Raw genomic sequence first — 49,071 nt, forward strand, 5'->3', positions numbered from 1 at the left:
CCACGGCAGCGGTGCCCATGAAGCGATACTCACCGGTCAGGGCCAGGCCCGGGACCGACTCGATCGGGAAGGCCATGCCGAGGATCGCCTGATAGGCGAAGGCGCCCTGCGTGCCGCCGAAGTTCAGGTTCGCCGTGCCACCCGGACCCGTCAGGCGGGTCGAGATGTTGTCGTAGTCAGCCCAGTTGTAGCCGATACCGGCGCCGATGTAGGGCACCACCGGACCGAGCACGAAGTCGTACAGCGCATTGAACATGATGCCGTACTGGTTCACCGTGCCCGACGCGCCCGGCAGGTTGCCGCGACCCGACTGGGAGATGGTGTCGACCTGGTTCTGGCGCCAGTTGCCCTCGAGTTCGAGGCGCAGGCCGTTGCCGAAGCCGTAGCCGACGCTCAGGACGCCCGCCCAGCCCCACTCGTAGCTGATGTCCGTGCTGCGACCGGCGACGGTGTCGCTCTGGGTCTGCAGGTAGTTCGTGCCGAGGCCGGCACCCACGTAGATGCCCTGCACGCGCGGATCCCAGCTCTGCGCGTTCGCGGCGATCGGCAGCGACAGCAGCGTCGCGGCCAGAAGGGTCTTCTTGAAGCTCATCTTCATCCTCGCGTCCTCACGCACCGGCCGCGCCGGCGCTGATGGCTCCCCCCTCACCCGGGGTTCGAACGCTACTTAAACACACTGGATGCGCCTTGGCCCGGCTTCCGAGACCTGTCGCCGAGATAATCGGGCCAGTGTTGCGAAGGCGCCACAGCTGTGTGGCACGGCCACGCCCGCGTGAACGGGCCTCTCCCCCGACGATTTTCTCCGCCGGGCCCGGCCGGCGGGTCTAGTCTTTCCCATGGCGGCCCCCCGCCGGGCCGCCGTGCACACGGCCGGTCCACGGCCGGTGACCCGAGGGAGCCCGTCACCATGCCCGATTCCGCGTCGAGACAAGCAGGCGGGGCATCGCCCCGCGCCGTCGCCCTCATCGGTCCGCAGGGCAGCGGCAAGTCCACGCTCTTCGATGCCCTGCTCGCCACCGCCGGCGCCGCGCCGGCCCGCCGCCCCGGGGATCCGCGGTCCCGCGCCGCCGGGACCGAGACCCGACTCGGTCATTGCATATTCATGGATGAACCCTGGGCGCTGCTCGACTGCCCCGGCTCGGTCGAGTTCGGGCAGGAGACGGCCGCGGCCCTCGCCGTCGCCGACCTCGTCATCCTGGTCTGCGAGCCGAGCCCGGCCCGCGCCGCCGCCCTCGCCCCCGCCTTCCGGGCGCTGGAGCAGTCCGGCCTGCCCGCGATGATCTTCATCAACAAGGCCGACACGCTGGGCGACCAGCATGTCCGCGACACCCTCGCCGCCCTGCAGGCCCATTCCCGCCGCCCCCTGGTCCTCCGCCAGGTGCCGATCCGCGACAAGGGCGAAGTGACCGGTTACGTCGACCTGGTCAGCGAGCGCGCCTATCGCTGGCGCAAGGGCGAGCCCTCCGAGCTCATCCGCATGCCCGATTCCGTCGCCGCCCGGGAAGCCGAGGCCCGCGCCGCCCTGACCGAGACGCTCGCCGACCACGACGACACCCTTCTGGAAAAGGTGGTCGAGGACGCCATCCCAACCCCGGCCGAGCTCTACAAGCCGCTCCATGCCGACATCGCCGCCGGCGCCCTCGACCCCGTGCTGATCGGCGCGGCGGAACGGCGCAACGGCGTGCTGCGCCTGTGGAAGGCGCTGCGCCACGACGCCCCCCGCCCGGAGGAGACCGCCGCCCGCCGCGGCATCGCCCCGGACGGCGAACCCCTCGCCCAGGTCTTCCGCACCGTCCATGCCGGGCATGGCGGCAAGCTCTCCTATGCGCGGATCTGGCGCGGCAGCCTGAAGGACGGCGCCACGGTGAACGGCGTGCGGATCGGCGGCGTTTCCCGCTTCCCGGGCGGGGAGGCCCTGAAGGTCCCCGAGGCGACGATGGGCGAAATCGTCGCCCTGGGGCGGCTCGAATCGATCCCCTCCGGCGCCACCATCTCCCCCTCGGGCGCCGCGCCGGCCCTGCCCTTCCCGGCGCCGCCCCCGCCGGTCTACGCACTCGCCATCGCGACCGAGGACCGCAAGGACGACGTCCGCCTCTCGGGCGCGCTGCAGCGGCTCGTCGAGGAAGACCCCTCGCTGACCGTCGTGCACGACGCCGAGGCCGGCCAGATCCTCCTCCATGGCCAGGGCGACATCCATCTCGGCCACGCGGTGGCGCGGCTGGCCGAGGCGCACGGGCTGCGCGTGTCCACCACGCGCCCACGCATCCCCTTCAAGGAGACGATCCGCCAGGCCGCCCGCCACCATGCCCGCCACCGCCGCCAGACCGGCGGGCACGGCCAGTTCGCCGACGTGACGCTCGAGGTCTCCCCCCGCCCCCGCGGCGAAGGCTTCGCCTTCGAGGACCGCATCGTCGGCGGCGCCATCCCCCGCAAGTTCATCCCCGCGGTCGGCGAGGCCGCCGAGGAAGCCTCCCGGAAGGGGCCGCTCGGCAACCCCGTGGTGGACATCGCCGTGACGCTGCACGACGGCGCCTTCCACAGCGTCGATTCCTCCGACATGGCCTTCGCCACCGCGACGCGCATGGCGATGCAGGAGGCGCTCGCCAAGGCCGAGCCCGTGATGCTCGAACCGGTCGACCAGGTGACGGTGCTGGTGCCGCAGGACGCGACGGCCGCGGCGCAACGGCTGCTGACCGGACGACGCGGGCAGATCCTCGGCTATGCCGAGAAGGACGGTTGGCCAGGCTGGGACGAGGTGCAGGCGCTCGTGCCCGAGGCGGAGCTGCACGACCTCATCATCGAGCTGCGCTCGCAGACGATGGGGCTCGGCACCTATACGCGGCGCTTCGATCATCTGGCGGAAACGCGCGCACGATAGAGTCGACAGGTTGGGGGAGGAGAACCTCCCCCGACACCCCCTCCCTTCTTTGGCACCTTGGCGCGCGGCCGATTCTGGTCAGACTGCCCCCCGCAAAAAGGGGAACGTCTCATCATGGAAAGTCAGTACACGGTCGCCGACCTCGTCGCGGACATCCTGCCGCGCATGGGCGTCTCGACCGTCTTCGGCATCGTCTCGGTCCACAACATCCCGATGCTCGACGCCATCGGGAAGCGCAACGCGCTGCGCTACGTGATGTGCCGCGGCGAGATGGGCGGCGCCCACATGGCCGACGCCTATGCCCGCGTCATGGGCCATCTCGGCGTGCTGTTCACCTCGACCGGGCCCGGCATGGCCAACGCCATCCCCGGCCTGGTGGAAGCGCGCTTCGCCGGCAGCCCCGTCCTGCACATCACCGGCCAGACCGCGACCAAGCACATCGACCGCGACGCCGGCACGGTGCACGACGTGCCGGGCCAGACCGCGATGCTGGCCGCCGCCTGCAAGGCGGCCTACCGCGTGCGCACCGCGAACGAGGCCTTCGGCGTGCTGGTCCGCGCCGCGGCCGAGGCGCTCTCCGCCCCGCGCGGGCCGGTCTCCGTCGAGATCCCGATCGACCTCCAGCGCGCGCCCATCGCGCGCCCCGCCGGCCTCGACGCCCTCGCCCTGCCCATCGCCGCGCCCCTGCCTCCCAACCCCGCGGAGCTCGACGCAGCGGCCGAGATCCTCGCCACCGCGAAACGCCCGATGCTCTGGCTCGGCAATGGCGCGAAGCAGGCGCGCGACACCGCGCTGCGCCTGATGGACCTCGGCTTCGGCGCGGTGTCGTCGTGGAACGGCCGCGGCACCATCCCCGAGGACCATCCGATGACCCTGGGCGGCCTGCACGGCAACGGGTCGCCGCGCGTGCAGGATTTCTACGGCAGCGTGGACGCGATGCTCGTCGTCGGATCCCGCCTGCGCGGGCACGAGACCGGCGACTTCTCGATGAAGCTGCCGAAGACGCTGATCCATGTGGACTGCGACGCGACGGCGAACGGCCGCACCTATCCGAACAGCCTCTTCGTCCATGGCGATGCGGGCCTCGCGATGGCCGGCATCGCGGACCGCCTGGCCGGCAAGGCCTCGGTCGATCCCGGCTTCGCCGCCGACTTCGCGGCGATGAAGGCGCGTGCGCGGGAGGAATACCTCGCCACCCTCGGCCCCTACGCGCCCTTCCCAGACGCCATCCGCGCGGCGCTGCCGCGCGACGGCGTCTGGGTGCGCGACATCACCATCTCGAACTCCACCTGGGGCAACCGAATCTTCCCGATCACCGACCCGCGCAACTCGGTCTATCCGGTCGGTGCGGCGATCGGGCCAGGCCTCGCGCTCGGTATCGGCGCCGCGGTCGCGGCGCAGGGGCGCAAGACCATCGCGATGTGCGGCGACGGCGGCTTCTCGCTGGGCATGTGCGAGCTCTGGACCGTCGCGCAGGAGAAGCCCGACCTCGTCACCATGGTGATGAACGACGGCGGCTACGGCGTCATCCGCCACATCCAGGATGCGGTGGCCGACGGCCGCCAGTTCGGCCACGACCTGCTGACGCCGGACCTGCAGGGCCTCGCCGCCCTGGCGGGACTGCCGTTTTTCCGCGTGTCGAGCGCCGAGGAGGTCGGCACGGTGCTGGCGCAGGCGCTGGCAGTGAAGGGGCCGGCGCTGGTCGAAGTGGACATGCGCGCGATCGGCCCGGTACCGCCCTATGCGCCCTACGCGACCATGGGCAAGCACGCGGAACGGGCGCGACAGTAAAGCCGCGAGCCCCTTCATTCCTGGTGTCCAGAGGCCTTTCGGCCTCTGGCGGGGAGGTCCGGAGGGGCGGCGCCCCTCCGCTCACCGTGCGAGGATCCGCCGCGCCGCCCATCCGGCGACACCGCACCCCGCGATCACCGCCGCCATCGGCACCGCCGTCCCGTCCTGCAGCACGCCGAGCAGCGCCCCCACGCTCGCCCCGATCCCGAACTGCAGCGTCCCCATCAACGCCGACGCACTGCCCGCCACCGACCCGTGCGGCCCCATGGCCAGCGCCACGGTCAGCGGCATCACCGCCCCGATCATCGCGATGTAGCCGAACAGCGTGACGAGCAGCCCCGGGAAGCCGCCGACGCCCGTCGCCGTGACGGCGAGCAGCGCGAGCCCCGCGACGAAGGGCACCCAGATCACCACCGGCAGCAGCCGCGCCGGCGCGATGCGCTGCGCCAACCGCCCGACCACCTGCCCCGCCACCATGATGCCGAGCGCATTGGCTCCGAAGTAGAAGCCGTACTGCGAGGACGGCACGCCGTGCAGTTCCATGAACACGAAGGGCGAGCCGCTGATGTAGGCGAACATCCCCCCGATGATGAACCCGCCCGTCAGCGCATACCCCATGAAGCGCCGGTCGGTGACGAGCCCGCCCCAGACGCGGATCACCGCGATCACGCCCTCCCGCCGCCGCCGCGCGGGCTCCAGCGTTTCCGGCAGCATCAGCGCGATCACCGCCAGCATCGTCGCGCCATAGCCCGCGAGCAGCCAGAAGATGCCGCGCCAGCCGAACACCGGCAGCAGCGCCCCGCCGATCACGGGGGCGACGATCGGCGCGACGCCCATGACGAGCATCAGTTGCGCCATCAGCCGCACCGCGCCGCGCTCGTCGGTCACGTCGCGCACCACGGCGCGCGCGATCACCATTCCCGCGCAGCCGCCCAGCGCCTGGAACAGCCGTGCGGCGGTCAGCACCTGGATGTCAGGCGCCAGCGCGCAGGCGACCGCCGCCGCCGTATAGAGCCCGAGCCCCACGAAGAGCGGCCGCCGCCGCCCATGCCGGTCCGATAGCGGCCCGTAGAGCACCTGCCCGAAGGCGAGCCCCAGGAAGTAGATCGCCAGCGTCCCCTGCACCTGCCCCGCGGGTGCCGCGAGCGACACGCCGATATCCGGCAGCGCCGGCAGGTACATGTCGATCGAGAAGGGCCCGATCCCCGCCAGCGCGCCGAGGATCAGCGCCAGGCGCCGATGGCTCGGCGCGCTCACGCGGACGGTGCGGCGGCGAGCGCCTCCGCGGCCAGCGCCAGCGCCTTCTCCACCGCGACGCGGCCCTCGGCCGACAGCGGCGCCTGCGGCGCGATCGGGTCGCCCACCGCGAAGCCCTGGATCTGCAGCGCACCCTTGATGCAGGCCGCGAGCGAATGCGACGCGAACAACTCGTTCACCCGCCAGAGCGCGCGCTGCAGCGCCAACGCCGCATCCCATTTCCCCGCGCGACACAGCTCATACAGTCGCACCGATTCGCGCGGGATCGCACAGGCCGGCCCTGCCATCCAGCCTTTGCCGCCGATCATCATCACCGCGAGCGGGATATGCGCCGAGGCCGCGAAGACCTCCATCCGCCCTTCCGTGCGGTTCAGGATCGACAGCAGCCGCCCCGTGTTGGTCGAGGCATCCTTGATGCCGACAATGCGCGGATGCCGCGACAGCGCGTCGATCGCCGGCAACGTCAGGTCCGATCGCTGGAAGTTCGGGTTGGTGTAGAGCACCACCGGCCGGTCCGTCGCATCCGCGATGGCCGTGAAATACGCGACGACCGCGGCTTCCGAGAGCGGGAAATAGGCCTCGAGGATCGCGAGGATCCCGTCCGCGCCGATCGCCGCGTAGGCCTTCGCCTGGCGCACCGCATCCGCCGTCGTCGTCGCCGCGACGCCGGCCACGACGGGCACGCGCCCCTTCGCCTGGTCCACCACGACCTCGACGATCCGCCGGCGCTGCGCCGCATCCAGGTAGGCGAACTCTCCCGTGCTGCCGAGCGGCGTCAGCCCATGCACGCCCGAGGCGATCAGATGGTCCACCAGGCGACGCAGCTCCGCCTCCAGCACGGTCCCGTCCGGCGCGACGGGGGAAACGAGATAGGGAAAGACGCCGTGAAACGCGCTCATGCCGGTCCTTCGTCGAGTTCGCGCAGCACCACCAGGATCTCCTGGCGCGCGGGTTCTGGCAGCCCGTGCACCGCCGCGGCCACCCGCCGCAGCGCGTGGCGCAGCCCGTGGATCTGGTCGAGCAGGCCGAGCGCGACGCCCACGCCTTCCTCGTTCACGCCCATCGCCTCGCGCAGGTCGCGGATCAGGCAGGCGCGGGCCAGGTCGGCCTCGGTGTAGCCGGGCGCCTCGGGCGCACAGGGGGCGATCCAGCCGGCGGCGACCCAGCGTTCCATCGTCGCGACCTCGATATGCAGCCGGCGCAGGGTGTCGGTGTCCTCGGCCATGTCAGCTCTCCATGCCCTCGCGCGGGTTCTGCGCCTTGCCTGCCGCCCAGCCTTCCGCAAAGGCCTCGAGCGCAGGATCCGGCGCATCGGGCAGCACGATGCGCAGCGTGACGAAGGCATCGCCGCGCGTGCCGTCCTTCCGCTTCGCCCCGCGCCCCTTCAGCCGCAGCACCGTCCCGGTGTTCGACCCCTTCGGCACCGAGACCATCACCGCCCCGGCCGGCGTCGGCACCTCGATCTTCCCGCCGAGCACCGCCTCGGGCAGCGTCACCGGCAGGTCGAGCAGGATGTCGTCGTCGCGGCGCGTGTAGTGGCGATGCTCTCCGATGCCGATCTCCACCAGCAGGTCGCCGGCCGGCCCGCCGCCAAGGCCCGGCGAACCCTTCCCCCGCAGCCGCAGCACCTGGCCTTCGCGCGTGCCCGGCGGGATCGTGACGTCCACCGTGCTGCCGTCGGGCAGCGTGACGCGCTTCGTCCCGCCATTCACCGCATCGAGGAAATCGATGTCGAGCCGCGCATGGATATCCCCGCCCTGCATGCGGAACTGCGCGCCGCCCGACGCCCCGCGCCGCCGCCCGCGCCCGAACAGCGCGCCGAGCAGCTCGTCCTCGTCCATCATGTCGGCGTAGCCGGCATCGTTGGCGTAGGCGCCGGCGCCGGCGGCGTGGTCGCGATACCAGCCCGGCGGCGGCTGCGGCGGGCGCTCATTGCCCGCCGCGTCGATCTCGCCGCGGTCGAAGCGGGCGCGCTTCTCCGGGTCCCCCACGATGTCGTTCGCGGCCGAGACGGCCTTGAACTTCTCCTCCGCCGCCTTGTCGCCCGGATTGAGGTCCGGGTGCAGCTTGCGGGCGAGCGCCCGGTAAGCCTTGCGGATCTCGTCCTGGCTGGCGTCGCGCTTGACGCCCAGGACCTCGTAGGGATCGTCGTTCACGAAGCCTCCTCGTGCGGCTACCGCTCGCCCAGCGCCGCGAGCATCCGGATGTGGCTGTCGATGCCGCGCTCGAAGCAGGCGATGTCGAACTTCTCGTTCGGGCTGTGCACCTGGTCGTCCTCGAGGCCGAAGCCGACCAGCAGGCTGTCGAGGCCGAGCACGCGCTTCATCATGCTGACCACCGGGATCGACCCGCCGCAGCCCATCAGCACCGCCTCCTTCCCGAAGGTCGCGGACAGTGCGCCGGCGGCGGCCGTCACCCAGGGGCTGTCGGCCGGCACCTCGATGCCGTCGCTCATGCTGAAGACCTGGATCTTCACCTGCGCGTCGTCCGGCAGGCGGTCGACGATGAAGTCGCGCAGCCCCGCCAACACCTTGGTCGGCGACTGACCCGGCACCAGGCGGAAGGACAGCTTCGCATGGGCCTCGGACGGGATGACGGTCTTGGACCCCTCGCCCATGTACCCGCCCCAGATGCCGTTGATGTCGGCCGTCGGCCGCGCCCAGAGCCGCTCCAGCGCCCCGCGCCCGACCTCGCCCGCCGGAACGGACAGGCCGATGCCGCCGAGGAAGGCCCTCTCGTCGAAGCCCAGCGCGTCCCACTGCCTGCGCTGTGCGTCCGAGAGTTCCGGCACGTCGTCGTAGAAGCCCGGGATCAGGATCTCGCCGCTCTCGTCCTTGAGGTCGCCGAGGATGCGCGTCAGCAGGTTGATCGGATTGAGCGCCGACCCGCCGAACAGGCCCGAATGCAGGTCCTTGTTCGCCGCGGTGATGTCGATCTGGGTGTAGAGCATCCCGCGCAGCCGCGTGCTGATCGCGGGCGTGTTCGCATCCCACATGTTGGTGTCGCTGACCACAGCGAGGTCGGCACCGAGCTCGGTCGCATTGGCCTCGAGGAAGGGTTCGAGGTTGCGCGACCCGATCTCCTCCTCGCCTTCCACCAGCACGCTCACGCGGCAGGGCGGGCCGCCCGCGACCTCGTGCCAGAAGCGCAGCGCCTCGAGCCAGGTCATGGTCTGGCCCTTGTCGTCCACCGCGCCGCGCGCGACGACGCGCGGGCCGTTCGGCCCCTCGGTCACCGCGGGCGAGAAGGGCGGGCTGGTCCAGAGCTCGAGCGGTTCCGGCGGCTGCACGTCGTAATGCCCGTAGAACAGCAGGTGCCGCCCCCCGCCCGTCGGCCCGGGATGATGCGCGACCACCACCGGATGGCCCTGCGTCTCGCGCACCGTCGCCTGGAAGCCGATTTCGGCGAGTTGCGCCCGCACCCATTCGGCCGCGCTTCGGCAATCCCCCGCATGCTTCGGCTGTGCCGAGACCGAGGGGATGCGCAGCAGTTCGAACCACCGCGCACGGGATTCCACGCGGCACGCGGAAGCGCGCGCCAGGACTTTCTCGACCGACATCGTCATTCCTTCGCCTGGCTGCGCAGCACGTGCTTCTGGATCTTGCCCGTGGAGGTCTTGGGCAATTCCGCGAAAACCACGTGGCGCGGCACCTTGTATCCCGCGAGATGCTGCTTCGAGAACGCGATCAGCTCCTCCGCCGTCGCGCTCGCGCCGGGCTTCAGCTCGACGAAGGCGCAGGGCGTCTCGCCCCACTTCTCGTCGGGCCTGGCCACCACGGCGACCACCGCGACGGCCGGATGCTTGTAGAGCGCGTCCTCGACCTCGATGCTGCTGATGTTCTCCCCGCCCGAGATGATGATGTCCTTCGAGCGGTCCTTCAGCTGGATGTAGCCGTCCGGATACTTCACCGCGAGGTCGCCGGTGTGGAACCAGCCGCCCTTGAAGGCGGATTCCGTCGAGGCTGCCTCCTTCAGGTAGCCCTTCATCACCACGTTGCCCCGCATCATCACCTCGCCGAGCGTCGCGCCATCCGCCGGCACCGGCGCCATCGTCTCGGGGTCCATGACGTCGAGGCCCTCGAGCGCGAGATACCGCACGCCCTGCCGCGCCATCAGCGCCGCCTGCTCCGGCGCGGGCTTCGCGTTCCAGTCCTGATGCCACTCGTTCACCACCGAGGGGCCGTAGACCTCGGTCAGTCCATAGACATGGCAGACCGCGAAGCCCGCGGCCTTCATCGCGGCGAGCACCGCCTCGGGCGGCGGCGCGCCGGCCACGATGAACTTCACCTGGTGCGGCAGGGCGCGCTTCTCGCCCTCCGGCGTGTTGAGCAGCGTCGACATCACGATCGGCGCGCCGCACATGTTGGTCACACCCTCATCGGCCATCAGGCGCCACATGTCCGGCCCGCGCACCGCGCGCAGGCAGACATGCAGCCCGGCCTGCGCCGTGACCGTCCAGGGGAAGCACCAGCCGTTGCAGTGGAACATCGGCAGCGTCCAGAGATAGACGGGGTGCTTGCCCATCTCCGCCGACAGCACGTTGCCCACCGCGAGCAGATAGGCCCCGCGATGGTGGTAGACGACGCCCTTCGGCTTGCCCGTGGTGCCGGAGGTGTAGTTGAGCGTGATCGCGTCCCACTCGTCGCGCGGCATCGGCCAGGCGAAGGCGGAATCACCCTCGGCCAGCAGCGCCTCGTAGCCCATGCCGCCCAGCGTCTCGCCCTTCGCGGCGGCGGGGACGAGCGCGTCGTCCACCTCGATCACCAGCGGCTTCGCCTTGGCCTGCACCAGCGCGAGGCGCACGGCCGGCATGAACTCCTTGTCCACGATCAGCGCCTTCGCCTCCCCGTGGTCGAGGATGTAGGCGATGGTCGCGGCATCGAGCCGCGTGTTGATCGTGTTCAGCACCGCCCCGGCCATCGGCACGCCGTAGTGGCATTCGAGCATTTCCGGGATGTTCGGCAGCACCGCGGCGACCGTGTCGCCCTTGCCGATGCCCCGCTTCGCCAGCGCCGATGCCAGGCGCACGCAGCGGTCGCGCAATTCGCGGTAGGTCCGGCGCACCGCCCCGTGCACCACCGCCGGCTGGTCCGGATAGACCTGCGCGGCGCGTTCCATGAACAGCAGCGGGGTGAGCGGCTGGTGGTTCGCCGCGTTCTGCGCGAGACCCGTCTCGTAGTCGGCCATGTGTCGTCCCTCAGCGATCTTCCCAGACCGGCCGGCGCTTCTCGAGGAAGGCGCCGATCCCTTCGGCCGCGTCGCGCGCCATCAGGTTCTCGGTCATCACGCAGGCGGCGCGGGCATAGGCCTCCTGCAGCGGCAGGTCCACCTGCTCGTAGAAGCCCTTCTTGCCCATCCGCACCGTGAGCGCCGACCGCGCCGCGACCCGCCCGGCAAGTGCGAGCGCCGTCTCCATCACGCCATCGGCCGGCACCACGCGGTTCACCAGGCCGATGCGGAAGGCGTCCTGCGCCTCGATCATGTCGCCCAGCAGCAGCATCTCCATCGCCGACTTCCGTGGCACGGCGCGCGCCAGCGCCACCGCCGGCGTCGAGCAGAACAGCCCGATATCGACCCCCGGCGTGCAGAAGCGCGCGCCCTCCCCCGCGACCGCGAGGTCGCAGGTCGCGACCAGCTGGCAGCCCGCCGCCGTCGCCACGCCCTGCACCGCGGCGATGACCGGCTGCGGCAGGCCGACGATCGCCTGCATCACCCGCGAACAGGCCTGCATGGTGCGGTCGAAGAAGCCGCGCCCGCCATCGGCGTCGGCGCGATGGGCGGTGATCTCGCGCAGGTCGTGCCCGGCGCAGAAGGCGGGGCCGTTCGCCGCGAGCACCACGCAGCGCACAGAGGCATCCTCCCCGATCGCCGCGAGCGCGTTCTCCAGCGTCTCGAGCATCTGGAGCGAGAGGCTGTTGCGCGCCGCCGGGCGGTTGAGCGTGAGCACCGTCACGCCGCCCGCACCATCCGCCCGCAGCAGCAGCGGTGCCGTCGCCCCACCTTCGATCGCCGCGCTCATCGTCCTTCGTCCTTGCCGTGCGCCAGCATCCTAGCGCGCGCGACGCGGGCCTGGAATGCGCCCGCCCCTTGCCGGGACGGCCCTTCCGGGACAGCCTTTGCTCCACCACGGCGCCCGAGGGGAAGAACATGGCCTGGACCGCGCACAGCATCATCCAGAACGGCAAGGCGATCCCGTTCGAGGAAGCGAGCATCCACCCCCTCGCCGTCGGCGTCGCCTATGGCGCCGCGGTGTTCGAGGGCATCCGCGCCTACATGAACCCCGCGACCGGCCGCCTGTCGGTGTTCCGGCTCGAGGAACACCTGGCGCGGCTCGACCAGGGCATGAAGTTCATGCGCTTCGACGACCCGCCCTCGCGCGACGTCATGCGCCAGGGCGTGCTCGACTCGATCCGCGTCAATGAACCGGACGGCGACTGCTACATCCGCCTGCAGGTGCACATCGAAAGCCGCGGCACGCAGGTCACCACCGGCAAGGTCGGCTGGGTCTGCGCCGCCATCCCGCGCGAACGCAACGCCAAGCGGGAAAGCGGCCTCGCCGCCTGCGTCTCCTCCTGGACGCGCATCGCGGACAACACCATGCCCGCGCGCATCAAGGCGACGGCGAACTACCATGCGGGGCGCATCGCCACCCTGCAGGCCAAGACCGACGGCTACGACATGCCGATCCTGCTGACCCGCGACGGCAAGGTCAGCGAGACCGCGGCCGCCTGCCTGTTCCTGGTGCGCGACGGCGTGGTGATCACCCCCACGCGCGACAGCGACATCCTGGAAAGCGTGACGCGCGACACGGTGCTGCGCCTCGCGGCCGAGAACGGCTTCCCGGTCGAGGAACGCCGCGCCGACCGCACCGAGCTCTACGTGGCGGACGAGGTGTTCCTCTGCGGCACGGGCCAGGAGCTCTCGCCCATCACGACGGTCGACCGCCTGCCGGTCGCCAACGGCAAGCCCGGCCCCATCACCCTGCAGTTGCAGGCGGCCTATGAGGCGGTGGTGCGCGGCACCACCGACGCCCACGCCGCCTGGCGCACGCCGGTCTAGTCGCGCCGCACCGGCGGCACGCTGCCGCCGCCCGGTCCCGGGCCCTGCCAGGGGCCCGGCGGTTGCTGCTGCTGGCCGTAACCGGGCGGGGGCTGCTGCCCATAGCCCGGCGGAGGCTGCCCATACCCCGGCTGTGGCGGCGGCGCGCCGTATCCCTGCTGGGGCGGCGGATACCCCTGCGGCGGCGGCTGCCAGCCCGGCGGCGGATAGGCGCCCTGCCCCTGGCCCTGGGCCGGCGGCTGCCAGCCCTGGGCGGGCGGCGGCTGCCATTGCGGCTGCGCCGGGGGCTGCTGCCATTGCGGCGGCCCGGGCTGCCAACCCTGGGGACCCGCCGGCTGCCATTGCGGCGCGCCGGCCCCGCCACGCGGATCCGGCCCGAAGCGGTTCGGCCCCTCGGTGCCCGACAGGAAGCCGACTTCGACCAGCGCCCAGATCGGCCCGACGATCGGGATCAGGCTGATCAACGCCCACCAGCCCGACTTTTCGCGGTCATGCCAGCGCTTCACCTGCCCGGCCAGGCCGCCGACGATGGTGATCAGCAGCGCGACGATGCTGAACGGCCCGAAGCCCTGCGTCGCGACCGCGAAGCCGTCGGCCGGCATCGCGTCCTCCGCGACCAGCGAGACGAATCCCAGCATCACGTCGATCACGGTGCCGAGAATGCTGATCACGAAAATCGGCAGGACATAGCCGAGCCACCAGGTCCTGCGCCTGATGCGCCCGGCGAAGCTGAACCAGCTTCCGATTCCCATCTGTCCGCTCCCGTCGCAGAACCGTTTCACAGCACCACGCGCCGACATCTTCGCGCAAGGGCACGGCACCTTGCGGGGTCATGTTTCGTTTCATAACGTCGCTTGACCGAAACAGGGTGCCCCACCGGGGCCCAATGCCGCCGGGAGGCCCGTTCCGCATGTTCCGCCGCAAGCTCACCGCCCTCTTCGCCCTGGCCGGCGCCGCCGCCGTCTCGGCCTGCGCCCCGCAGACCGTCTACGTGCCGCAGCCCGTGCCCATGGCCCCGGCGCCCGTCGCCTGCGACACCCGCTTCCAGGTGGTGAACAACTCCTCCATGACGGTCATGCAGCTGTTCTTCAGCCATGCGAGCATCGCCAACTGGGGTGTCGACCAGCTGGGCCAGAGCGTCCTCGCCCCGGGCCGCTTCGTGAACTACACGGCGAACAATGCGGGCCAGTACGATTTCCGCATCGTCTGGCAGAACGGCCGCGCCGCGGAACTGCGCCGCGTCGACATCTGCCGCGCCAGCCGCATCGTCGTGACGAATTCGGGCCTCTACGCCCAGTAACCTTCTCGCCGGCCCGCCGGCACCGCGTTAGCCTCCTTGGCGTCACCGCACGCCAAGGAGGCTTTTTTCATGGCCGAGGATCGCCTGGGCATCCTGGAGCAGCGCCGCATCGAAGCGGCCTTCGCCAAGGGCATCTATGAGGAGATGAAGGCCGAGCTGGGCGAGGCCCAGGCCAAGGCCATCCTCTCCCGCGCCGTCGTCAAGCTCGCCAAGGAAAGTGCCGCGGCGATGGCGAAGGAAGCGCCTGGCGGCGAGCCTTCCCTCGCGCATTTCATCGCGCTGCAGCCGCTCTGGACCAAGGGCGACGCGCTGCAGATCGACACGCTGCGCAAGGACGAGACGCACTACGACTTCAACGTCACCCGCTGCCGCTATGCCGAGATGTACCGCGAGATGGGCCTCGCCGACCTCGGCGCCGTGCTGTCCTGCAACCGCGACGGCGCCTTCTGCGACGGCTACCACCCAAATCTCAAGCTCGAGCGCACCCAGACCATCATGGGCGGCGCGACGCATTGCGACTTCCGCTACCGCATGGAGGAGTAGCCGCGGGTGAGCGCGTATGTCGCCACCAGCGCGGCCGCCTATGAGCGCAGCATGGGCCGCTGGAGCCGCCGGCTCGCCGATGTGATGCTGGATGCGCTGGCCCTGCCGCGCGGGGCGGCCATCCTCGATCTCGGCGCCGGCACCGGCGCGCTGGCCGAGGCGATCGCCCGGCGCGACCCCACCGCCCGCATCACCGGCATCGACCTCAGCGAGCCCTTCCTCGCCGAGGCGCGCCGCCGCGTGCCTGGTGCGACCTTCCGCACCGGCGACATGACCGCGCTCGACCTGCCGGAGGCCGCCTTCGACGCGGTGCTCTCGCTGCTCGTGCTGCAATTCGTGCCGGACCGCGCGGCGGCGGCGCGGGAGATGGCGCGGGTCGCGAAGCCCGGCGGCCTGGTCGCCACGACGATGTGGGACTTCACCGGCGGCTTCCCCTTCCTGCGCGCCTTCGCCGACACCATTGCGGCGACCGAGCCTGACGGAGAAGCCTTTCGCGCCCGCTACTGGTCGGACCCGGTCGGCAGCCCCGGCCGACTGTCCGCCCTGCTCGCCGGCGCCGGGTTGCTGGACGTGGCCGAGCGCGACATCGCCATCCGCCAGGACTTCGCCTCCTTCGCCGATTGGTGGGATCCCTGGGCCGCGGGTGGGCAGGGCATCGCCGGCGCCTATGTCGCCACCCTGCCGCCGGACCGCCTGCCGCGCGTCGAAGCCCTCGCCCGCCGCGCCTACCTCGCCGGCGCGCCGGACGGCCCGCGCTCCTTCGTCGCCGTCGCGCGGCTCGCCACCGGCCGCCGCGGGGCGTGACGGCGGCCGCGCCACGGGCGATGATGGCGGCCTGAAGACCGGAGGACGCCCAACATGACCCGCCTGACGCGCCGCGCCGCGCTGACCCTCCCGCTCGCCCTGCCCGCCGTGGCCCGCGCCCAGGACTGGCGGCCCGGCCAACAGGCCCGCATCGTCATCCCGGCCGCGCCGGGCGGCACCACCGACATCATGGCCAGGCTGCTCGCGCCCTATTTCCAGGCGCGCTGGGGCACGCCCGTGGTGGCCGAGAACCGTTCGGGCGGCGGCGGGACCATCGGCACCATGGAAATCGTCCGCAGCGCCCCGGACGGGCGGAACATGCTGATGGGCAACATCGGCCCGCAGGCCATCGCCTATTCGCTGTTCCGCAACCTGCAGTACCGCCCGGACAGCCTCGCCCCGGTGTCCAACGTGATCCGCGGGCCGAACGTGCTGGTGCTGCACCCCTCGGTGCCCGCGCGGACCGTTCCCGAATTCGTCGCCTGGCTGAAGCGGGAGGACGGGCGCGCCTCCTATGGGACCTCGGGCGTGGGGCAGTCGCCGCACCTGTCGGGCGTGTGGTTCAACCAGCTGACCGACACCAAGTCCGAGGCGGTGCACTTCCGCGGCGCCGGCCCGCTGCTGATCGACCTCGTCGCCGGCAACGTGCAGTTCGCATTCGACAACCTCACCAGCTCGATGGAGCACATCCGCGGCGGGCGGCTGCGCGCCCTTGGCGTCACCAGCGCCGACCGCAGCCCCGAGCTGCCCGACCTGCCCGCGCTGCGCGAGACGATGCCCGCCCTCGCGCCCTACGACGTCTCGACCTGGTTCGGCCTCTTCATGCCCGCCGGCACGCCGGCCCCGATCATCCAGAGCGTGAACGCCGAGGTGCAAGCCTTCCTCGCCCAGCCCGACACCGCCGCGCGCTTCGCCCAGATGGGCGGCGTGCCCGCGCCGGGCAATCCGGAGCATTTCGCCGCCTTCGTCCGCAACGAGATCGCAAAGTGGGGCGAGGTGATCCGCCGCGAGGGCCTGCAGATGGACGCGACCTGACGCAGCGCCGGATCAGCGGATCACCCGGTCCGCGGCGCCGACCAGCGCCTCGGGCAGGGTGATCCCAAGCTGCCCGGCGACGGCGAGGTTCACGACGAGTTCGCGCCGCGTGATGAACTCGACCGGAATCTCGCCGGGGCTCCGGCCGCGCAGGATCTGGTCCACCATCGCCGGGATGCGCCGCCAGGCATCCATCACCGTGGTGCCGAAGGCGAACAGCCCTCCGGCATCGCCCTGGCCGCCAGGGAACATCGTCGGCAACCGTCGCGCGGTGGCAAGTTCCGCGATGCGCATCCGGTGCGCGAGGGTGAGGGGCACTTCCAGCACGACGACGGCCTGCGCACCCTCCCGCTGCATCTCGGCGAGCGCCGCCTCGATGTCCGGCGTGGGGGCCGCCAGCTTCACGACCTGCGGCCGGAGCCCGAGCGCCTCGGCCGCCTGCCGGTTCATCCGATCGATCGGCGCGAGGCCGGAGGCATCGGCACCGGGGATGGTGCTGTCGCTCAGGATGGCGACGCGCTCCATCTGCGGCAGCACGCTCGACATCAGCGCGAATTGCGCGGCGGGCTGGCCTGGATCGAGGTTGGTGATGCCCGTGACGTTGCCGCCCGGCCGCTCGAGACTGCGCACCAGGCCAAGGGCGACGGGATCGGTCACGATGGCGAAGACCACCGGCGTCGTCGTGGTCGCCTGCTGCGCGGCGCGCGCCGCCGGCCCGCCCAGCGCCACGATCACGTCCGGGTCCTGGCGCAACGCCTCGGCCACCAGTTCCGGATGCCGCGCCGGCTGTCCGCGCGCGAAATAGCCGTCGATCCGGAGGTCCGCCTCGCCGCGGCCGAGCTGCGCGAAATCCTGCAGCAGGTTGCGCCGCACCGTATCGAACAGCGGCCCCGGGCCGCCATTGACCAGGATGCCGATCCGGGCCGGACGCGCCTGCGCGAGCCCGTGCCGGCCGAAAGCGGCGGCGGCGCCGAGGCCCAGCAGCGTGAGGTGTCTGCGACGCATGGTCGACCTCGCCTTCGCTGACGGCGGCCGGAACCATAGGGCGGGGCGCCCCGCCGATGCCAAGGGAATCGGTCGCGACAGCCACCTTCCCCGCGGCGCGCGCGCGCGCCATGCTGGCCGCAACCAAGATCCAGGGAGAAACGCCGATGCTTGCCGTCACCCGCCGAGCGGCGCTCGCCGCGCCGATGCTCGCACTGCCGCTCGCGGCCCGCGCCCAGGCCTGGCGCCCGCCGGGACAGACCCGCATCATCGTCCCCGCCGCCGCCGGCGGCACCACCGACATCATGGCGCGGATGCTCGCGCAGTTCCTGCAGCCGCGCTGGAACATGCCCGTGGTGGTCGAGAACCGCACCGGCGCCGGCGGCACCATCGGCACGCTCGAGATAGTGCGCTCCCGCCCCGACGGGACGACGCTGCTGCTCGGCAATATCGGGCCGCAGGCGATCGCCTATTCGCTGTTCCGCAACATGCCCTATCGCGCGGACCAGATCCTGCCCATCGCCGGCACCATCGCCGGGCCGAACGTGCTGGTGGTGAACAGCAACGTGCCGGTGCGCACGGTCGCCGAGCTCGCCGCCATGCTGCGCGCGCGGCCGGGCCAGGTTCCCTATGCCTCGACGGGCGTCGGGCAGTCGACGCACCTCTCCCCGGTGCTGATGCTGCAATTGCTGAATGCCGAGGCGATCCATGTGCCGCATCGCGGCTCGGCGCCGGCGCAGATCGACCTGCTCGGCGGCAACGTGACCTTCATGATCGACAACCTGACCGGCATCATGGGGCACATCCAGTCCGGCCGGGTGCGAGCGCTCGCGGTCACCAGCAAGGAACGCAACGCCATGCTGCCGGACGTCCCCGCGATGCGGGAGACGATGCCGGAACTCGCCAATTACGAGGTCAACACCTGGTTCGGCCTGTTCGGCCCGGTGGGCCTGCCGGCCGAGGCCGTGACCAGCCTGAATGCCGAAGTCGAGGCCCTGGTGTCCGTGCCCGAGACGCAACGCCGCTTCGCCGAGCTCGGCGGCTTCGCGATGCACGGCACCCCCGAGCAGTTCGCCGCTTTCGTGCGCAGCGAGATCACGAAGTGGGCGGAAGTCATCCGCAAGGAAGGCCTGCAGGTCGATGCGGGCTGATCCGACCCGTTGACGGACATCCGGGGGCGGGCCGAGCCTTGGCCCGCCCCGAACCGGAGGACGCGACCATGCGCCTGATCCCCGCGGCCGCCGCCGCCCTGATGCTCGCCGCCGCGCCGGCGGCCCTGGCGAAGTCCTTCACCTGGTCCTTCTCCTCCGACATCCTGACGCTCGATCCGCACGCGTCGAACAACACCTTCACCAACGCCTTCCTCGACAACGTCTACGAGACGCTGGTGCGCCACAACCAGCGCCTCGAACTGGAACCGGCATTGGCGACGCGGTGGGAGGTGGTCTCGCCGACCCTCTGGCGCTTCCACCTGCGCGAGGGCGTCCGCTTCCACAACGGCGAGACCTTCGGCGCCGAGGACGTCGTCTTCTCCTGGCAGCGGCTGAACACGCCGGGCGCGCTCGCCCGCGGCGTGCTGACCATCATCAAGGAGGTCCGCGCCACCGGCCCGCTGACCGTCGAGATCGAGACCGAGCGCCCCTTCCCCATCCTGCTCAACGCGCTGACCCAGATGCACATCCTCGATGCCGGCTGGGCGGCGGCGAACAACGCGACGGCGGCGACCAACCTGCAGGCGCGCGAGGAGACCGGCGCATCGCGCATGGCGAACGGCACCGGCCCCTTCCGCGTGCGCAGCCGCGAGCTCGACCGCTCGACCGTGCTCGAACCCTTCGCCGGCTGGTGGGACACGCCCCAGCACAACCTGACCGAGGTCACCTTCCAGCCGATCCGCAGCGCGCCGACGCGCACCGCGGCGCTGCTCGGCGGCCAGGTCGACGCGCTGGTGGAACTCCCGCTGCAGGACATCTCGCGCATCGAGGCCAACCCGACCCTGCAGGTCGTGCAGGGGCCCGAGCTCCGCACGATCTATCTCGGCTTCGACCATTTCCGCGACGAGCTGGTCTATTCCGACGTGCGCGGCCGCAATCCGCTGAAGGACATCCGCGTTCGCCGCGCCATCTACCAGGCGATCGACGTGGAGACGCTGCGGCGTTCCGTCATGCGCAACAACGCCTGGATCGCCGGCACCATGGCGAGCCCGTTCCTGAACGGCGCGCCGACCGACATCAACACCCGCACCTTCCCCTTCGACCCCGACGCGGCGAAGCGGCTGCTGGCGGAAGCGGGCTACCCCGACGGCTTCTCGGTCGGCCTCGCCTGCCCGAACGACCGCTACGTCTATGACGAACGGCTCTGCATCGCGATCTCGGGCATGCTCCAGCGCGTCGGCATCCGCATCATCCCGCAGTTCGAGACGGTGAACCTCTGGTCGCGGCGCATCAACAACCTCGACGTGTCGATGTTCATGGTGGGCCATGCGGGGCTGCCGCTGGCGGACACCTTCTCGACCCTGTCGGAGGTGCTGCGCACGCGCACCGCGACCGGCGCCGGGCTCAATGTCGGCCGCTGGTCCAATGCCGAGTTCGATGCCCTCGTCGACCGCATCGCCGAGGAAGGCGACGAGCCGACGCGCCGCGCCCTGATCCGCCAGGCGCTGCTGATCGAGAAGCGCGAGGTCGCCCACGTCCCGCTGCACCAGCAGCCGGTCGTCTGGGCCTCGCGGCGGAACATCGACCTCGCGCAATCGCCGGACAACCGGCTGCGCCTTCGCTATGTACGGGTGAACTGAATGGCTGATCTCATCGTCTCCGGCGGCACCGTCATCACCATGGACGGGGCCCGCCGGGTCATCCCCGACGGCGCGGTGGCCGTCGCCGGCGGGAAGATCCTCGCGGTCGGCCCGCGCGCCGAGGTCGAGGCCGCGCACGCCGCGCCGAAGCGCGTCGACGCCCGCGGCAAGGCCATCCTGCCCGGCCTGATCGACGGCCACGCCCATGCCGGGCACGGCCTGGTCAAGACCATGGGCAGCGGCGATTCCGAGGCCTGGTCCGAGGCCTGCCGCGTCATCTACACCCTCGCCTCCCCGCCCTCCTTCTGGCGGGCGGAGGCGGCGCTCGCCGGGCTCGAACTGCTGAAGTTCGGCGTCACCACCTCGGTGATGCTGCTCGGCGGCGGCGATTCCATCGGCCGCGTCGACGACCCGGCCCATGGCGACGCGCATGTGGACGGCATCAACGCCATCGGCATCCGCCGCGTCATGGTGCTCGGCCCGACACGCCCGCCCTTCCCGCGCCCCTATCGCGGCGTGGACGGCAGCATCCGCGATGTCTCCTTCGAACAGCAGGCCGAGACCATCGGCACGCTGCTCGAACGCCACCACGGCAAGGGCCGCATCACCTGCGCGACGCTGATGCCGGTCTATCGCGAGGCCACGCACGACCCCGCCAAGGTCAAGGAGATCGAGGCCCAGGGCCGCGTCATCCGCGACATCGGCCGGAAGGCCGGCGCGCCCTTCCACCAGGACGGCCACCGCAGCGGCTCGATCGAGATGGCCGACCGCATGTTCGGCCTGCTCGGCCCGGATGCCTGGCTGTCCCACTGCACCGACCTCACCGAGGCCGACATCGACACGCTGGTGCGCACCGGCACCTCGGTCGTGCACAATCCCTCCGCCATCGCCGCGGTGCGCGGGCATTGCCCGGCCATCGCCATGATGGACCGCGGCGTGACGGTGATGATCGGGTCCGACGGCACCGCGCCGGATCGCAGCACCGACATGTTCCGCCACATGTTCCAGGCCATGCGCTACCACCAGCGCGCCGCGCGCGACGAACGCCTGCTGCCGCCGGGCAAGGCGCTCGAGATGATCACCATCGACGCGGCGAAGGGCCTCGGCATGGCCGACCGCATCGGCAGCCTCGAGGTCGGCAAGGAGGCCGACATCATCACCGTCGACCTGACCGCGCCGCACATGCTGCCGGCCAACATGCCGGTGCATCGCGTGGTCTACTTCGCCTCGGGCGCCGATGTCCGCGACGTGGTGGTGGGCGGCGAGGTGCTGATGCGCGACCGCGTCGCCCCCCATGTGGATGAGGCCGGCATCCGCGAGGCCGCAGAGCGCGAGACCGCCGCGATGCTCGCACAATCCGGCATGGCAGACATGATCGCCGAAGACCCCGGCTGGGGCCGCACCCGCCGTTGATGCGCGGCCCGTCTCGGGCCACGCTGCGTGCGTCCCGGGAGGACCGATGCCATGACCCGACGCCGCAGCCTGCTCGCGGCCGCCACGGCGGCCTGCGCCCTGCGTCCTGCCTTCGCGCAGGCGCCCTGGCCCACGCGGCCGGTGCGCTTCATCCTGCCTGACGGCGCCGGCGCGGGGAACGACACCACCGCGCGTCTGATCGCACCATACCTGGAAGCGGCGCTCGGCCAGCCCTTCGTCGTCGACAACCGGCCCGGCGCCGGCGGGCGCATCGGCGTCGAGGCCGCCTTCCGCAGCCCGCCCGACGGCAGCACCTTCCTGCTCGGCAATGCAGGCTCGAACGGCATCAACGCCGCGATCTACCGCGACCTGCCCTATGACCTCGCCACCGCCTTCGACCCGGTGGCGCTGCTGGTGGTCGGGCCCAACGCGCTGATCGTGAACAGCCGCGTGCTGCCGGTGGCGAATGTCACGGAACTCATCGCCACCGTCCGCGCGCAGCCGGGGCGGCTGTCCTATGCCTCGGCCGGCGTCGGCTCCTCGGCGCACATGAACATGGAATTGTTCAAGCACCAGGCGGGCCTCGACATCCTGCACGTGCCCTATCGCGGCGCGCCGGCGCTGGTGCAGGCGGTGATCAGCGGGGAAGCCCCGCTCGCCTTCGGCAACCTGGTCAACGTCATGCCGCAGGTCCGCAGCGGGGAGGTGAAGCTGCTCGCCGTCACCTCCCTGACCCGCATGCCCGACCTGCCGGACACGCCGACGGTGCACGAAAGCGGCCTGCCCGGCTTCGAGAGCCTGGCCTGGAACGGCCTGCTCGCGCCGCGCGGCACGCCCGCGCCGATCCGCGACCGCCTGCACGCCGAACTGGTGAAGCTGCGCGGCAACGCGACGCTGCAGGACCGCGTCCGTCTGCTCGGCGGCGATCTCGTCGTCTCCTCGCCGCAGGAATTCCAGGCGCGGATCGACACCGACATCGCCAAGTGGAAGCGCCTCACCGAGGCCGCGAACATCCAGGCCCAGTGAGCATGCGCATCGCCTCCGTCGAGTTCCTCGGCGTCAACGTCACGCCCAAGACCAACTGGTCCTTCCTGCTGCTGCGCACCGATGACGGCCGCACCGGCACCGGCGAATGCACGCTGGCGAACCAGGAGGCGCTGCTCGAGGCCGAGGCCGCGCGCCTCGCCGCCAATGTCACGGGCGAGGACGCCCGCGCCCGCAACCGCCTCGCGCGGCTGATCCCGCATGCGCCGGGCGGCCTCGTCGCCCATGCCGTCCTCTCAGCCTTCGAACAGGCGCTGTGGGACCTCGCCGGGCAGGAGGCCGCGCGGCCGATCCATGCGCTGCTCGGCGGCGCGCTGCGCGATCGCGTGCCGCTCTATGCCAACATCAATCGCGGCGCGAACCCGCGCACGCCGGAAGGCTTCGCCGCCGCCGCCCGCCGCGCCGTGGCCGAGGGCTTCCGCGCTGTCAAACTGGCGCCCTTCGAGCCCCTGGTCTGGGAGGACGCCGCCGACGCCGCGCAGCGCGCCGCCTATGCCGAGGGCATCGACCGCATCGCCGCGGTCCGCGCCGCGGTGGGCCGCGACATCGACATCATGGTCGACGCGCATTGGCGCTTCTCCCCCGGCGGCGCCGCACGGCTGGTGCAGGACGTCGCACCCCTCGCGCTGTTCTGGCTCGAATGCCCGGTCAGCGAGGCGAACCACGCCGAGATCCGCCGCCTGCGTTCCATGGCGAACGACCGCGGCATGCGCCTCGCGGGCGCCGAGACGCTCGCCGGTCTCGGCGCCTATCGCACCATCATCGAGGCCGGCTGCTACGACGTGCTGATGCCCGACATCAAATACGCCGGCGGGCATGAGGAGATCCGCCGCATCGCCGCCCTTGCCCAGACCGCGGGCGTCGAGATCGCGCCCCACAACCCCACCGGCCCGGTCTGCCACGCCCATTCGGTGCATCTCTGCGCGACCCTGCCGAACCTCCTCCCGCTCGAGGTCCAGTTCGGCGAGACGGACCGCTTCTTCACCCTCGTCACCGGCCACGACCTCCGCTTCGCGCAAGGCTGCGCGACGCTTCCCGCGACGCCCGGCCTCGGCAACGCGATCGACGAGGCCGGCGCGCGACTGACGCCCTGGCAACCCATGCCGAAACCCTGGCTCGACCCGAGGCTCGGCTGATGCCGATCTGGGTTGGCGCGACGATCCTCGCGGGTCTGTTCCAGACCTGGCGCACCGCCCTGCAGCAGAAGCTGCGCGGGCAGCTCTCGGTCAATGCGGCCGCCGTCGTGCGCTACCTCTATGGCGTGCCGGTCGGCATGGTGTTCGTCACGCTCTATCTCACGCTGATCGGCGGCAGCCTCTCCTCGCCTTCCTGGACCTATGCGCTGTACTGCGCGCTCGGCGGCCTCGGGCAGATCATCGGGACCAACCTGCTGATCATGTCCTTCGGCCATCGCGGCTTCGCGGTCGGCACCGCCTATTCCAAGACCGAGGCCGTGCAGGCCGCCTTCATCGCGCTGATCTTCCTCGGCGAATCCTTCGCGCCGCTCGCCTGGCTCGGCATCGCGGTGTCGGTGGGCGGGACGCTGTATCTCTCCCTCGCCGGGCGCGTCTCATCCACCCGCGAAGTGCTGGCCGCGACGATGCAGCCCTCGGCGATCTACGGCCTCGGCGCCGGCTTCGCCTTCGCGCTCTGCGCGCTCGCCATCCGCGCGGCGACGCAGACGCTGGACGGGCCGGACGCGACGCTGCGCGCGCTCGAGACCCTCGTCGTGATCAACATGATGCAGACGGTGATGCAGGGCGGCTGGCTGGTGGCGACGGAGCGTTCGTCCATCCCGCAGCTGTTCAGCACCTGGCGGTCCTCGGCGCAGGTCGGCGCACTGTCCGCCTGCGGGTCCGCCTGCTGGTTCACCGGCTTCGCCTACGCGCCGGTCGCGCTGGTGCGCGCCGTGGGGCAGGTCGAGATCCTGTTCACCCTGCTGTTCAGCCGCTTCTTCCTGAAGGAACGGATGAAGCGGACGGACGTGATCGGGGCGCTGACCGTCGTCGCGGGCGTCGTGCTGGTGCTGTTGGGACGGTAGGCGGGGGGAGAAGGGAACTTCTCCCCCCGTACCCCCCTCAACCTTCTTTGGAACTCAGGAAAGCCGGCGCCAAATGACCAAAGAAGGGAGGGGGCTCGGGGGAGGTTCCCCTCCCCCGCCCTTACTTCTTCAACGCCTCGAAGAACGGCGCCGGCTTCACGATGCGGTTCTGCATCTTGATCAGGATGCCGCGCTTGCCGACCTCGGCGAGGTATTCGCCCCAGGCCGGATCGGCCGCCATGGCGGCGCGCCGGCGCTCGCGGTCGGCCTGGTCGGCGTAGCCCCACATGTGGACGACGGTGTTCAGCTCGCCCTCGATGGTGGTGTACCAGCCGACGCAGTTGCCGAGGTGCTTCTGCTGCAGCGGCCAGCCCATCTTCTCATAGAGCGCGACGAACTCGGCGACGCGGTTCGGCAGGCAGGTGTAGATGCGCAGGTCGACGATCATGCGGGTCCTCCTCACGGATGGCCCAGCATGTCGCGCCCGGCCACCCCCGACAACCGGCGGCCCGAGGCACCGCCTCGGGCCGGGAGCGCACAGCGCGACCGCGCCCAGACCACCAGCCGCGCCCGGCGCACCAGTCCACGGCGCGCAAGCCAAGCACGCGGATGCGTGCGCCGGCGCCTGAGATCAAACAAACTCGGCCCGAGGCACCGCCTCGGGCCGGGAGCGCACAGCGCGACCGCGCCCAGACCACCAGCCGCGCCCAGCGCACCAGCCCACGGCGCGCAAGCCAAGCACGCGAATGCGTGCGCCGGCGCTTGAGGTCAAAGAAGACCCCCGCCGGCGCCTGAGGCCTACTGAAGATTCACCGGCACCAGGTCCTGGAACCACGACTGCACCGAGGTGAACCCCGTCACCCGCCGGCTCATCGCCCGCGGATTGAGGTCGTGCACGATGAACAGCCAGGGCGGATTGTCGACCAGCCGCTCATGCGCCTGGGCATAGGCCGCGGTCGCCTCGGCCGGCGTGCGGGCGGATTCCAGCCGCGTGAAGGCCGCCTCGAACTGGTCGTCGCTGAAGCCCGGCCAGTTGAAGCCGTTGGGCGGCGTGCCCGCGCGCAGGAAGTAGCGCGCCATCACGCCGGGATCCGAGGACGGCGAGGACGGGTTCAGCGACTGCACATTCGCCACCACGCCCGACCCCGGCGCCGTGCGCGTCGCGACCAGCAGGTTCGACCAGTCCGTCACCTCGAACTCGACCTGCACCCCGCAGGCCTCGCGCAGGTTCTGCTGGAGGAACTCGTTCATCGGCAGCGGCAGCATCTGCCCCGAACCCGAGGTCGAGATCATCACCCGGAAGCGCAGCGGCCGCTGGGCGTTGAAGCCGGCTTCGGCCAGCAGCGCCCGCCCGCGCGCCGCATCGAAGCGGTAGCGGTTCTGCGGATTGCCGAAGGCGGGGTCGGACGGCTTCAGCCAGCCGACGGACGGTTCCGCCGTGCCGTTCAGCAGCTGCACCAGCCCCTCGCGGTCGACGCAGTAGTTCAGCCCCTGCCGCACCCGCACGTCGCTGAAGGGCGTGTTCGCCCCCTGCATCTGGAAGAACCACGGCCAGACATGCGGATAGGACCCGGTCGTGACGTTGAAGCCAGCCTGGCGGAGGGAGGGGATCGCATCCGGCGGCGGCACCTCGATCCAGTCCACCTGGCCCGAGCGCAGCGCGGCGAGGCGCGTGTTCGCCTCCGGCATCGGCAGCAGCAGGATCCGGTCCAGCCGCGCGCGGCGGTTCGCATCCCAGTAGCCGTCATGGCGCGACAGTTCCGCCGATTGCCGCGGCACGAAGCGCGACAGGCGGAAGGGGCCGGTGCCGGCCGGTGCGTTGGCGACCCGCGCCCAGTCCCGCCCGGCGCTCTCCCAGGACTGCGGGGAGGTCATCAGCAGATAGACGACCATGTAGGGGAAGTAGGAGGCGACGCGCGTCGTCGTCATCTCCACCGTCATGTCGTCGACCTTGCGATACGACGCGAGGATCGTCACGCGGGCCCGCGAAATGCCGCTGCCGGCGGGCTCGAACTGCGGCGAATCGTTGCGGAAGTAGCGGTCCATGTTCCAGATGACCGCATCCGCGTTGAACGGCGTGCCGTCATGGAAGGTCACGCCCTGGCGGAGGTGGAAGCGCCAGACCTTCGGGTCGTTGGCGTCCTGTTCCCAGCGCTCGGCCAAGCCCGGCCGCAGCCCCGCCGGCTTCGAGGCATCCGACAGGTCCCACAGCGTCAGTGCCTCGAAGATCGGGTAGCCGAGGAAGCGCATCCCCTCGAACCCGTTGTTCGGCATGCCCGTGGTGGTGGGCACGTCGGAGGCGGTCATGGCAATGCGCAGCGTGCGCGGCTGCTGGGCCAGCGCGGCGCCAGAGGCCGCCAGCATCGCGGCGCCCAGCGCATAGGCGGTCACCCGCCGGAACCTGCTCATGAAACGGTCTCCTCCGTCGGCGGGGCGGCCCTCTGCCGCCCTTCGCCGCCGTAAGGAGCAAGTCACGGGCCAGGGCGCCTCATTCGGGGCGGATGTTCTGCTCCCGGATGAGCTGCCCCCACATTGCCGTCTCCTCCGCGAGTGTCCGGCGCAGCGCCGCGTCGTCCCCCGGCGTCAGCGCGACACCCTGCGCGGCCATGCGCGCGATCAGCTCGGAATCGGTCGTCGCCTCCCGCAGCGCGGCGCCGGCGCGGGCGACGATCGGCGCCGGCAGCCCGGCCGGCCCGAACAGCCCCTGCCAGAACACGCCGTCGAAGCCCGGCAGCACGTCGGCCAGCGGCGGCAGCTCCGGCATCGCCGCCGCGCGTTCCTTGGACGAGATGGCCAACGCGCGCGTCGCCCCCTCCCGCACCGCGGGCAGCGCTTCCTGCACCGCGCTGAACATGCCCTGGATGCGGTTCTGCCGCAGGTCGAGCAGCGCCGGCGCCCCGCCGCGATACGGCACGTGCACCACGTCGATCCCCGCCCGCGCCCGGAACAGCTCGAGGCAGAGGTGGTTCACCGCCCCGGTGCCGGAGGAGCCGAAGTTCAGCCTCCCCGGATTGGCCTTGGCATAGGCGATCAGCTCCGCCGCGTTGCGCGCCGGCACCGAGGGATGGACATGCAGCACGAAGGCCGTGCGGTAGATCATCCCGATCGGCGTGAGGTCCTTCATCGGGTCGCGCGGCGTCAGCGTCGGCTGCAACGCGGGGTTGATGGCCAGCGTCGAGGTGCCCATCAGCAGCGTGTAGCCATCGGGGCGCGCCTGCGCGACCGCGGTGTTCGCCACCGCCGTCGCGGCCCCCGGACGGTTCTCGAGCACCAGCGTCTGGCCGAGCGACCGCCCCATGCGGTCGCAGACGGCGCGGGAGGCGAAGTCCGTCACACCCCCCGGCGGATAGCCGAGCAGCACGGAGACGGATCGGCTCGGCCAGGCCTCCTGCGCGGCGGCGCCACGGGCGAGCGCCGGCAGGGCGAGCGGTGCGAACAGCAGCGGACGGCGGGTGATCACGGGCAATTCCTCCGGGCTCGGTCTTCTTGCCGCCATGGTGGCGGCGCGCCTCCATCGAGGCAATCGCGCGCCGCAACACCTCTGTCATGCGTCCGTCATCGCAGAGTCTCGCCCCGCTGCTACTGCGCCGCGGCAAGGGAGACCGAGCACGATGCTGGAAATCGATGGGCTGACACGCCGCTTCGGCGCGAAGACGGCGGTGGACGGCGTGAGCCTCGCCATCCCCGCCGGACAGATGGTGGGCGTGATCGGGCGCTCCGGCGCCGGCAAGTCCACGCTGCTGCGCATGCTGAACCGGCTGACCGATCCCTCGGACGGCCGCATCCGCTTCGACGGGCGCGACGTGACGGCGCTGAAGGGCCGCGCGCTGCGCGACTGGCGGATGTGCTGCGCCATGATCTTCCAGCAGTTCAACCTGGTGCAGCGTCTCGACGTGCTGACCAACGTGCTGGTCGGGCGGCTGAACCGGCGGCCGCTCGCGACGTCGCTGCTGCGCATGTTCACGGCGGAGGAGCGCGCCATGGCGCTCACCGCGCTCGATCGCTTCGACCTCGCGGAGGCCGCGCTGCAGCGCGCCGACACGCTCTCCGGCGGGCAGCAGCAGCGCGTGGCCATCGCGCGCGCCCTGCTGCAGGAACCGCGCATCATCCTCGCCGACGAACCGATCGCGAGCCTCGACCCGCGCAATTCCCGCATCGTCATGGACGCGCTGCGCGGCGTGAACCGCGAAGGGATCACCGTGCTGGTGAACCTCCATGACCTCACGACCGCGCGCGACTACTGCGACCGCATCGTCGCGCTGAACGCCGGGCGCCTCGTCTTCGACGGCCCGCCCGCGCACCTCACCGCCACCCGCATCCGCGAGATCTACGGCGTGAGCGAGGAGGAATTCGCCGTCGAGGCCGCCGAGGCCGTCGGCGCCGCCCCGCGTCTCGCCGCCGTCGCTGCCTGACCACCCCGCAGGAGAACCACGATGATCACCCGCCGCACCTTCGCCGGCCTAATCGCCGGCGCGCTGCTCTCGCCTGGCCTCGCTGCCGCGCAGCAGCAGCCGACGATGCGCCGCACGCTCGATGCGACGACCGCGATGCCGGAAGCGGGCCGTCGTCCCTGGGCCGAGCAGGTCCCGCAGTTGCGCGTCGGCCTGCTGGGCGGCGAAAACGAGGCCGACCGCCTCGGCCGCTTCGGCGCCTATCGCGACCTGCTGGAACGCACCTTCGGCGTGCCGACGCGCCTCTTCCCGGCCTCCGACTACGCCGGCGTGCTGCAGGCCTTCTCGGCTGGGCAGATCGAGATCGCGAGCATGGGCGCCTCGGGCTATGCCGGCGCCTGGCTCGACACCAATGGCGGCGTCGAGCCGCTGGTGGTCGCCGAGGAGAATGACGGCTCCATCGCCTATGTCGCCGTGCTGGTGGTGCGGGCCGATTCCGGCATCACGACCATGGAGCAGATGCGCGGCAAGTCGCTCGCCTGGGCCGATCCGAACTCGACCTCGGGCTACCTGATCCCGCGCTTCGCGCTGCGCCGCGCCGGCATCGGCGTGGAATCCGGCCAGTACTTCTCCCGCACCGGCTTCGCCGGCGGGCACGAGCAGGGCGTCGTCGCGGTGCTGCAGCGCCAGTACGACGGCGCGGTGACCTGGGCCTCGGGCCAGGGCGACGTCGCGCAGGGCTATTCCCGCGGCAACCTGCGCGCCATGGTCGACAAGGGCATGCTCAACATGGCCGACCTCCGCGTGATCTGGACCTCCGACCCGATCCCGAACGGTCCGCTCACCGCGCGCAGCGCGCTGCCGGCCGCCTTCAAGGAGGACATCAAGCGCTTCCACCTGGCCCTGCCCAAGGCGCATCCGGACATCTACCAGCAGATCGAGCGCGGCGGCGGCACCGGCTACCGCGAGGTCACGCACCAGACCTTCGAGCTGATCGTCGAGCTGCGGCGCGAGGAAGCCGCCGCCCGCCGTCGCCGGTCCTGAACGGAGGCCGCCCCGTGCTGACGCGCCGCCTGCTGCCCGCGCTTGCCGCGACGCTGCTCCCTGGCCTCGCGCAGGCGCAGGCCCTGCCCGGGCGGCGCCGCACGCAGGACCCGGACGTGACGATGCCGGAACCCGGCCGTCGCGCATGGGCCGACCAGGTGCCGGTGATCCGCTACGGCATCATGGGCGGCGAGAACGAGGCCGATCGCCTCGGTCGCTTCGAAGGCTACCGCGCCCTGATCGAGCGCACCTTCGGCGTCCCGACGCGGCTCTTCCCCGCCTCGGACTACGCCGGCGTCATGCAGGGGCTGTCGGCGAAGCAGCTCGAGCTCGCGGCGCTCGGCCCCTCCGGCTATGCCGGCGCCTGGATGGACACCGATGGCGGGATCGAACCCCTGACCATCGTGCAGCAGGGCGACGGGTCGATCTCCTACGTCTCGGTGCTGGTGGTGCGGGCGGATTCCGGCATCACCAGCCTCGAGCAGATGCGCGGCCGGTCGCTCGCCTGGGCCGATCCGAATTCCACCTCGGGCTACCTGATCCCGCGCTTCCAGCTGCGCCAGCTCGGCATCGGCGTGGAATCCGGCCAGTATTTCGGCCGCACCGGCTTCGCCGGCGGGCATGAACAGGGCGTCGTCGCCGTGCTGCAGCGCCAGTACGACGGCGCGGTGACGCATGCCTCGACCCTCGGCGATCCCGCACAGGGCTACAGCCGCGGCAACCTGCGCGCGATGGTGGACAAGGGCATGCTGCGCATGTCCGACGTCCGCATCGTGTGGACCAGCGAGCCGATCATGAACGGCCCGCTCGCCGTGCGCACCGACCTGCCGGCCGACTTCAAGCGCGACATGCAGACCTTCCAGCTCGCGCTGGTGAAGTCGCATCCCGACATCGCCCGCCAGATCGCGCGCGGCGACACCCTCGGCGCGGTCGAGGCCCGGCACGAGGATTACGCGCTGTTCGTCGAGATGCGGCGCGAGGAAGCGGCCGCGCGTCGCCGCCGCTCGTGAGCGCATCGAACCTCGCCACCCTCCCCGCGGTGACCCGCGGGGAGGAAGCCTACCGTGCCGCGCGCCGCGCCAAGCGCCGCCAGATGCTGCTCGGCGGCGCGCTGCTGCTCGCCTGCCTGCTCGCGGCCGCCTGGGTCAGCGAGGCGCATCCCGCCACCCTCTGGGCCGGCCTGCCGCGCATCGGCGAATACTTCGCCCGCATCCTGCCCGACCTGCGCTGGCACGCGCTGCTGGCGGATGCGGAGACGGAAGGTTCGATCGCCTTCTGGCTCTACCGCCTGCCCGAATGGTCGCTGCTGATCCTCGAGACGGCGAACATGGCCGCGCTGGCGACGCTGATGGGCTCGGCGGCCGCGCTGCTGCTGGCCTTTCCCGCGTCGCGCAACATCGCGCCCTCGCCGCTCGCCTTCCACCTGGCGCGCCGCTCGCTGGAAGCGCTGCGGACCGTCCCCGAGATCGTCTACGCGCTCATCTTCGTCTGGGCCTTCGGCGTCGGGCCGCTCGCCGGCATCCTTGCCATCGCCCTGCATTCGGCCGGCGCCAACGGCAAGCTCTTCGCCGAGGCGATCGAGAACGCCGACCTCAAGGCCTGGGAAGGTGTGGAGAGCGCCGGCGGATCCTGGCTGCACGCCTGCCGCTTCGCCGTGCTGCCGCAGGTGCTGCCGAACATCCTGTCCTACCTGCTGCTGCGCTTCGAGGTGAACATCCGCTCCGCCAGCGTCATCGGCTTCGTCGGCGCGGGCGGCATCGGCGAGGAGCTCTACAAGGTGATCTCCTTCAACTACTACGAGGAGATCAGCGCCATCGTCCTGCTGATCATCCTCACCGTCTCGATGGTCGACCTGCTGTCCGAACGCCTGCGCCACGCCGCGATCGGCCGGCTGGAGACGGCGCGATGACCGCGAATGTCGCGATGTGGCGGGACCGCATGCCCGCCGCCTTCGGTGCCACCCCGGTGCAGCGCGCGATCCGCGCTGCCGGCTGGGCCCTGTTCCTCGCCTGGCTCGCCGGCGCGCTCTGGTGGTTCGGCTTCACGCCGCAGCGGCTGTGGAACGGGCTGTCGGGGCTCGCGACCATCGTCCGGCTGATGATCCCGCCCTCCCCGGGCGAGCTGTGGGTCGAGATCCTCAAGGGCATGGCCGAGAGCGTCGCCATGGCCTTCCTCGGCACCGTCATGGCCGCGCTGGTCGCGGTGCCGCTCGGCTTCCTCGGCGCGCGGAACATCGTGACGAACGTGCTGCTGCGCTTCTCACTGCGCCGCCTACTGGACGGCTTCCGCGGCGTGGACCAGCTCATCTGGGCGCTGGCCTATGTGCGCGCGGTGGGTCTCGGGCCGCTCGCGGGCGTGCTCGCCATCTTCACCGCCGACATCGCCGTGCTCGCAAAGCTCTATGCCGAGGCGATCGAGAATGCCGAGCGCAAGCAGGCCGAAGGCGTCGTCGCCGCCGGCGGCGGGCGTCTCGCCGCCATCCGCTTCGGCGTGCTGCCGCAGGTCGCGCCGGTCATGCTCGCCCAAGCGCTGTACTTCTTCGAAAGCAACACGCGCTCGGCGGCCATCCTCGGCGTGGTCGGCGCGGGCGGCATCGGGCTGCAGATCGCCGAGCGCATCCGCGTCCGCCATTGGGACGAGGTCGCCTTCATCATCATCCTGATGATCGTGACGGTGGCGATCATCGACGCCATCTCCGGCCGCATCCGCCGCCGCCTGATCGGCGCCCGCGCCTGACGAGGCGTTGCGGCGCGCACCGCCGCGCCGCATCCTCCCGGCACCACACGGGAGGCGAGGATGAAGAAGGGCTACAAGGCGCTGCTCGAGGAAGCGAACGCGGTGATCGAGACGGTGCCCGTCGACCAGGCGCGGCACCTGCACGGCGATGACGGCGTGGTCTTCGTGGACCTGCGCGACCCGCGCGAGATCCAGCGCGAGGGCCGCATCCCGGGATCCTTCTCCTGCCCGCGCGGCATGCTGGAATTCTGGATCGACCCGGAGAGCCCTTACGCCAAGCCGGTGTTCCAGGAACCCAAGCGCTTCCTCTTCTACTGCGCGAGCGGCTGGCGCTCCGCGCTCGCGGCGCGGACGGCGCAGGAGATGGGGCTCGAGGAGGTCGCCCATGTCGGCGGCGGCTTTACGGCCTGGAAGAATGGCGGCGGGGCGGTGGAAGTTCCCGAACCGAAGAAGGGCTGACCAGGAGGGGCCTTGCCCCTCCCGGACCCTCCCCACCAAAGGCCGAAAGGCCTTTGGAATCCAATGCCAGGTGACGGTTTGCAAAGGCCTTTCGGCCTTTGCCCCGGTGGTTTGGAGGGGCGGCGCCCCCCCAGCGCGCACCGCCCCCGCATTGCCCGAATGCCGCCCTCAACTTTCCGGCTTGGTGCGCGTTGATCTCCCACGGCGCCGATTGCGCCCAAGGAGAAGCATGCCATGCGCAGCCCGGGCACACGCGCGGCCATCCTCGCGCTCCCGCTCGCCATGCTGCTGCCGGCGCCGCTGCCGGCGCAGCCGATGCAACCGCCGATCGCCGGCGTCGACGCCACCGCCGCCGAGCCCATGGACCCGCCGGGGCGCGTCGGGCGCATCGCCCGCCTGACCGGCCAGGTTTCCTACCGCCTGCCAGGCGAGGAGCAGTGGCGCCCGGCCGCGCGGAACCTGCCCATCACAGAAGGCAACGCCATCTATGCCGCTCCCGGCGGCCGTGCGCTGCTGGAAGTCGGCCAGAGCCGCATCGCGCTCGAGGGCGGTTCAGACCTGCAGATGGCGGCACTCGACGACACGGCGCTGGCGGCGACGTTGGCGCGCGGCGCCGCCTACGTGACCTTGTCGGGCCTCGCCCCAGGCGAGGCTGCGCAGATCGTGACCCCCCAGGCCGGCGTCACCATGCCGGTCCAGGGCCGCTACCTCTTCGAGGTTCCGGAGAACGGCCCCTCCCGCGTCGCCGTGCTGGAAGGCGAGGCCCTGCTCGCCACCAGCGGCGGCGAGATGCGGCTGACCTCGGGCCAGGCCGCCATCTTGGCCGAGGGCGCGCCCCCGCGCATCGAGCATGCCGGCCCGGGCTCGCCCCTGGTGGCCTGGGCCGATGGCGTGCTGCCGCAGCCCCGCTACGCCGTTCCGGCGGCTGCCGCCGGCATGACGGGCATCGGCGAGCTCGCCGCCTATGGCACCTGGGCGCCGAGCCCCGAATACGGCCAGGTCTGGTATCCCAATGTCGGCGCCACCTGGGCGCCCTATCGCGACGGCTACTGGGAATGGGTCGAGCCCTGGGGCTGGACCTGGATCGACGCGCAGCCTTGGGGTTATGCGCCGTCGCATTATGGCCGCTGGGTCCAGGTCGGCCCGCGCTGGGCCTGGGCGCCGGTCGTCGTGGTCGCCGTCGGCGCGTCGATGCCGCGCCCGGTCTGGGCGCCCGCAAATGTGCGCTTCTTCGGCGGCGGATACCGCAGTCCCGGCTACGCGCCGGTCGCCTGGGTGCCGCTCGCCCCGCGCGAGGCCTATTACCCCTGGTATCGCGCCTCGCCCCGCTACGTGGAGCGAATGAACGGCCGCTACGTCCCCGACGTTCGCCAGGTGACGAATGCCTGGATGCAGGACCGCGACGGGCGCCGCGGCGAGACGATCGACCAGTTCCGCAACCGGCGCTACGCGACCCTCGTCCCGGCCGAGGCGATGCAGCGCTCCCGCCCCGTGCGCCAGGAGATGGCGCGCGTCCGGCAGGAGGATTGGCGTCGCATCGGCGCCTTGCAGGAAGGCGCCCCGCGCCCCGGTCCGGGAACGCCGGGGATGACGCCGACCGCCGCCGAGCGGCTCGGCATCGCGCCGGACGCGCTGCGTCGCGGCCCTGTGCGCCAGGGCCCGCCCGCCGAGCCCCACGCGGCGCTGCGGGAACGCCTGCCCGAGGGGATGCGCGGACGGCCCGAGCCTCGCCCCTCGGCCGACCGCCGCCCGGATGCGCCGCCCGCCGGAAGGCCGGCCGGCCGCGCGGACGTCCCGGCGCCGCCGCGCGACGCAACACCGCCGCGTGCGGGGGCCGCACCCGCACCGGGCGGCCCGCGCCCACCCATGGACGAGGCACAACGCCAGGCCGTCGAGCAGCAACGCCGACTGATGGAGGATCAGCAGCGCCGCGCTGCCGACCGGCCGGGCCGCGTCGTGCAGGAGCAGCAACGCGCGCCGGCCCCGCCGCCCCGCCCGAGCGACGAACGCCAAGGCGCCCGCCCTGAAGGCGCGGACCAGCAGCGTCGGGCCGCCGAGCAACAGCAGCGTCAGGGCATCGAGCAACAACGCCGTGCATCGGAGGACCAGCAACGCCGCGCCGCCGAACAGCAGCAACGTCAGGCCCTCGAGCAACAACGCCGCGCGTCGGAAGACCAGCAGCGTCGCGCCGCCGAACAACAGCAACGCCAGGCCGTCGAGCAACAACGCCGCGCATCTGAGGACCAGCAACGCCGCGCCGCCGAACAGCAGCAACGTCAGGCCATCGAGCAACAACGCCGCGCATCGGAGGACCAGCAGCGCCGCGCCGCCGAACAGCAGCAACGTCAGGCCATCGAGCAACAACGCCGCGCGTCGGAAGACCAGCAGCGCCGCGCGGTGGAACAGCAACAGCGCCAGGCGATCGAACAGCAGCGCCGCGCCGCGGAACAGCAGCAGCGCCAGGCCGCGGAGCAACAGCAGCGACGTGCCGCCGAACAACAGCAACGCCAGGCCGACCAGCGGCGGAACCAGCGGCGCGAGGATTGATCTGCAGAGGCCCGCCTGTCGGAGCGGCCCGCAGGGGCCGCCCCGGCATGGCGGTGCCGATCAGCCCATCGAGATCGGCGTCAGGTCCTGGAACCAGGACTGCGCCTGCACGAAGCCTTTCACCCGCTGGTGCATCGCGCGCGGATTCATGTCGTGCGCGACGAACAGGAACAGCGCGTCGTCCACCACCTTGTCGTGCAGCTGCTTCAGCAGGGCGTCCTGCGCGGTCTGGTCGAAGGTCTCGTAGACCTGGTTGATGATCGCGTCATAGGCCGGATCGTTCAGGTAGCCCCAGTTGTTCGCCGCCGGCGGCGTCAGGTCCGACTTCAACAGCCGCACCAGCGCCGTGAAGGGATCGAGCGCGGTGTAGGATACGTTGATCGCATCGCAGCCGCGCGACGACGGCGCGCCCGCGCCTTCCCGCCAGGTGCCGAGCAGCGAGTTCCAGTCGAACACCTCGAAGGTCACCTCGATGCCGACCTCCTTCAGCATCTGCTGCAGCGCCTCGTTCATCGCCAGCACCTGCATCTGCCCCGAACCGGAGGAGGAGATGGCGACCTTGGTGCGCAGCGGTGTGCGCGGGGTGATGCCGGCCTCGGCCAGCAGGCGCCGCGCGCCGGCCTGGTCGTAGGTCAGGCGCGGGCTGCGCACCGGGTTCCACGGCCCGCCGACGGGCACGAGGCCACCGCCCTCGAGCATGGTGCCCGCCAGCATCTCCTTCATGCCGGTGCGGTCGATCGCGAGGTTCGCCGCGCGGCGCACCCGCACGTCCCGCCAGGGCGAGCCTTCCTTGAGGTTGAGGTGCCAGGTCCAGTTGTGGCCGTACTGGTTGGTGACGATGTTGAACCCGGCCTGGCGCAGCGACGGGATGGCATCGGGCGGCGGCGCCTCGACGAAGTCGACCTGGTTGGACCGCAGCGCGGCGACGCGGGTGTTCGCCTCGGGCAGCGGCAGCAGCGTGACGCGCGCGACCTTCGGGATGCGCCGCGCCTCCCAATAGTCGGGATTGCGGGCGAGGACGGCGCGCTCGCGGATGCTGAAGGTCTCGAGCTTGAAGGGCCCGGTGCCGATCGCCTGGGTCAGGAACCTGTCGTTGTCGCGCCCGGCGGCTTCCCAGGCACCGCGATGGGTGATGCCGACCCAGGTCGCGCCATAGGGAACCAGGCTGTCGACCGTGCGGGTCTCGACGATGAAGGTGTTCTCGCCCTCGGCGTACCAGTTCACGAGCGTCGGCATGCGCCCGCGCACCTGGGCGGATCCGCGCGGGTCGAATTCGGGGGCGTCGTTCTTGAAGGCGCGGTTGTAGGAAAAGACGATGTCCTCGGCCGTCATCACTTTTCCGTCATGGAACTTCACGCCCTCGCGAAGGGTGAAGATCCAGCGCTTCGGATTGGCCGGATCGACCCGCCAGGCGGTGGCGAGGCCCGGGCGCAGCGGCGCCGGACGGTCGCTCATCGACAGGTCCCACTGGACCAGCTGGTCGTAGATGGTGATGCCCATGAAGCGGTGCCCCTCGGCGCCCTGGTCGGGCATGCCGTTGGACAGCGGCACGGCGGAGGCCGTCATGCCGACGCGGAGGTTGCCCGCGGGCGCCTGCGCCTGCGCGAGGTCGTAGGGCAGCGCCGCGGCCATGCCGAGGGCCGCGCCACCGCCCAGGAGGCGCCGGCGGCTGAAGGTCGGATGCATCAATGTCTCCGCTGCATCGGGTTGCTGCAGGGCACCATAGGCGCTCCTGCCCAGTCCGTGCGCAGCCAGGCCGACAAAGGCGTCAGATTAGGCGAAAAATCTGCGATCTGCCCGCCTAAAAGGCAGATGTGCGGCAACAAAAAAGCCGCCCGGCATTGCCGGACGGCCTGTCACGCCGGGCGCTGTCCGCCCTGGTTCAGTCGTCGCGGTCGCGCTGCGCGGCCTGGGACTGGGCGGCCAGGGCGCGGGCCATCTGGCTCAGCGCCTCCTGGTGCTTGTCGTTGTCGATCAGCGCGAAGTTCCGCGCGAGTTCGAGGAACATGCGCTGCCGCGGGGAGACGGGCTGCGCCTCCGATCCCGGCCCAAGTCCCTCGAAGAAATAGGAAATCGGCACGTCCAGCACGGTCGCGATCTCGAACAGCCGGCCGGCCGAGATCCGGTTCAGCCCGCGTTCGTATTTGTGCGCCTGCTGGTAGGTCACACCGATCATGCGCGCGAGCTGCTGTTGGGACAGCCCGAGCGTCGTCCTCCGCTCACGGATCCGCGCGCCGACGTGATGATCCACCAGGCTCGCGCGCTGGGTGGAGCTGTCATCGTCGTGCGCCGCGTCGGCCGCGGGCGTCTGGGATGAAATGGGCAGGTTCATGACACCGCCTTCGAGGCTACACCGCAGCCATGCAGCAGGAAACTGGAATTTCTACTTATGCGAGCATCACGGTCACGTGATCTCACATGCAACAAGCCTAATCCTTCGACCGCGCGCCGCGCAACTTCGCAAGTTCCAGGCGCAGCGCCTCGATCTCGGCCCGCATCGCCTCGACCTCCCCGGCCGGCGCGGGCGCCCCGTCCTCCCGGCGGCCGAAGGGAGCGAACAGGCTCATGGCGCGCTCCATCATCGCCATGTTCTGCTTCCCGAGTTCCTCGAGGTTCCCGAAATTCGGCGGGAAGGGCATGAAGCCGCCCATGGTCTGCTCCATCGTGCGGCGCATCTGGTCCTGCTGCCGGCCGAAGGAGGACATGGCGAATTCGAGGTAGCGCGGCACCAGCCCCTGCAGGTTGTCGCCGTAATAGCCGATCAGCTGCCGCAGGAAGGCCGTGGGCAGCAGGTTCTGCCCGACCTTGCTCTCTTCCTCGACAATGATCTGCGTGAGCACGGAGCGCGTGATGTCGTCCCCGGTCTTCGCGTCGTAGACCACGAAATCCCTGCCGTCGCGGACCATCTTCGCGAGATCGTCCAGGGTGACGTAGGAGGATGCCTCGGTGTTGTAGAGGCGCCGGTTCGCGTACTTCTTCACCACCACCGGCGGGGTCGTCGCCTCGCCCGCCTGCCCACCGGTCGTCGCCGTGCTGCCCGCCATGGGTTCTCCGTTCTCCGAACCGTCCCTCAATGCGACAGCCTAGCACGCTCCTTGCGGTGCAGCGAAAGGCGCAATCCGCACGTTCCGTCGCCGCCCCGCGCAATGTATGGTCCGGCCCGGCGAGGAGCCCCGATGGAACGGCCTGAGGATCTCGACAGCCTCGCGGAGGACTGGATCGCGCTGTGGCAGAGCGAGATCGCCGGATTGGCGGCCGATCCCGAACTGGCCGAGCAATGGGCCGCCTGGGCAGCGCTCGGCGCGGCATGGATGCGCGCGGCCACCGCCATGGCGCCACGCTACCCCGGTGGCGGGCATGACGGCCCCGCTCCGCCGCCGCGGCCCGCGCCCGCTGCCGCTCCATCTGGGGCTGGCGGGCATGCGGGCGCTGGCCGCAACGAGCAGCCTGCCCGGGACGCCATGGCTGAACGCCTGGCGGAACTCGAGCGCCGCCTGGCCGATCTCGAAGGCGGGCCAGGCGGAACGCGACCGGATCCTGGCCGCCCTCGCCGCCGCCGGCCACGCTCATGAGGCCTTCGGCACCGCCGTCCTGAACCGGCTGGCGCGGGCCGACCGCGCCATGATCGGCGGGCTTGCCGCCTATCGCCGCCATCCCTGGCAGCGCCATATGGCCGACCCGCCGGCGATCTGGACCGAGGGCGGATCCCGGCTGCTCGACTTCGGCGGCGATGGTCCCACGGTGCTCTTCGTCCCATCCCTGGTGAACCGCGCCTATGTGCTCGACCTGACGCCGCGGCGGTCGCTGATGCGCTGGCTGCCCGGCCAGGGCTTCCGCACCCTGCTGCTCGACTGGGGCTGGCCGGGCGAAGCGGAGCGCACCTTCACCCTGACCGACTACGTCGCTGGACGCCTCGAACGCGCACTGATGGCAGCACCCGGGCCGGTGGTGCTCGCGGGCTACTGCATGGGCGGGCTGCTCGCCCTCGCCGCGGCGCTGCGCCGGCCGGACCGGGTGCGCGCGCTCGCGCTGCTCGCCACGCCCTGGGACTTCCACGCAGGCCCCGACGGGCCGCGCCGCGCGCGCACCGCCGCCGCGCTGCTGCCGGGGCTCGAGACCATGATGGCGCCGACCGAGGCGCTGCCGGTCGATGCCATCCAGTCGCTCTTCGCGCTGCTCGATCCCTTCGGCATCGCGCAGAAGTTCCGCGCCTTCGCGCGGCTCGACCCGCGATCGGAACGCGCCGAGCTCTTCGTCGCGCTCGAGGACTGGCTGAACGACGGCATTCCGCTCCCCGCCCCCGTCGCGCGGCAATGCCTCGCCGGCTGGTACGGACGCAACGAGCCGGGGCGGCTCGCCTGGCACGTCGCGGGCCAGGTGGTGGACCCCGCCGGCTGGGACGGCCCCGCCTTCGCCGGCATCCCCCACCGCGACCGCATCGTCCCGCCGGAATCCGCGCTCGCCGCCGCGCTGCGCTTGCGCGACGTCAAGACCCACCTCGCACCGGCGGGGCACATCAGCATGGTCGCCGGCGGCGGCGCCGAGACCGCGCTGTGGCAACCCTTCCGCGCGTGGCTCGACACCGTTGCCACACCGGCCTGAAGCGCAGCCCCGCCCCGCGCAGCCCATGCTTGTTCCACGCCCGCCCCGAGCGCATGCTGCACCGCAATGCCCCCGAAGGGAGAAAAGCCAGTCATGACTGAAATCGTCATCGCCTCCGCCGCCCGCACGCCGGTCGGCGCCTTCAACGGGGCCTTCGCCTCGCTGCCCGCCCATGCGCTCGGCACCGTCGCCATCAAGGCCGCGCTGGAACGCGCCAAGGTCGAAGGCGCCGAGGTGGACGAGGTGATCCTCGGCCAGATCCTCGCCGCCGGCGCCGGCCAGAACCCGGCCCGCCAGGCCAGCGTGAACGCCGGCATCCCGGTCGAGCACACCGCCTTCGGCATCAACCAGCTCTGCGGCTCGGGCCTGCGCGCGGTCGCCCTCGCCGCCCAGCAGATCGCCACCGGCGACGCCCGCATCGTGGTTGCCGGCGGCCAGGAGAGCATGACCCAGGCGCCGCACGCCCAGCAGCTGCGCGCCGGGCAGAAGATGGGCGACCTCGCGCTGGTCGACACCATGCTGCGCGACGGGCTGATGGACGCCTTCCACGGCTACCACATGGGCAACACGGCCGAGAACGTCGCCCAGAAGTTCCAGATCACCCGCGCCGAGCAGGACGAGTTCGCCTTCAACTCCCAGCGCAAGGCCGGCGAGGCGATGAAGGCCGGCCGCTTCGCCGACGAGATCGCCCCCGTCACCGTCAAGGGCCGCAAGGGCGACGTCGTGGTCTCCTCCGACGAATACCCGAAGCCGGAGACGACGCTCGAGATCCTCGCCAAGCTGCGCGCCGCCTTCGCCAAGGACGGCACGGTCACCGCCGGCAACGCCTCGGGCATCAACGACGGCGCCGCGGCGGTCGTGGTGATGACGGCGGCCGAGGCCGCGAAGCGCGGCATCACGCCGCTCGCGCGCATCGTCTCCTGGGCCACCGCCGGCGTCGATCCGTCCATCATGGGCACCGGCCCGATCCCGGCCTCGCGCAAGGCGCTGGCCAAGGCGGGCTGGAAGATCGACGACCTCGACCTGATCGAGGCGAACGAGGCCTTCGCGGCGCAGGCGCTCGCGGTGAACAAGGACCTCGGCTGGGATACGTCGAAGGTCAACGTGAACGGCGGCGCCATCGCGCTCGGCCACCCGATCGGCGCCTCGGGCGCGCGCGTGCTGAACACCCTGCTGTTCGAGATGCAGCGCCGCAACGCGAAGAAGGGCCTGGCGACGCTGTGCATCGGCGGCGGCATGGGTGTCGCCATGTGCGTCGAACGCTGAAGCCTGGAACCGGAGGGGCGCCGCCCCTCCGGACCTTCCCGCCAAAGGCCGAAAGGCCTTTGGAAACCGTCACGGGGCGCTGGTCAGGCGGCGGCGAGCATGGACGACACGCGGGCGTCGTAGTCGTTGGCCAGCGCCTGTAGGGCCGCGGCGCAGTCGCCTTCGAATGACGGGCCGTGCATCAGCGCCAGGGTACGCGGCGCGATGCCGGCGAGGCCGCGGATCGTCCGGCCCATCCCGGGATTGAGGCTCGAGAAGCGGAACAGGTCCTCGGCCGCGATCGCCGGGCCGACGATGTCGGAGCGCGTCAGCGCCGGCCCGTCGCCGAGCTGCGTGAAGAGATCCCCGCACAGCAGCGTGCCCGAGGCCTCCTCGTACAGCACGCCGGCATCCCATCCGTGCGGGATGTGCGGCGTGTCGATGTAGCGCAGCCGCCTGCCCTTCCCGAGGTCGATCACCTCCCCGTCCTGGAGGATGCGCGGCGCGCGATCGGCCATGTCGTTCAGCGACACCATGCAGCCGGTCTGGCCATGCGCCACCTCGGCCCGCGGCGCGACGGCGAGCCACTCGTTCATCGCCCCGCACTCGTCGGCCTCGTAGTGGCCGAAGGAAATCCAGCGCAGGCGCTCCGGCGGGATGAGGCGGCCGACCGCCTCGCGCAGGATCGGAAACATTCCGCGCAGGCCGGTGTGGAACAGCAGCGGGTTATCCCCCAGCACGAGGAAGTGGTTGAAGGTGAACCCCGCGGGCGGCGCGATCGCGTCCACCCGGACGGAGAGCCTGAAGATGCCGTCGGCGATCTCGTCGATGCGCGCGTCCATGGTCCTCGCCTCCCTCGATCCGCCGGGTCCCCGATGGACCATCGGTCAATTTCGAGATACGTATTTGTGCATTCAATTGACGCGCCGAGTCAATTGAATACACACTGTCGTGCAATGGAATTGTGATGCCGCGCACATACACCCTACGTCGCCGCGCCGACCGGCAGGCGGAAACCCGCCTGCGGATCGTCGAGGCCGCGGTCGACCTGCATGGCAGCGTCGGACCGGCGCAGACGACCTTCAGCATGGTCGCCGAGCGGGCGGGCGTGCAGCGCCACACGCTCTATGCGCATTTCCCCGACGAACGGGCGCTGCAGCTTGCCTGTTCCGCCCTCACGCTCGAACGCGACCCGCTGCCCGACCCCGGCGCCTGGCGCGCGGACGCGACGCCGGAGGTCAGGCTGCGGGCGGGCCTCGGCGCGATCCATGGCTGGTACCGGCGCAATGCCGACCTTGCCGGCTGCGTGCTGCGGGACGCGGAACACCACGCCCTGACGCGGGAGACGGTGGAACTCCGCATGGGGCCGTGGATGCAGGCCGCGCGGGAGGCGTTGGCGCAGGGTCTGACGTCCGGCCAGCAGGCGATGCTGCCCGTGGCGATGGGCTTCTTCGCCTGGCGCAACCTGACGCGGGATGCCGGGCTGTCGCAGGAGGAAGCCGTCGCGGCGATGGTCCGGGCGATCCTCGCCCAGCCCTGATCAGGCGAGCAGCCGGACCACCCATTCCGAGCGCACCGCGCCCGGCAGGCGTTCGACGCGCACGGCGCCGAAGCCCGCGGCGCGGCCCTGGCGGAGCCAGGTCGCGTCATCGCGGGCGCGCATGAAGAAGGCGGGGCTCTGGAAGGGTTCCTCGCCGGGGAAGACGACCCAGGAGAGACAGGCGAGGCCGCCGAGCGCCGCGACATGCACCTGGCGCGCGAGGAAGATCGCGCCCTCGCCCAGCGGCACCTTCATGTGCTCGACCCAATGGCCGCCGAGGGCGGCCTGCGCGTCGAGATCGCCGTGCAACAGGGCCAGGCCGCCGGGGCGCAGCACGCGGCGGAATTCGCGCAGCACCTGGGCTTCCTCGGCCTCGTCGAGGAAGTAGCCGAAGGAGTTCCACATGTTCAGCACGAGGTCGACGGAGCCGTCGGCGAGCGGCAGGTGGCGCATGTCCGCCGCGGCGCAGGCCATCGGGGCCTGCGTGCGGGCGATGCGCAGGCAGCCTTCCTGCAGGTCCATCGCGACGATGTCGAAGCCGCGGCGCGTGAGCTCCAGGGCGTGGCGCCCGGTGCCGCAGGCGATGTCGAGGATGCGGGGTGCGCGCGCGCCGAAATGCGCCGTGGCGATGCGACAGACGAGGTCGGCCTCGCGCTGCGTGACCTCGGCTTCGGTGAGGTCGGGATCTGTGGGATCGCGGGGGAAGCGGGCGGCGATGGTGCGGTAGGCTTCGCCGAAATAGGCGTGTTCGCCGGGCTTCCACCAATCCGCGTCGGGCCTTGCGACCGTGACGAAGTCCCCGGCCGGGCAGCCCCAGAGGTGCTTCGCCTCCTCGGTCCGGACCTGCCGGAACCTCCGCCCGATCACCTCTCTCAGCACATCCCCGCCCATCGGTACCCAGGTATCGGTTTCCAAAGGCCTTTCGGCCTTTGGCAGGGTGGGTCCGGGGGGGGCGGCGCCCCTCCCGGTGCTTCCGTCAGAACAGCAGCCCCTTCCTGAGCATCCCGTGCACTCCCTTCTCCCCGTTCACCGTCTGGGTGACGCGGAAATCCACCGCGAGGGAGCAGAACTGGTACGCATCGGCGTCGGAGAGGTTCGTGCGCGAGCAGATGAAGGCGATCATCTCGCGCAGCGCCTGCTTCATGGCGAGGTCGAGGTCCTCGTTGAGGCCCATGGTAATGTAGTGGGTCTTGGTCTCGGCGCGGGGGAACTTCAGCACGGGGTCGCGCGATCCGCCGCCCTTCACCAGGGACAGCCGGAAATGCCCGGTGAGGCAGATTTCCAGCGCGTTGATGCAGACCTCGCCGTCGCCCTGCACGCCGTGGCCGTCGCCGGCGGAGAACAGCGCGCCCTCGTTGAACACGGGCAGGTAGAGCGTGGTGCCCTCGGTCAGTTCCTTGTTGTCGAGGTTGCCGCCGATGGCGCGCGGTTCCTTGGTGTTGAGCATGCCCCAGTCGCGCGGCGGGGCGACGCCCATCACGCCGAAGAAGGGGGCGAGCGGCAGGTCCATCCCGCCTTCCTTCGGACCGAAGGGCAGGCGGCAGGTCATCGCCGCCTTGTCGACCGGGATGTGCAGCGTGCGGCGGTAGGGGAAGTCCTCGGGCAGCGTGCCGAAGAGCGGGCGGAAGCCGCAGAAGCCCCAGTCGGCGCCGAGCTCGATCTTCTCGATGTCGATGCGCAGCGCGTCGCCGGGCTCGGCGCCGCGGACCTCGACCGGGCCGGTGATCACATGGGCGCCGAGGCGGGGCAGCTTCTGGTGGATCTCCCGCAGCACGGGATGCACCGCCATCATCTTTTCCTGCGGCGGCATCACCTCGGGCCCGCCCGAGAGGCATTCGAGGATCACGACCTCGCCCGGATCGATGGAGGCGACGGGCGGGAAGGAGGCGTCGAAGGCGCCCCAGCGGCAGTTGGTCAGCGATGCGGCGACGCGGGTCGGTTCGGCCATGCGGAAGGTCCTTGCGGGTCTAGAGCCAGCCTTTGCGGCGGAAATACCAGACGGGGAGGATGGCGCTCACGATCATCATCAGGATGGCGACCGGATAGCCGTATTCCCATTTCAGGTCGGGCATGTGCTCGAAGTTCATGCCGTAGATCGAGGCGAGCAGCGTGGGCGGCATCAGCGCGACCGAGGCCACGGTGAAGGTCTTGATGATCGCGTTCTGCTCCACGTTGATCACGCCGAGCACCGCATCAAGCAGGAACTGTGCCTTGTTGTTGAGGACGTTCGCGTGCTCGACGAGGGAGCGCACGTCGCGCACCAGCGTCTTGATGAGCGGCTGGTTCTCCTTGCGCACGGCATTCGCCTTTTCCGCGCCGACGAAGGTCAGGATGCGGTTGAGGCCGAGCAGGGTTTCCGAGGCGCGCGTCGTCACATCGCCGACCTGGCCGAGGGTGATCAGCGTGTCCTTCAGCTGGTCGTCGCGGCGGTTCGCCTTCACGTTGGCCCGCGCGGCGCGGAAGGTGCGCTGGGAGGCGCGGTCCATGTCGGCGCCGACGCGTTCGAGCACGTCGGCCAGGCGATCGACGATCTGCTCGAACAAATGGAGCATCACCCCGTCCGGGCTGGTCAGGATGATGCCCGGCTGGCGCTGCGCGCGCGCACCGAAGACGCTGAAGGCCTTGGGCGTGGCGTAGCGCACGGTCACCAGCGAGGTGCCGGTCAGCACGAAGGTGATCGCCGTCGAGCTGTATTCCCCGGCGTCCACGCCATAGAGGAAGTTCGCGGTGAGGAAGAGCGCATCGCCCTCGCGATAGAGCCGCGAGGAGCTCTCGATCTCCTGCATCTCCTCGCGCGTCGGGACCTCGAGGGACAGCGCCGACTGCACGGCCTTCTCCTCGGCCGGGGTCGGGTTCAGGAGGTCGATCCAGACCGCGCGGCGCAGGGCATCGGGCTCGCAGGCGGCAGCGGCGGCGGCCTGGGCCTCGGCGGGCAGCACGGCGGTGATGTCGGAGACCGCGCCTTCGCGCACGCGACAGCGGCCGTCTTCGACCGTCCAGGTCGTCAGCATGACGGGATACCTCCGCTGTGGGCGTTCAGCGGCTTCTAGACGCTTGCCGCGGCATGCGCCAACCCACTTGGCAGGTGGTGACTTTGCAGGACCGTCACCGGGCGGAAATGCACGAGTTCCAGGCATTCCGCCCGGGCCGGACGCAGCGCCGGCGCCAGCGGTCCAAGGGTATCGAGGGCGCGTCCCAGCCAACCCGGATCGCCGGTTGGCCCGCCCTTCGCGAGGGTGACGTGCGGAACCCAGGCGCCGGGCCGGTAATGCGGGTCGCAGGCCTGATCGGCGAGGGCCTCGGCCAGCCTGCGTTGACGCAGAAGCAATGCCTCGGTCACGACCGGGGCGAGGTAGAGCACCGGCGCCGGCGCGGCGAAGACGCCGAAGCCTGCAAGGCTGACATCGATCGCCGTCCATCGCGCGGCACAGGCGTCGACCGCCTCACGCAGGCGGGCCGCGTCGGCGGCGTCGGGATGGATGCTCAGCGTGAGATGCGGCGGGTAGCCGAGGGCCAGGCTGTCATCGTGCAGCCCGGCCGCGGCCAGGGCACGCCACATGGCCTCGATGGGCGCGGCGGCCGCGGCGTCGAGGCGCAGCGCGACCGCGTAGGGCACCCTCAGGCCGCCGCGGGCAGGCCGAACAGGCGCGCGACGCCGGGGAAGTCGGCGGCCTCGGGGTGGCGGCCGCAGGGCTGCGTGTCGTCGGCCGGGCGCACCAGCTGGCAGGTCCGCATCCCGGCCGCCGCGGCGGCGTCGAGTTCCTCGGCGACATCGGAGAGGAACAGGACCTCCCCGGCCGGCAGGTGGAGGCCCGCGGCGATGGCGGCGTAGGAGGCGGCATCCCGCTTGCCGCCGACCCTGGTGTCGAAGAAACCGTCGAAGAGCGGGGTGAGGTCGCCGGCGACGGAATGGCCGAACAGCAGCTTCTGCGCCTCGACAGAGCCGGAGGAATAGACCGCGAGGCGCAGCCCCGCGCGCGACCAGGCCCGCAGGCAGGGCGCGACGTCGGGCCACAGATGCCCCTTGAGCCGCCCGTCCAGGTAGCCCGCCCGCCAGATCAGCCCCTGCAGGGTCTTGAGCGGCGTGACCTTGGCGTCCTCGGCCATCCAGATGCGCAGGGTCGAGCGCGGATCCTGCTCGCGCGCGATGTGGCCGACCTCGGCCATCACCGCGGCGACGGCGGGCTCTTCCTCATGCGCGTCGAGGAAGGCGTCGAGCTCGGCCTCCGCGAAGGGGAACAGCGTCTCCTTCACGAAGGCGATGGCGCTCGTCGTGCCCTCGATGTCCGTCAGGATGCAGGTCGGGGGCACGGCCATGCGCGCTCAGCCCACCGTGACGGGGATGCGCGCGGCGATGTCGCTGCCGGTGTAGTGCGGCGTCCAGCCCGTGGTGTCGGTGAAGACGCGCAGCGCCGTGACGTGCGGGACCTCCCCGGCATCGAACCAGTGCCTGGTGTTGGCCGGCACCGAGATCAGGTCGCCCGTCGTGCAATGGGCGTCGTAGATCTTGCCGTCCACATGCATGACGAAATTGCCTGCGCCCTCGTGGAAGAAGCGGACCTCGTCCTCGGTGTGGATGTGCTCCGAGAGGAACTTCGCGCGGATCGCATCCTTCTGCGGATGGTCGGCGGTCAGCCGGATGACGTCGGCCGTGCCGGCCTTCGTTTCCTTGAGGAAGGCGTCGAGGTGCGGGCGATAGGCCGCGAGCACCACGTCCGGCTCGGCGCCGGCGGGCAGGGCGGCGACGGGCCAGCGCTCGAAGCGCACGCCGATCGGGCGCAGCGCCTCGGCGATCTTCGCCGGGTCCTCGGTCTTGAGCGTCTCGGCGCCGGTCGCGGCGTCGCGGATCGTCAGCAGGCTCATCGCGTGTGCCTCCCTTCCTCCAGGTGACAGAGCAGCATGAATTCCAGTGCCTCGAGCCGCGTCGTCGCCGCGGCCATGTCGGCACCCCAGACATATACGCCATGGCCGCGGATGATGTAGCCGGGGGGCGCGTCGGGCGCGCGGTCCCACAGCGCGTCGAGCGCGGCCTGCAGGCGCGGGATGTCCTGGTCGTTGTCGAGGACGGGGACGGCGACCTCGGTGTCGTGCGTGGGACCGCCAGGAAAGGCCTTGAGCAACTCGTAGCCGGCCAGGCGGACCTCCGCCCCTGCCCGGCGCGAGAGCACCGTGTTGGCCACGGAATGGCCGTGCAGCACCGCCCCGGTGCCGGGGAAACGACGGTAGATCCCGCAATGGAGCAGGGTCTCGTAGGAGGGCCTGGCGCCGGGTTCGAGCGAGGCCCCCTGCCCGTCCACCAGCATGACGTCGGCAGGCCCGAGCATGCCCTTGTGGCGGCCGGAGCGGGTGATGGCGATCCGGTCGGCACCCAGCAGGACCGAGATGTTGCCCGCCGTCGCGGGTACCCAGCCCATGGCGTCCATCCGGCGCCCGGCGGCGGCGATGGCGGCGGCGGCGTCCTCGAAGGTCATCGGCGCAAGGCCCCAGGAACGGCGAGGGCAGCGGCGCCCGTGCCGCCGCGCGGGGGCCCCCCCCAGACGGGGAGGGGGGGGGGGGGGGGGGGGGGG

At 71.3% G+C, this 49,071-nt stretch carries 47 protein-coding genes; 23 read left to right on the forward strand and 24 right to left on the reverse strand.

Annotated features, from left to right (window positions below; genetic code table 11):
* Positions 1-592 (reverse strand): outer membrane protein (locus tag GWK15_RS23495; RefSeq protein WP_168043847.1); only part of this gene is annotated, 592 nt, incomplete at its 3' end.
* 315 nt (positions 593-907) lie between these two features.
* Here GWK15_RS23495 and GWK15_RS23500 point away from each other — a divergent pair.
* Together GWK15_RS23500 and GWK15_RS23505 are read left to right on the forward strand one after the other, a co-directional pair.
* Positions 908-2,878 carry an elongation factor G gene (locus tag GWK15_RS23500; protein ID WP_168043848.1) on the forward strand — a complete coding sequence of 657 codons (1,971 nt, stop codon included), beginning with the start codon at positions 908-910 and terminating at the stop codon, positions 2,876-2,878.
* A 114-nt stretch (positions 2,879-2,992) separates the two neighbouring features.
* Complete coding sequence (locus GWK15_RS23505) at positions 2,993-4,669, forward strand: thiamine pyrophosphate-binding protein (RefSeq protein WP_168043849.1); 1,677 nt, start codon at positions 2,993-2,995, stop codon at positions 4,667-4,669.
* A gap of 81 nt (positions 4,670-4,750) precedes the next feature.
* On the opposite strand, the gene GWK15_RS23510 is transcribed toward GWK15_RS23505, so the two are convergent.
* Genes GWK15_RS23510 through GWK15_RS23540 form a run of 7 tightly spaced genes read right to left on the reverse strand, consistent with a single transcriptional unit; the run spans position 4,751 to position 11,945 of the window.
* Positions 4,751-5,926 carry a Bcr/CflA family multidrug efflux MFS transporter gene (locus GWK15_RS23510; protein ID WP_168043850.1) on the reverse strand — a complete coding sequence of 392 codons (1,176 nt, stop codon included), beginning with the start codon at positions 5,924-5,926 and terminating at the stop codon, positions 4,751-4,753.
* On the reverse strand, positions 5,923-6,825 hold the full coding sequence (locus tag GWK15_RS23515; RefSeq protein ID WP_168043851.1) for a dihydrodipicolinate synthase family protein: 903 nt from the start codon (positions 6,823-6,825) through the stop codon (positions 5,923-5,925). The genes GWK15_RS23510 and GWK15_RS23515 overlap by 4 nt, the downstream gene beginning before the upstream one ends.
* Positions 6,822-7,151 (reverse strand): chaperone modulator CbpM, encoded by a 330-nt coding sequence (locus tag GWK15_RS23520; protein ID WP_168043852.1) that lies wholly within the window; start codon positions 7,149-7,151, stop codon positions 6,822-6,824. Before GWK15_RS23520 ends, GWK15_RS23515 begins: the two co-directional genes overlap by 4 nt.
* Before the next feature lies 1 nt (position 7,152).
* Positions 7,153-8,082: a DnaJ C-terminal domain-containing protein gene (locus GWK15_RS23525; protein WP_168043853.1), complete on the reverse strand. Its 930-nt coding sequence runs from the start codon at positions 8,080-8,082 to the stop codon at positions 7,153-7,155.
* Positions 8,083-8,099: 17 nt separating this feature from the next.
* Positions 8,100-9,485, reverse strand: a complete 1,386-nt coding sequence (locus GWK15_RS23530) for a M20/M25/M40 family metallo-hydrolase (RefSeq protein WP_168043854.1) — start codon at positions 9,483-9,485, stop codon at positions 8,100-8,102.
* Positions 9,486-9,487: 2 nt separating this feature from the next.
* On the reverse strand, positions 9,488-11,113 hold the full coding sequence (locus tag GWK15_RS23535; protein WP_168043855.1) for an acyl-CoA synthetase: 1,626 nt from the start codon (positions 11,111-11,113) through the stop codon (positions 9,488-9,490).
* A 10-nt stretch (positions 11,114-11,123) separates the two neighbouring features.
* Entirely contained in the window at positions 11,124-11,945 is an 822-nt protein-coding gene (locus tag GWK15_RS23540) for an enoyl-CoA hydratase (protein ID WP_168043856.1), read from the reverse strand.
* Positions 11,946-12,073: 128 nt separating this feature from the next.
* Between GWK15_RS23540 and ilvE the strand changes: the two genes are divergently transcribed.
* Positions 12,074-12,985: a branched-chain-amino-acid transaminase gene (gene ilvE, locus GWK15_RS23545; RefSeq protein ID WP_168043857.1), complete on the forward strand. Its 912-nt coding sequence runs from the start codon at positions 12,074-12,076 to the stop codon at positions 12,983-12,985.
* Here ilvE and GWK15_RS23550 read toward each other — a convergent pair.
* Positions 12,982-13,737, reverse strand: coding sequence for a DUF805 domain-containing protein (locus GWK15_RS23550; protein ID WP_168043858.1), 756 nt, complete (start codon positions 13,735-13,737; stop codon positions 12,982-12,984). The genes ilvE and GWK15_RS23550 overlap by 4 nt on opposite strands.
* Before the next feature lie 158 nt (positions 13,738-13,895).
* On the opposite strand from GWK15_RS23550, the gene GWK15_RS23555 reads away from it, so the two are divergent.
* The 4 genes from GWK15_RS23555 to GWK15_RS23570 all read left to right on the forward strand — a co-directional run bounded on the left by GWK15_RS23555 (position 13,896) and on the right by GWK15_RS23570 (position 16,667).
* Complete coding sequence (locus tag GWK15_RS23555) at positions 13,896-14,285, forward strand: hypothetical protein (protein ID WP_168043859.1); 390 nt, start codon at positions 13,896-13,898, stop codon at positions 14,283-14,285.
* A 69-nt stretch (positions 14,286-14,354) separates the two neighbouring features.
* Positions 14,355-14,828 carry an L-2-amino-thiazoline-4-carboxylic acid hydrolase gene (locus tag GWK15_RS23560; RefSeq protein WP_168043860.1) on the forward strand — a complete coding sequence of 158 codons (474 nt, stop codon included), beginning with the start codon at positions 14,355-14,357 and terminating at the stop codon, positions 14,826-14,828.
* Between the two features lie 6 nt (positions 14,829-14,834).
* A complete protein-coding gene (locus tag GWK15_RS23565; protein ID WP_168043861.1) occupies positions 14,835-15,632 on the forward strand; it encodes a methyltransferase domain-containing protein in 798 nt (265 codons plus the stop codon).
* A gap of 54 nt (positions 15,633-15,686) precedes the next feature.
* On the forward strand, positions 15,687-16,667 hold the full coding sequence (locus tag GWK15_RS23570) for a Bug family tripartite tricarboxylate transporter substrate binding protein (protein ID WP_168043862.1): 981 nt from the start codon (positions 15,687-15,689) through the stop codon (positions 16,665-16,667).
* Positions 16,668-16,679: 12 nt separating this feature from the next.
* Here GWK15_RS23570 and GWK15_RS23575 read toward each other — a convergent pair whose 3' ends face one another.
* Positions 16,680-17,672 (reverse strand): ABC transporter substrate-binding protein, encoded by a 993-nt coding sequence (locus GWK15_RS23575; RefSeq protein WP_168043863.1) that lies wholly within the window; start codon positions 17,670-17,672, stop codon positions 16,680-16,682.
* 56 nt (positions 17,673-17,728) lie between these two features.
* Here GWK15_RS23575 and GWK15_RS23580 point away from each other — a divergent pair, with 56 nt between their 5' ends.
* From GWK15_RS23580 to GWK15_RS23605, 6 genes are all read left to right on the forward strand, one after another.
* Positions 17,729-18,802: a Bug family tripartite tricarboxylate transporter substrate binding protein gene (locus GWK15_RS23580; protein WP_245211863.1), complete on the forward strand. Its 1,074-nt coding sequence runs from the start codon at positions 17,729-17,731 to the stop codon at positions 18,800-18,802.
* Positions 18,803-18,870: 68 nt separating this feature from the next.
* Positions 18,871-20,442 carry an ABC transporter substrate-binding protein gene (locus GWK15_RS23585; RefSeq protein ID WP_168043864.1) on the forward strand — a complete coding sequence of 524 codons (1,572 nt, stop codon included), beginning with the start codon at positions 18,871-18,873 and terminating at the stop codon, positions 20,440-20,442.
* A complete protein-coding gene (locus GWK15_RS23590) occupies positions 20,443-21,855 on the forward strand; it encodes an amidohydrolase family protein (RefSeq protein WP_168043865.1) in 1,413 nt (470 codons plus the stop codon).
* A gap of 51 nt (positions 21,856-21,906) precedes the next feature.
* On the forward strand, positions 21,907-22,881 hold the full coding sequence (locus tag GWK15_RS23595) for a Bug family tripartite tricarboxylate transporter substrate binding protein (RefSeq protein ID WP_168043866.1): 975 nt from the start codon (positions 21,907-21,909) through the stop codon (positions 22,879-22,881).
* A gap of 2 nt (positions 22,882-22,883) precedes the next feature.
* Positions 22,884-24,035: a mandelate racemase/muconate lactonizing enzyme family protein gene (locus GWK15_RS23600; protein ID WP_245211866.1), complete on the forward strand. Its 1,152-nt coding sequence runs from the start codon at positions 22,884-22,886 to the stop codon at positions 24,033-24,035.
* A complete protein-coding gene (locus GWK15_RS23605; protein WP_168043868.1) occupies positions 24,035-24,940 on the forward strand; it encodes an EamA family transporter in 906 nt (301 codons plus the stop codon). Before GWK15_RS23600 ends, GWK15_RS23605 begins: the two co-directional genes overlap by 1 nt.
* Before the next feature lie 121 nt (positions 24,941-25,061).
* On the opposite strand, the gene GWK15_RS23610 is transcribed toward GWK15_RS23605, so the two are convergent.
* From GWK15_RS23610 to GWK15_RS23620, 3 genes are all read right to left on the reverse strand, one after another.
* Positions 25,062-25,388 (reverse strand): NIPSNAP family protein, encoded by a 327-nt coding sequence (locus GWK15_RS23610; protein WP_168043869.1) that lies wholly within the window; start codon positions 25,386-25,388, stop codon positions 25,062-25,064.
* A 350-nt stretch (positions 25,389-25,738) separates the two neighbouring features.
* Positions 25,739-27,349, reverse strand: a complete 1,611-nt coding sequence (locus GWK15_RS23615; RefSeq protein ID WP_168043870.1) for an ABC transporter substrate-binding protein — start codon at positions 27,347-27,349, stop codon at positions 25,739-25,741.
* Positions 27,350-27,428: 79 nt separating this feature from the next.
* Complete coding sequence (locus tag GWK15_RS23620) at positions 27,429-28,400, reverse strand: Bug family tripartite tricarboxylate transporter substrate binding protein (protein WP_338147324.1); 972 nt, start codon at positions 28,398-28,400, stop codon at positions 27,429-27,431.
* A gap of 151 nt (positions 28,401-28,551) precedes the next feature.
* Here GWK15_RS23620 and phnC point away from each other — a divergent pair, with 151 nt between their 5' ends.
* The 7 genes from phnC to GWK15_RS23655 all read left to right on the forward strand — a co-directional run bounded on the left by phnC (position 28,552) and on the right by GWK15_RS23655 (position 36,117).
* A complete protein-coding gene (gene phnC / locus GWK15_RS23625) occupies positions 28,552-29,352 on the forward strand; it encodes a phosphonate ABC transporter ATP-binding protein (protein ID WP_168043871.1) in 801 nt (266 codons plus the stop codon).
* Positions 29,353-29,373: 21 nt separating this feature from the next.
* Entirely contained in the window at positions 29,374-30,375 is a 1,002-nt protein-coding gene (gene phnD, locus GWK15_RS23630; RefSeq protein ID WP_168043872.1) for a phosphate/phosphite/phosphonate ABC transporter substrate-binding protein, read from the forward strand.
* A gap of 14 nt (positions 30,376-30,389) precedes the next feature.
* Positions 30,390-31,385: a phosphate/phosphite/phosphonate ABC transporter substrate-binding protein gene (gene phnD / locus GWK15_RS23635; protein ID WP_168043873.1), complete on the forward strand. Its 996-nt coding sequence runs from the start codon at positions 30,390-30,392 to the stop codon at positions 31,383-31,385.
* Complete coding sequence (phnE, locus tag GWK15_RS23640; RefSeq protein ID WP_338147325.1) at positions 31,382-32,284, forward strand: phosphonate ABC transporter, permease protein PhnE; 903 nt, start codon at positions 31,382-31,384, stop codon at positions 32,282-32,284. Before phnD (GWK15_RS23635) ends, phnE (GWK15_RS23640) begins: the two co-directional genes overlap by 4 nt.
* A complete protein-coding gene (phnE, locus tag GWK15_RS23645) occupies positions 32,281-33,111 on the forward strand; it encodes a phosphonate ABC transporter, permease protein PhnE (RefSeq protein ID WP_168043874.1) in 831 nt (276 codons plus the stop codon). The genes phnE (GWK15_RS23640) and phnE (GWK15_RS23645) overlap by 4 nt, the downstream gene beginning before the upstream one ends.
* Before the next feature lie 60 nt (positions 33,112-33,171).
* Positions 33,172-33,570: a rhodanese-like domain-containing protein gene (locus GWK15_RS23650; RefSeq protein WP_168043875.1), complete on the forward strand. Its 399-nt coding sequence runs from the start codon at positions 33,172-33,174 to the stop codon at positions 33,568-33,570.
* Between the two features lie 234 nt (positions 33,571-33,804).
* Entirely contained in the window at positions 33,805-36,117 is a 2,313-nt protein-coding gene (locus GWK15_RS23655) for a DUF6600 domain-containing protein (protein ID WP_168043876.1), read from the forward strand.
* Positions 36,118-36,177: 60 nt separating this feature from the next.
* Here GWK15_RS23655 and GWK15_RS23660 read toward each other — a convergent pair whose 3' ends face one another.
* The 3 genes from GWK15_RS23660 to phaR all read right to left on the reverse strand — a co-directional run bounded on the left by GWK15_RS23660 (position 36,178) and on the right by phaR (position 39,161).
* Entirely contained in the window at positions 36,178-37,803 is a 1,626-nt protein-coding gene (locus GWK15_RS23660) for an ABC transporter substrate-binding protein (RefSeq protein ID WP_168043877.1), read from the reverse strand.
* Between the two features lie 196 nt (positions 37,804-37,999).
* Positions 38,000-38,449 (reverse strand): helix-turn-helix domain-containing protein, encoded by a 450-nt coding sequence (locus GWK15_RS23665; protein ID WP_168043878.1) that lies wholly within the window; start codon positions 38,447-38,449, stop codon positions 38,000-38,002.
* 97 nt (positions 38,450-38,546) lie between these two features.
* A complete protein-coding gene (gene phaR, locus GWK15_RS23670; RefSeq protein WP_168043879.1) occupies positions 38,547-39,161 on the reverse strand; it encodes a polyhydroxyalkanoate synthesis repressor PhaR in 615 nt (204 codons plus the stop codon).
* A gap of 313 nt (positions 39,162-39,474) precedes the next feature.
* Here phaR and GWK15_RS23675 point away from each other — a divergent pair, with 313 nt between their 5' ends.
* Complete coding sequence (locus GWK15_RS23675) at positions 39,475-40,719, forward strand: alpha/beta fold hydrolase (protein WP_168043880.1); 1,245 nt, start codon at positions 39,475-39,477, stop codon at positions 40,717-40,719.
* 93 nt (positions 40,720-40,812) lie between these two features.
* Positions 40,813-41,985: an acetyl-CoA C-acetyltransferase gene (locus tag GWK15_RS23680; RefSeq protein ID WP_168043881.1), complete on the forward strand. Its 1,173-nt coding sequence runs from the start codon at positions 40,813-40,815 to the stop codon at positions 41,983-41,985.
* Positions 41,986-42,068: 83 nt separating this feature from the next.
* On the opposite strand, the gene GWK15_RS23685 is transcribed toward GWK15_RS23680, so the two are convergent.
* A complete protein-coding gene (locus GWK15_RS23685) occupies positions 42,069-42,806 on the reverse strand; it encodes an oxygen-binding di-iron domain-containing protein (protein ID WP_168043882.1) in 738 nt (245 codons plus the stop codon).
* A gap of 125 nt (positions 42,807-42,931) precedes the next feature.
* On the opposite strand from GWK15_RS23685, the gene GWK15_RS23690 reads away from it, so the two are divergent.
* Entirely contained in the window at positions 42,932-43,504 is a 573-nt protein-coding gene (locus GWK15_RS23690) for a TetR/AcrR family transcriptional regulator (protein WP_168043883.1), read from the forward strand.
* Here GWK15_RS23690 and GWK15_RS23695 read toward each other — a convergent pair whose 3' ends face one another.
* The 7 genes from GWK15_RS23695 to GWK15_RS23725 all read right to left on the reverse strand — a co-directional run bounded on the left by GWK15_RS23695 (position 43,505) and on the right by GWK15_RS23725 (position 48,975).
* Entirely contained in the window at positions 43,505-44,419 is a 915-nt protein-coding gene (locus tag GWK15_RS23695) for a class I SAM-dependent methyltransferase (RefSeq protein WP_168043884.1), read from the reverse strand.
* 61 nt (positions 44,420-44,480) lie between these two features.
* Positions 44,481-45,452, reverse strand: a complete 972-nt coding sequence (locus tag GWK15_RS23700; RefSeq protein ID WP_168043885.1) for an acetamidase/formamidase family protein — start codon at positions 45,450-45,452, stop codon at positions 44,481-44,483.
* Positions 45,453-45,471: 19 nt separating this feature from the next.
* Positions 45,472-46,515: a magnesium/cobalt transporter CorA gene (corA, locus tag GWK15_RS23705; RefSeq protein WP_168043886.1), complete on the reverse strand. Its 1,044-nt coding sequence runs from the start codon at positions 46,513-46,515 to the stop codon at positions 45,472-45,474.
* A gap of 35 nt (positions 46,516-46,550) precedes the next feature.
* On the reverse strand, positions 46,551-47,120 hold the full coding sequence (locus GWK15_RS23710) for a 2'-5' RNA ligase family protein (RefSeq protein ID WP_168043887.1): 570 nt from the start codon (positions 47,118-47,120) through the stop codon (positions 46,551-46,553).
* A 2-nt stretch (positions 47,121-47,122) separates the two neighbouring features.
* Positions 47,123-47,821, reverse strand: coding sequence for an acireductone synthase (gene mtnC / locus GWK15_RS23715; RefSeq protein ID WP_168043888.1), 699 nt, complete (start codon positions 47,819-47,821; stop codon positions 47,123-47,125).
* Positions 47,822-47,827: 6 nt separating this feature from the next.
* Entirely contained in the window at positions 47,828-48,367 is a 540-nt protein-coding gene (locus GWK15_RS23720) for a 1,2-dihydroxy-3-keto-5-methylthiopentene dioxygenase (RefSeq protein WP_168043889.1), read from the reverse strand.
* A complete protein-coding gene (locus tag GWK15_RS23725) occupies positions 48,364-48,975 on the reverse strand; it encodes a methylthioribulose 1-phosphate dehydratase (RefSeq protein ID WP_168043890.1) in 612 nt (203 codons plus the stop codon). Before GWK15_RS23725 ends, GWK15_RS23720 begins: the two co-directional genes overlap by 4 nt.
* Positions 48,976-49,071: the final 96 nt, after the last annotated feature.

This window comes from Neoroseomonas oryzicola, from assembly GCF_012163135.1.
In the GTDB taxonomy this organism is placed as follows: domain Bacteria; phylum Pseudomonadota; class Alphaproteobacteria; order Acetobacterales; family Acetobacteraceae; genus Neoroseomonas; species Neoroseomonas oryzicola.

What these genes read in the sequence shown, in the direction of transcription:
- GWK15_RS23600 (WP_245211866.1), top strand. Translation starts at nt 22,884, where the DNA reads ATGCGCATCGCCTCCGTCGAGTTCCTCGGCGTCAACGTCACGCCCAAG.
- GWK15_RS23590 (WP_168043865.1), top strand. Translation starts at nt 20,443, where the DNA reads ATGGCTGATCTCATCGTCTCCGGCGGCACCGTCATCACCATGGACGGG.
- GWK15_RS23680 (WP_168043881.1), top strand. Translation starts at nt 40,813, where the DNA reads ATGACTGAAATCGTCATCGCCTCCGCCGCCCGCACGCCGGTCGGCGCC.
- GWK15_RS23725 (WP_168043890.1), bottom strand. Translation starts at nt 48,975, where the DNA reads ATGACCTTCGAGGACGCCGCCGCCGCCATCGCCGCCGCCGGGCGCCGG.
- GWK15_RS23555 (WP_168043859.1), top strand. Translation starts at nt 13,896, where the DNA reads ATGTTCCGCCGCAAGCTCACCGCCCTCTTCGCCCTGGCCGGCGCCGCC.
- GWK15_RS23605 (WP_168043868.1), top strand. Translation starts at nt 24,035, where the DNA reads ATGCCGATCTGGGTTGGCGCGACGATCCTCGCGGGTCTGTTCCAGACC.
- GWK15_RS23540 (WP_168043856.1), bottom strand. Translation starts at nt 11,945, where the DNA reads ATGAGCGCGGCGATCGAAGGTGGGGCGACGGCACCGCTGCTGCTGCGG.
- GWK15_RS23515 (WP_168043851.1), bottom strand. Translation starts at nt 6,825, where the DNA reads ATGAGCGCGTTTCACGGCGTCTTTCCCTATCTCGTTTCCCCCGTCGCG.
- GWK15_RS23720 (WP_168043889.1), bottom strand. Translation starts at nt 48,367, where the DNA reads ATGAGCCTGCTGACGATCCGCGACGCCGCGACCGGCGCCGAGACGCTC.
- GWK15_RS23585 (WP_168043864.1), top strand. Translation starts at nt 18,871, where the DNA reads ATGCGCCTGATCCCCGCGGCCGCCGCCGCCCTGATGCTCGCCGCCGCG.
- GWK15_RS23610 (WP_168043869.1), bottom strand. Translation starts at nt 25,388, where the DNA reads ATGATCGTCGACCTGCGCATCTACACCTGCCTGCCGAACCGCGTCGCC.
- GWK15_RS23535 (WP_168043855.1), bottom strand. Translation starts at nt 11,113, where the DNA reads ATGGCCGACTACGAGACGGGTCTCGCGCAGAACGCGGCGAACCACCAG.
- phaR (WP_168043879.1), bottom strand. Translation starts at nt 39,161, where the DNA reads ATGGCGGGCAGCACGGCGACGACCGGTGGGCAGGCGGGCGAGGCGACG.
- phnD (WP_168043872.1), top strand. Translation starts at nt 29,374, where the DNA reads ATGATCACCCGCCGCACCTTCGCCGGCCTAATCGCCGGCGCGCTGCTC.
- GWK15_RS23660 (WP_168043877.1), bottom strand. Translation starts at nt 37,803, where the DNA reads ATGCATCCGACCTTCAGCCGCCGGCGCCTCCTGGGCGGTGGCGCGGCC.
- corA (WP_168043886.1), bottom strand. Translation starts at nt 46,515, where the DNA reads ATGCTGACGACCTGGACGGTCGAAGACGGCCGCTGTCGCGTGCGCGAA.
- phnC (WP_168043871.1), top strand. Translation starts at nt 28,552, where the DNA reads ATGCTGGAAATCGATGGGCTGACACGCCGCTTCGGCGCGAAGACGGCG.
- phnE (WP_168043874.1), top strand. Translation starts at nt 32,281, where the DNA reads ATGACCGCGAATGTCGCGATGTGGCGGGACCGCATGCCCGCCGCCTTC.
- GWK15_RS23700 (WP_168043885.1), bottom strand. Translation starts at nt 45,452, where the DNA reads ATGGCCGAACCGACCCGCGTCGCCGCATCGCTGACCAACTGCCGCTGG.
- GWK15_RS23665 (WP_168043878.1), bottom strand. Translation starts at nt 38,449, where the DNA reads ATGAACCTGCCCATTTCATCCCAGACGCCCGCGGCCGACGCGGCGCAC.
- GWK15_RS23550 (WP_168043858.1), bottom strand. Translation starts at nt 13,737, where the DNA reads ATGGGAATCGGAAGCTGGTTCAGCTTCGCCGGGCGCATCAGGCGCAGG.
- GWK15_RS23505 (WP_168043849.1), top strand. Translation starts at nt 2,993, where the DNA reads ATGGAAAGTCAGTACACGGTCGCCGACCTCGTCGCGGACATCCTGCCG.
- GWK15_RS23520 (WP_168043852.1), bottom strand. Translation starts at nt 7,151, where the DNA reads ATGGCCGAGGACACCGACACCCTGCGCCGGCTGCATATCGAGGTCGCG.
- GWK15_RS23650 (WP_168043875.1), top strand. Translation starts at nt 33,172, where the DNA reads ATGAAGAAGGGCTACAAGGCGCTGCTCGAGGAAGCGAACGCGGTGATC.
- ilvE (WP_168043857.1), top strand. Translation starts at nt 12,074, where the DNA reads ATGGCCTGGACCGCGCACAGCATCATCCAGAACGGCAAGGCGATCCCG.
- GWK15_RS23690 (WP_168043883.1), top strand. Translation starts at nt 42,932, where the DNA reads ATGCCGCGCACATACACCCTACGTCGCCGCGCCGACCGGCAGGCGGAA.
- GWK15_RS23570 (WP_168043862.1), top strand. Translation starts at nt 15,687, where the DNA reads ATGACCCGCCTGACGCGCCGCGCCGCGCTGACCCTCCCGCTCGCCCTG.
- GWK15_RS23560 (WP_168043860.1), top strand. Translation starts at nt 14,355, where the DNA reads ATGGCCGAGGATCGCCTGGGCATCCTGGAGCAGCGCCGCATCGAAGCG.
- GWK15_RS23595 (WP_168043866.1), top strand. Translation starts at nt 21,907, where the DNA reads ATGACCCGACGCCGCAGCCTGCTCGCGGCCGCCACGGCGGCCTGCGCC.
- GWK15_RS23500 (WP_168043848.1), top strand. Translation starts at nt 908, where the DNA reads ATGCCCGATTCCGCGTCGAGACAAGCAGGCGGGGCATCGCCCCGCGCC.
- GWK15_RS23655 (WP_168043876.1), top strand. Translation starts at nt 33,805, where the DNA reads ATGCGCAGCCCGGGCACACGCGCGGCCATCCTCGCGCTCCCGCTCGCC.
- GWK15_RS23530 (WP_168043854.1), bottom strand. Translation starts at nt 9,485, where the DNA reads ATGTCGGTCGAGAAAGTCCTGGCGCGCGCTTCCGCGTGCCGCGTGGAA.
- GWK15_RS23580 (WP_245211863.1), top strand. Translation starts at nt 17,729, where the DNA reads ATGCCAAGGGAATCGGTCGCGACAGCCACCTTCCCCGCGGCGCGCGCG.
- GWK15_RS23685 (WP_168043882.1), bottom strand. Translation starts at nt 42,806, where the DNA reads ATGGACGCGCGCATCGACGAGATCGCCGACGGCATCTTCAGGCTCTCC.
- GWK15_RS23615 (WP_168043870.1), bottom strand. Translation starts at nt 27,349, where the DNA reads ATGAGCAGGTTCCGGCGGGTGACCGCCTATGCGCTGGGCGCCGCGATG.
- GWK15_RS23675 (WP_168043880.1), top strand. Translation starts at nt 39,475, where the DNA reads ATGACGGCCCCGCTCCGCCGCCGCGGCCCGCGCCCGCTGCCGCTCCAT.
- mtnC (WP_168043888.1), bottom strand. Translation starts at nt 47,821, where the DNA reads ATGGCCGTGCCCCCGACCTGCATCCTGACGGACATCGAGGGCACGACG.
- GWK15_RS23575 (WP_168043863.1), bottom strand. Translation starts at nt 17,672, where the DNA reads ATGCGTCGCAGACACCTCACGCTGCTGGGCCTCGGCGCCGCCGCCGCT.